The sequence below is a fragment of the Propionimicrobium lymphophilum DSM 4903 genome (assembly GCF_000423485.1).
Taxonomy (GTDB): Bacteria; Actinomycetota; Actinomycetes; order Propionibacteriales; family Propionibacteriaceae; genus Propionimicrobium; species Propionimicrobium lymphophilum.
On record NZ_AUIB01000004.1, the window covers coordinates 79,163 to 136,833 of the forward strand.

At 57.9% G+C, this 57,671-nt stretch carries 53 protein-coding genes and 1 riboswitch (2 of these 54 running past the window's edge); of the genes, 31 read left to right on the top strand and 22 right to left on the bottom strand.

The window, feature by feature from the left end:
- The 5 genes from rplI to G556_RS0103010 form a co-directional block, all read right to left on the bottom strand.
- Positions 1-106, bottom strand: the beginning of a protein-coding gene (gene rplI, locus G556_RS0102990) for a 50S ribosomal protein L9 (RefSeq protein WP_016454999.1). The gene continues 341 nt to the left of window position 1, outside the view; the window shows 106 of its 447 coding nt (coding positions 1-106); its start codon is at positions 104-106; the stop codon falls past the left edge of the window.
- Between the two features lie 12 nt (positions 107-118).
- Complete coding sequence (gene rpsR, locus G556_RS0102995; RefSeq protein WP_016455000.1) at positions 119-355, bottom strand: 30S ribosomal protein S18; 237 nt, start codon at positions 353-355, stop codon at positions 119-121.
- Between the two features lie 68 nt (positions 356-423).
- Positions 424-978 carry a single-stranded DNA-binding protein gene (locus G556_RS0103000; RefSeq protein ID WP_016455001.1) on the bottom strand — a complete coding sequence of 185 codons (555 nt, stop codon included), beginning with the start codon at positions 976-978 and terminating at the stop codon, positions 424-426.
- A gap of 110 nt (positions 979-1,088) precedes the next feature.
- Entirely contained in the window at positions 1,089-1,379 is a 291-nt protein-coding gene (rpsF, locus tag G556_RS0103005) for a 30S ribosomal protein S6 (protein ID WP_024111011.1), read from the bottom strand.
- A gap of 113 nt (positions 1,380-1,492) precedes the next feature.
- Positions 1,493-1,876 (bottom strand): rhodanese-like domain-containing protein, encoded by a 384-nt coding sequence (locus G556_RS0103010; RefSeq protein ID WP_028821708.1) that lies wholly within the window; start codon positions 1,874-1,876, stop codon positions 1,493-1,495.
- A 31-nt stretch (positions 1,877-1,907) separates the two neighbouring features.
- On the opposite strand from G556_RS0103010, the gene G556_RS0103015 reads away from it, so the two are divergent.
- The 4 genes from G556_RS0103015 to G556_RS11755 all read left to right on the top strand — a co-directional run bounded on the left by G556_RS0103015 (position 1,908) and on the right by G556_RS11755 (position 6,298).
- Positions 1,908-3,182 (top strand): ABC transporter substrate-binding protein, encoded by a 1,275-nt coding sequence (locus G556_RS0103015; RefSeq protein WP_081675490.1) that lies wholly within the window; start codon positions 1,908-1,910, stop codon positions 3,180-3,182.
- Positions 3,183-3,277: 95 nt separating this feature from the next.
- Positions 3,278-5,230 carry a penicillin-binding transpeptidase domain-containing protein gene (locus G556_RS0103020; protein WP_028821710.1) on the top strand — a complete coding sequence of 651 codons (1,953 nt, stop codon included), beginning with the start codon at positions 3,278-3,280 and terminating at the stop codon, positions 5,228-5,230.
- A gap of 12 nt (positions 5,231-5,242) precedes the next feature.
- Entirely contained in the window at positions 5,243-6,169 is a 927-nt protein-coding gene (locus G556_RS10030; protein WP_051176603.1) for a mechanosensitive ion channel family protein, read from the top strand.
- Between the two features lie 3 nt (positions 6,170-6,172).
- On the top strand, positions 6,173-6,298 hold the full coding sequence (locus G556_RS11755; protein WP_267878591.1) for a hypothetical protein: 126 nt from the start codon (positions 6,173-6,175) through the stop codon (positions 6,296-6,298).
- Here G556_RS11755 and G556_RS11385 read toward each other — a convergent pair.
- Positions 6,295-6,486: a hypothetical protein gene (locus G556_RS11385; protein WP_155941727.1), complete on the bottom strand. Its 192-nt coding sequence runs from the start codon at positions 6,484-6,486 to the stop codon at positions 6,295-6,297. The genes G556_RS11755 and G556_RS11385 overlap by 4 nt on opposite strands.
- A 55-nt stretch (positions 6,487-6,541) precedes the next feature.
- Between G556_RS11385 and G556_RS0103040 the strand changes: the two genes are divergently transcribed.
- From G556_RS0103040 to trxA, 9 genes are all read left to right on the top strand, one after another.
- Entirely contained in the window at positions 6,542-8,029 is a 1,488-nt protein-coding gene (locus G556_RS0103040) for a CCA tRNA nucleotidyltransferase (RefSeq protein ID WP_028821711.1), read from the top strand.
- Between the two features lie 154 nt (positions 8,030-8,183).
- The gene (locus tag G556_RS0103045; protein WP_028821712.1) at positions 8,184-9,638 is read left to right on the top strand and encodes an MFS transporter; all 1,455 of its coding nucleotides are present in this window, start codon (positions 8,184-8,186) and stop codon (positions 9,636-9,638) included.
- Positions 9,639-9,645: 7 nt separating this feature from the next.
- Positions 9,646-11,469, top strand: a complete 1,824-nt coding sequence (locus G556_RS0103050; RefSeq protein WP_028821713.1) for a hypothetical protein — start codon at positions 9,646-9,648, stop codon at positions 11,467-11,469.
- Between the two features lie 45 nt (positions 11,470-11,514).
- A complete protein-coding gene (locus G556_RS0103055; RefSeq protein ID WP_155941728.1) occupies positions 11,515-12,372 on the top strand; it encodes a hypothetical protein in 858 nt (285 codons plus the stop codon).
- A 61-nt stretch (positions 12,373-12,433) separates the two neighbouring features.
- Entirely contained in the window at positions 12,434-14,203 is a 1,770-nt protein-coding gene (locus G556_RS0103060; RefSeq protein ID WP_028821715.1) for a DEAD/DEAH box helicase, read from the top strand.
- Between the two features lie 10 nt (positions 14,204-14,213).
- Positions 14,214-14,663: a low molecular weight protein-tyrosine-phosphatase gene (locus G556_RS0103065; RefSeq protein WP_051176605.1), complete on the top strand. Its 450-nt coding sequence runs from the start codon at positions 14,214-14,216 to the stop codon at positions 14,661-14,663.
- A 77-nt stretch (positions 14,664-14,740) separates the two neighbouring features.
- Positions 14,741-16,504, top strand: a complete 1,764-nt coding sequence (locus G556_RS0103070; RefSeq protein ID WP_155941729.1) for a protein kinase family protein — start codon at positions 14,741-14,743, stop codon at positions 16,502-16,504.
- Between the two features lie 72 nt (positions 16,505-16,576).
- Positions 16,577-17,572, top strand: coding sequence for a thioredoxin-disulfide reductase (gene trxB / locus G556_RS0103075; RefSeq protein WP_051176607.1), 996 nt, complete (start codon positions 16,577-16,579; stop codon positions 17,570-17,572).
- Between the two features lie 15 nt (positions 17,573-17,587).
- The gene (gene trxA / locus G556_RS0103080; RefSeq protein WP_028821719.1) at positions 17,588-17,905 is read left to right on the top strand and encodes a thioredoxin; all 318 of its coding nucleotides are present in this window, start codon (positions 17,588-17,590) and stop codon (positions 17,903-17,905) included.
- 423 nt (positions 17,906-18,328) lie between these two features.
- On the opposite strand, the gene G556_RS0103085 is transcribed toward trxA, so the two are convergent.
- From G556_RS0103085 to rpmH, 8 genes are all read right to left on the bottom strand, one after another.
- Positions 18,329-19,219 (bottom strand): ParB/RepB/Spo0J family partition protein, encoded by an 891-nt coding sequence (locus tag G556_RS0103085; protein WP_016455016.1) that lies wholly within the window; start codon positions 19,217-19,219, stop codon positions 18,329-18,331.
- A gap of 52 nt (positions 19,220-19,271) precedes the next feature.
- A complete protein-coding gene (locus tag G556_RS0103090; protein WP_028821720.1) occupies positions 19,272-20,087 on the bottom strand; it encodes a ParA family protein in 816 nt (271 codons plus the stop codon).
- Positions 20,087-20,695 carry a 16S rRNA (guanine(527)-N(7))-methyltransferase RsmG gene (rsmG, locus tag G556_RS0103095; RefSeq protein ID WP_036915827.1) on the bottom strand — a complete coding sequence of 203 codons (609 nt, stop codon included), beginning with the start codon at positions 20,693-20,695 and terminating at the stop codon, positions 20,087-20,089. The genes G556_RS0103090 and rsmG overlap by 1 nt, the downstream gene beginning before the upstream one ends.
- 34 nt (positions 20,696-20,729) lie before the next feature.
- Positions 20,730-21,236, bottom strand: coding sequence for a Jag family protein (locus G556_RS0103100; protein WP_028821722.1), 507 nt, complete (start codon positions 21,234-21,236; stop codon positions 20,730-20,732).
- Positions 21,237-21,250: 14 nt separating this feature from the next.
- Positions 21,251-22,264: a membrane protein insertase YidC gene (gene yidC / locus G556_RS0103105; RefSeq protein ID WP_051176623.1), complete on the bottom strand. Its 1,014-nt coding sequence runs from the start codon at positions 22,262-22,264 to the stop codon at positions 21,251-21,253.
- A gap of 78 nt (positions 22,265-22,342) precedes the next feature.
- Positions 22,343-22,582 (bottom strand): membrane protein insertion efficiency factor YidD, encoded by a 240-nt coding sequence (gene yidD, locus G556_RS10035; RefSeq protein ID WP_233418169.1) that lies wholly within the window; start codon positions 22,580-22,582, stop codon positions 22,343-22,345.
- A gap of 8 nt (positions 22,583-22,590) precedes the next feature.
- Entirely contained in the window at positions 22,591-23,067 is a 477-nt protein-coding gene (gene rnpA / locus G556_RS0103115; RefSeq protein WP_233418170.1) for a ribonuclease P protein component, read from the bottom strand.
- Positions 23,015-23,152, bottom strand: a complete 138-nt coding sequence (gene rpmH, locus G556_RS11245) for a 50S ribosomal protein L34 (protein ID WP_024111162.1) — start codon at positions 23,150-23,152, stop codon at positions 23,015-23,017. The genes rnpA and rpmH overlap by 53 nt, the downstream gene beginning before the upstream one ends.
- A 324-nt stretch (positions 23,153-23,476) precedes the next feature.
- On the opposite strand from rpmH, the gene dnaA reads away from it, so the two are divergent.
- Positions 23,477-24,913 (top strand): chromosomal replication initiator protein DnaA, encoded by a 1,437-nt coding sequence (gene dnaA / locus G556_RS0103120; protein ID WP_081675491.1) that lies wholly within the window; start codon positions 23,477-23,479, stop codon positions 24,911-24,913.
- 29 nt (positions 24,914-24,942) lie between these two features.
- Here the strand turns inward: dnaA and G556_RS10040 are convergent, their stop codons facing one another.
- Complete coding sequence (locus G556_RS10040) at positions 24,943-25,860, bottom strand: diacylglycerol/lipid kinase family protein (RefSeq protein WP_036915782.1); 918 nt, start codon at positions 25,858-25,860, stop codon at positions 24,943-24,945.
- 56 nt (positions 25,861-25,916) lie between these two features.
- On the opposite strand from G556_RS10040, the gene serS reads away from it, so the two are divergent.
- The 10 genes from serS to G556_RS0103175 all read left to right on the top strand — a co-directional run bounded on the left by serS (position 25,917) and on the right by G556_RS0103175 (position 36,205).
- A complete protein-coding gene (serS, locus tag G556_RS0103130; protein ID WP_028821726.1) occupies positions 25,917-27,188 on the top strand; it encodes a serine--tRNA ligase in 1,272 nt (423 codons plus the stop codon).
- 273 nt (positions 27,189-27,461) lie between these two features.
- A complete protein-coding gene (locus G556_RS0103135; RefSeq protein WP_028821727.1) occupies positions 27,462-29,117 on the top strand; it encodes an FTR1 family iron permease in 1,656 nt (551 codons plus the stop codon).
- Positions 29,118-29,129: 12 nt separating this feature from the next.
- Positions 29,130-29,768 (top strand): iron transporter, encoded by a 639-nt coding sequence (locus G556_RS0103140; RefSeq protein ID WP_028821728.1) that lies wholly within the window; start codon positions 29,130-29,132, stop codon positions 29,766-29,768.
- Between the two features lie 144 nt (positions 29,769-29,912).
- Positions 29,913-31,223 (top strand): DUF2318 domain-containing protein, encoded by a 1,311-nt coding sequence (locus G556_RS0103145; protein WP_028821729.1) that lies wholly within the window; start codon positions 29,913-29,915, stop codon positions 31,221-31,223.
- A 2-nt stretch (positions 31,224-31,225) separates the two neighbouring features.
- On the top strand, positions 31,226-32,494 hold the full coding sequence (locus G556_RS0103150; protein ID WP_028821730.1) for an ABC transporter permease: 1,269 nt from the start codon (positions 31,226-31,228) through the stop codon (positions 32,492-32,494).
- Positions 32,495-32,498: 4 nt separating this feature from the next.
- On the top strand, positions 32,499-33,629 hold the full coding sequence (locus tag G556_RS0103155; protein WP_024111202.1) for an ABC transporter permease: 1,131 nt from the start codon (positions 32,499-32,501) through the stop codon (positions 33,627-33,629).
- 3 nt (positions 33,630-33,632) lie between these two features.
- Complete coding sequence (locus G556_RS0103160; protein ID WP_016455031.1) at positions 33,633-34,373, top strand: ABC transporter ATP-binding protein; 741 nt, start codon at positions 33,633-33,635, stop codon at positions 34,371-34,373.
- Positions 34,373-34,819 (top strand): FMN-binding protein, encoded by a 447-nt coding sequence (locus G556_RS0103165; protein WP_016455032.1) that lies wholly within the window; start codon positions 34,373-34,375, stop codon positions 34,817-34,819. Before G556_RS0103160 ends, G556_RS0103165 begins: the two co-directional genes overlap by 1 nt.
- Before the next feature lie 44 nt (positions 34,820-34,863).
- A complete protein-coding gene (locus G556_RS10975; protein WP_081675492.1) occupies positions 34,864-35,805 on the top strand; it encodes an FAD:protein FMN transferase in 942 nt (313 codons plus the stop codon).
- Positions 35,806-35,923: 118 nt separating this feature from the next.
- Positions 35,924-36,205: a ribbon-helix-helix domain-containing protein gene (locus tag G556_RS0103175; RefSeq protein WP_028821732.1), complete on the top strand. Its 282-nt coding sequence runs from the start codon at positions 35,924-35,926 to the stop codon at positions 36,203-36,205.
- A gap of 29 nt (positions 36,206-36,234) precedes the next feature.
- Here the strand turns inward: G556_RS0103175 and G556_RS0103180 are convergent, their stop codons facing one another.
- Positions 36,235-36,984 (bottom strand): NAD-dependent protein deacylase, encoded by a 750-nt coding sequence (locus G556_RS0103180; RefSeq protein WP_028821733.1) that lies wholly within the window; start codon positions 36,982-36,984, stop codon positions 36,235-36,237.
- Between the two features lie 117 nt (positions 36,985-37,101).
- Here G556_RS0103180 and G556_RS10050 point away from each other — a divergent pair, with 117 nt between their 5' ends.
- The 6 genes from G556_RS10050 to G556_RS0103210 all read left to right on the top strand — a co-directional run bounded on the left by G556_RS10050 (position 37,102) and on the right by G556_RS0103210 (position 47,929).
- Positions 37,102-39,099 carry an Ig-like domain-containing protein gene (locus G556_RS10050; RefSeq protein WP_036915786.1) on the top strand — a complete coding sequence of 666 codons (1,998 nt, stop codon included), beginning with the start codon at positions 37,102-37,104 and terminating at the stop codon, positions 39,097-39,099.
- Between the two features lie 351 nt (positions 39,100-39,450).
- On the top strand, positions 39,451-43,833 hold the full coding sequence (locus G556_RS10980) for a Rib/alpha-like domain-containing protein (protein ID WP_028821734.1): 4,383 nt from the start codon (positions 39,451-39,453) through the stop codon (positions 43,831-43,833).
- Between the two features lie 114 nt (positions 43,834-43,947).
- A riboswitch (cobalamin riboswitch) is annotated at positions 43,948-44,083 on the top strand.
- A gap of 31 nt (positions 44,084-44,114) precedes the next feature.
- Positions 44,115-45,179, top strand: coding sequence for a FecCD family ABC transporter permease (locus G556_RS0103195; RefSeq protein WP_081675493.1), 1,065 nt, complete (start codon positions 44,115-44,117; stop codon positions 45,177-45,179).
- A gap of 13 nt (positions 45,180-45,192) precedes the next feature.
- Positions 45,193-46,188 (top strand): ABC transporter substrate-binding protein, encoded by a 996-nt coding sequence (locus G556_RS0103200; protein WP_028821736.1) that lies wholly within the window; start codon positions 45,193-45,195, stop codon positions 46,186-46,188.
- The gene (locus tag G556_RS0103205; RefSeq protein WP_028821737.1) at positions 46,188-46,946 is read left to right on the top strand and encodes an ABC transporter ATP-binding protein; all 759 of its coding nucleotides are present in this window, start codon (positions 46,188-46,190) and stop codon (positions 46,944-46,946) included. The genes G556_RS0103200 and G556_RS0103205 overlap by 1 nt, the downstream gene beginning before the upstream one ends.
- Before the next feature lie 14 nt (positions 46,947-46,960).
- Complete coding sequence (locus tag G556_RS0103210) at positions 46,961-47,929, top strand: L-lactate dehydrogenase (RefSeq protein WP_028821738.1); 969 nt, start codon at positions 46,961-46,963, stop codon at positions 47,927-47,929.
- Positions 47,930-47,968: 39 nt separating this feature from the next.
- On the opposite strand, the gene G556_RS10060 is transcribed toward G556_RS0103210, so the two are convergent.
- Entirely contained in the window at positions 47,969-50,353 is a 2,385-nt protein-coding gene (locus G556_RS10060) for a DUF2156 domain-containing protein (protein WP_051176612.1), read from the bottom strand.
- Between the two features lie 71 nt (positions 50,354-50,424).
- Positions 50,425-51,672: an alpha/beta hydrolase gene (locus tag G556_RS0103220; RefSeq protein WP_028821739.1), complete on the bottom strand. Its 1,248-nt coding sequence runs from the start codon at positions 51,670-51,672 to the stop codon at positions 50,425-50,427.
- Positions 51,673-52,023: 351 nt separating this feature from the next.
- Between G556_RS0103220 and G556_RS0103225 the strand changes: the two genes are divergently transcribed.
- Positions 52,024-52,512, top strand: coding sequence for a GNAT family N-acetyltransferase (locus G556_RS0103225; RefSeq protein WP_028821740.1), 489 nt, complete (start codon positions 52,024-52,026; stop codon positions 52,510-52,512).
- Positions 52,513-52,668: 156 nt separating this feature from the next.
- Here the strand turns inward: G556_RS0103225 and G556_RS0103230 are convergent, their stop codons facing one another.
- The 4 genes from G556_RS0103230 to dhaK form a co-directional block, all read right to left on the bottom strand.
- Positions 52,669-54,390 (bottom strand): DUF5635 domain-containing protein, encoded by a 1,722-nt coding sequence (locus tag G556_RS0103230; protein ID WP_028821741.1) that lies wholly within the window; start codon positions 54,388-54,390, stop codon positions 52,669-52,671.
- Positions 54,391-54,557: 167 nt separating this feature from the next.
- A complete protein-coding gene (gene ptsP / locus G556_RS10065; RefSeq protein ID WP_081675495.1) occupies positions 54,558-56,942 on the bottom strand; it encodes a phosphoenolpyruvate--protein phosphotransferase in 2,385 nt (794 codons plus the stop codon).
- Positions 56,943-56,952: 10 nt separating this feature from the next.
- Complete coding sequence (gene dhaL / locus G556_RS0103240) at positions 56,953-57,564, bottom strand: dihydroxyacetone kinase subunit DhaL (RefSeq protein WP_028821742.1); 612 nt, start codon at positions 57,562-57,564, stop codon at positions 56,953-56,955.
- A 10-nt stretch (positions 57,565-57,574) separates the two neighbouring features.
- Positions 57,575-57,671, bottom strand: partial view of a dihydroxyacetone kinase subunit DhaK gene (gene dhaK, locus G556_RS0103245; protein ID WP_028821743.1) — the final stretch only. 890 nt of this gene lie beyond the right edge of the window; 97 of the gene's 987 nt are visible here — the last part of the coding sequence; its start codon lies beyond the right edge, outside the window — the gene reads right to left on this strand; it ends in the stop codon at positions 57,575-57,577.

Consider the following 57,671-nt stretch of genomic DNA (forward strand, 5'->3'; position numbering starts at 1 on the left):
CGAGGCCCTGCGGAACCAGGTAGTTGCGGCCGTAGCCGTCACGAACGTCAACGACGTCGCCGGCGATGCCCAGGTTTTCGACGGAGGCGGTCAAAATTAGCTTCATTTTATTCCCCTCTTATCGGTTGTTGGACGTGTACGGCAGCAGTGCGAGCTCACGCGCGTTCTTGATGGCGATTGCCACCTTGCGCTGATCCTGAACGGACAGGCCAGTTACGCGACGGGCGCGAATCTTGCCACGCTCAGAGATGAACCTGCGCAGCAGCGCGGTGTCTTTGTAGTCAACTTCGCCGATGCGCGTCGTCTTGACGGGCACGACCTTCTTTTTGCTCACAATCTTGCGACGATTTGCCATTGTGGTGCTCCTTAAATGGGCCCGGCGTGATGCCGGAATGGTCTCGGATAATTACTGAAATTTATGGATCAGAACGGAGGCTCTGAGCTCTGTGCGTCGGCCCAGGGATCTGGGTTGGTGCGGTTGAAGCTCTCGTCCTGGCTAGGCTGCCAGGAGTTGCCGCCGTCGGAGGGCTGAGAGAACTGCTCGCCAGACTGGGACTGATCCCAGTTGCCGCCGCCAGCGTTGAAACCGTCGTTGTAGCCGCCGGACGAACGCCCGGAAGTGCGGTTGACGGTTGCGGTGGCGTAGCGCAGCGAAGGACCGATCTCTTCAACGTCGATCTCAATGGAGCGACGGTTGTTGCCCTCGCGATCTTGATACGAGTTGCTCTTCATCCTGCCGCTGACGATTACCCTCGAGCCCTTGGTGAGGCTGTCGGAGATATTCTGCGCCAGGTTCCGCCATGCAACACAGTTCATGAACAGAGCCTCGCCGTCGCGCCACTGGTTCGTGGTGCGATCGAACGTGCGCGGAGTGGATGCCACGGTGAAGTTCGCCACAGCGTCTCCGCGCTGGGTGAAGCGGATCACCGGGTCCGCCGTCAGATTGCCGATGAGAGTGATGATTGGTTCACCAGTCATTGTCTGCCCTTCCAGTTGTGCTGCATTGAGTAATAGCTAGCTTGCCACCAGCCACTGACAATTTCGGATCTGGAATCTGAAATTGTGGATAACTTATGCAGCAGCAGGCTTTACTTGCTGTCGGTGCGCATGACCTTGGCGCGCATGATCTTCTCGTCGATAGCCATCAGACGATCGATCTCGGAAACAGTCGCCGGCTCGCAGGTGAGCTGCAGAACGGCGTAGATAGCCTCGGCCTTCTTGTTGATTTCGTAGGCCAGACGACGCTTGCCCCAAACGTCAACGTTGTCGACGACACCGTTCTCGCTGGTAACAACCTTGGTGTACTTCTCGATCAGCGCGGGAACCTGACGTTCGTCAACCGCGGGATCGATAATGACCATAATTTCGTACTTGCGCATGCTTGACCCCACCTCCTTCGGACTAAACGGCCACGAGACGTTCCCGTGGCAGGAGGGATATTGCTTGCGAAAGCTAATAGTACCTGCTGAAAACTTCCAAAGTCGAACGTGGGTTACTTCGGCTTGCCAGGCACCAGCGGCTGGCCGTCGGCGACCCAGGCCAGCAGGCCACCAGCCAGCGACTTAGCGTCGAAGCCCTGTTCGCGAAGCATATGCGCGATCGCCGACGCGTGCTTGGGTGTGGCGCTGACCACGACGATGGTTTTGTCGGTCTCCGCGAACGGGTCGTTGGCCCAGATGGCGTCGACGGGAGATTCGCGCAGTGCGCTCAACTCGACGAACTTGGCTCCGGGAATGTGGCCCCGCTCGTAGTCAGCCTCCGAGCGCACGTCGATGAAGACGCCGCCCTCAAGACGCGCCTGTAGTGCGTCCAACAGGCTGAGTTCGTCTGGCCCGGGCTCGGGCGCGGCCGGCTTGAACAGATCGCTAAATGCCATGAGCCAAGCTTAAGGCCTTAAACTTGCACCCATGAGAATTTCTCGGTTGCCCTGCGCTGTGACGCTCGCTTCTTGCCTGGCGCTATCTGCGTGCCAGTCGCAGCCACCGCAGCCGGCCCCATCCACGCCGTCGTCGACGCCGGTGAAGGTGAAGATGCTGTGGTGGGGAACGCAGCAGGAAGAAAGAGTGCTTAACGACCAGATAGCCGGGCTGGGGCTTGACGTCGAGGTCGAGAAAGTGGCCGCCGACGAGGTGGAGGACGTTCTGGCTGAGCGCGTCGAGGCCGGGGACACGCCCGATATCGTTCGCACGCTGCGTCCCCGAGAGGTCGAGACCAAAGAGTTGAGCATGGAGTGGGACTTCGTCGACGAGGCTAAGGCTGCGGCAACCGACGACGGTTCGCTGATCGCCGCCCCCTACGACGCGGCCATGACGGCTACGTACGTGAATAGCGACGCTTTCGCCAGGGCCGGCGTCGATGTGCCACCTTCCGGGCATCCGTGGCGCACCTGGGAGCACCTGATAGCCGACGCCGGGCGCGTGAAGGACGCAAACGGCATGGCCAACGCTTTTGCGATAAGCAACGATCCGCAGACGCTGGCCGCCTTCTTCGGCAGCTACGACAATTCTCTGATGGGAAAGAACCCGCTGCACGTGTCTTTCGACGGCAACACCGCCGTCAAGAGCCTGAAAAATCTGAAGGGCTGGGTGGAATCTGGAGTGTTGAACGCCGATGTCTTCCCCAAATACGTGGAGCCGGACCCCGATGCGACTCCCACACCCTCTCCTAGCGCCTCGTCCAGCGCGACTCCGAAGCCTTTCGAGCCGGCAACCGCGACCGCTCTGCAGCTTTTCGAGCAGGGCAAAGTGCCGGTGGTGATAGTGCCAGCCAGGACGCCCGCGCCAAGCAATTCCGTCCGTGTGGATAATCCCTGTCAAGAGGTCTGTGGTGGCTTGCCGCAGTTCAGCTATCTCGCCGCGCTGACTCCAGACGGTGTCGCCTCTAAAGTGATCGAGGCGCTTACCAGCGTGGACGCGGATTCGGCGCGCGTCCAGACAACCGGCGGGCTGCCCGTCCATCCGGAGCTAATCCCGCAGGACAAGCAGGGCGAAGAGGGGCTGCTCGGTGAGTACGCCCGGCTGAGTGTCCAACAGATGTCCAGCGGCCTATCCCCCATCACCGCAGGCTTGACGGATTGGCCCGGCGAACAGATCGCCAAGCTGTTGGCCGATGAAGCCACCGAGCTGGAGGCAGCCAGTCAAATGCGAGAGGTGTTGACCAAGAGCGTCAAGGCTTATGAATAAATAAGTTCCTAAATGCCCTTCCGCAAAGCGCGGGTAAATAAAAATGTCGGTGCTCACCGATAGCCTTGAATCGTAACTTCGACGATTGGTAATCGATGGCACAAAAGATATTTTCCAGGCTAGCAGCGGCCGCTCTGGCTTGCCTTTTTATTGCGGGCTGCAGCAAGCCCGGATACACCCCGCCCGATGGTGCCGAGGAGATAGGCGAGGCTTTGGCAAATGTGCTAGCCAGCGGCCAATTCAATGGTCTGCAGGTGGCCGGCGATGCCCAGGCGGCCGAGGCCGATTTCGACGAGGTTATCGCGGGAATGCAGGGGCTGCGTCCCGAGGTTAAAGTTGGCGAGATCAAATACGAAGGCACGATGGAAAACCCGGCGGCTCAGATCTCGCTGAATCAGAACTACACGTTCAGCCGCAACGTTGAGCCGCAGGACGAGTCCGCCAGCCCCGAGCCCACCCCTTCAATTAGCCGTTGGGCCTTCACCAGCAAGGCGAATCTGGTCTACGAGGGCGGCTGGAAGGTGTCGTGGACCCCCAGCATCGTCCACCCGCAATTGGACGAATACACCCGCCTGGTTTACGAACGGACCAGCCCAAAGCGTGGCATCATCACGGACCGTAACGGAGCCGCGATCGTTTCCGAGCAGCCGGTATATAAGGTCGGTGTCGACAAAACCAAGCTGAATGGTGCCGATGGCGACGAATCCGCGCGCAGACTCGCCGAGTTGGTGAAGGTGGACGTCGACGCCTACGTTTCTCGTTTCCAGGCCAGTGGGCCACAGGCATTCGTCGAGGCGCTCACCGTGCGCTCCGAAAAGCTGCCCGAGGGCATCGAGGAGATCCCGGGCGCGATCGCTCTGGGCGCCAACATGCCCCTTGCCCCGTCGGAGAACTTCGCCGGCAACATCTTCGGCACGGTTGGCGAGGCAACCGCAGAGGAGATCAAGAATTCCGACGGCCTGCTCAGCGCCGGCGATCAAGTGGGCAAACAGGGGCTGCAAAAGAGCGCAGACGCCAGGTTGCGCGGAGACACCGGCCACAAGATTTCGCTGAAGTTCCGAAAGAGCGTCAGTAAACAGACCCAGGAGGAGCTGGCCAAGCCGGCCACTCCCTCGGCAGAGCCCATAGTCGAGGCCGATCTGTTCTCGCTTTCCCCTAAGGGCGGCGAGGCCGTTCAGACGACTCTGAATATGTCGATCCAGACTAAGCTCGAGGCCGCGCTGGCGAAGTCTTCGGGCAAGATCGCCGTCGCCGTCTTGGACAAGGATGGCGGAATCCTCGCCGCCGGCACGTCACCGGATGTTGGGAGCCAACCGCTAGCCACCGTCGGGCAGTTCCCGCCGGGTTCGACGATGAAGGTCGCTAGTTCTCTGGCCTTGCTGCGTCGCGGCGAGAAACCGACGTCGAAGGTGGACTGTTCCGAAAAGGCCGAAGCCGGAGGCCGCGAATTCACCAATTATCCGGGTTACCCCAAGGTGTTTATCGGAAAGATCTCGCTGGCCAATGCACTCGCCCAGAGCTGCAACACCGCATTCGTCAACGCGAAGATCACCAGCAAGGAGCTCAGCTCGGCGGCAGCCAGCCTGGGCATGGGCGTGGATTACGACGCTGGCTTCGACTCGTTCTACGGTTCCGTGCCCGCCACCGAGGACCCGGTGGTGGCCGCAGCCAATTCCTTCGGCCAGGGTCACGTGCTTGTCTCACCGATGGCGTTGGCCGCGATGTCCGGGTCCGTGAACTCCGGCAAATCGCTGGTCGCCCACCTGCGCACGGACGTCGTCCCCACCCTGGATGCCAGCCCGATCACCGAGGACGAAGCAGCCCAGCTCAAAGAGATGATGGAGGGAGTGCTCAAGGGCACTGGCTCCAGTTACGCTAAGTGGTTAAGCGGCGCCAAGACCGGCACCGCGGAGTTCGAAGAGGGGTCCGAAACCAAGACCCACATCTGGGTGACAGGTTTCTCTGGCGACATGTCAGTAGCGATAATCGATTATGACGCTAAGGATGGCAAGAATTTCGAGCCGATCCTAACCGCTATTTTCAAGTAGTTAAGGATATTGATGATTCCCGCACAGATTAAGTTCGTTTGGCCCCAAACCCTGATCGAGATTTTGATCATCCTGGCGATAATCATCGTCGCTCGCTGGGCACTGCGAAAGGCTGTGAAGGCGCTGGTCCATACAGCCGAAGCCAACCCAGCTAAGACGTTCAAGCGTCTGGGTGCCAAGGCAACCAAGACCATGAAGGGTTCCAAGGACCCGACGGAAATGTTCATGAGCGTGGATCCCAAGGAGGACGAACGACGTCACGCGCGCATGAAGACGCTGGCGTCCATCCTCAACTCGGTGATCACGGTTAGCGTCGTCATCATCGGTTCCTTTTGGCTGCTGCGCGCGGTGAACATTGACATCACGCCGGTGCTGGCCTCCGCCGGTCTGGGTGGTTTGGCGATCGGCTTCGGCGCGCAAAGCCTGATTAAGGACGTCATCAGCGGCACCTTCCTGATCCTCGAAGATCAGCTCGGTGTCGGCGACATCATCACCATCGGCGACGTCACCGGCACAGTTATTGCAATGCAACTGCGCGTCACCCAGGTTCAGGACATGAATGGCGAGATGTGGTACATCCGCAACGGCGAAATCACCACCCTGGGCAATATCTCGCAGGGCTGGTCGAACTCCGTCATCAGCATCCCGGTCAATATTGACGAGGATCCTTTCAAGATCATCAATCTGCTCAAGCAGGCAGTCAAGGAGCTCGAGGGCGATCAGGAGATAGAGAAGGTGCTGCTGGATGAACCCGCAGTGCTTGGCCTGAGCAATTTCGATTCTTACATTGCCAACTACGGCATATTGGTCAAGTGCCGCGGCAACCAGCAGTGGGGCGTCGAGCGCGCGATCCGAGCTGCCTCCCTGAAGGTGTTCCAGGAAAATGGCGTAGACACCCCCGCAACTCCGGTTCGCACTGTGGACGAAAAGTCGAACTAGAAGTTGAGCAATAAGCAGATTTGGGGGTCTGCCTTAGTCGCGATCTCGTCGATAGTTTCCATGAACTTTGGTGCGTATTGGGCGAAGACTTTGATGCTCGAGGCCGGTGCCGACGGCGCTGCCGTTTAACCTCGAGCTGATCGTGCTGTCGAAAATCCCGTCTCCGGCTCTTCGCCATTCTGCAGGCCAGCGCACCCGGCGATCGCATCTTTGATGGCTTGGCTGGTCATCGGTGAAACACTTTCGACGCTGTCATGGCTGGCCATCGCAACCGTCATCGGGGCGGCGCTCGGGGCCACAGTGTCGACTTCTCGCAACTAGCGGACGCCTCGAAACTTTATCTGTCGGTGGTTGAAGCTAGAATCAGCGCTTATGGCCATGAAGAAAGCTCTCGCTGCTCTGTTGCCCGCGTCCGATGTTGTAAATAAGATCGGTGCGGCTTTCGGCGACGCCGGACACGAGATTTACCTGGTTGGCGGTTCAGTCCGCGACGCGCTGCTTGGCACGCTCGGACACGACCTAGACTTCACCACCTCCGCGCTCCCGGACGACACCGAGAAGCTGCTTCGTTCTTTGACCAGGCAGACTTGGGACACCGGCCGCGAGTTCGGCACCATCTCGGCGAACATTGCCGCCGAGGGACACGTTTGGCAGGTTGAGGTGACGACGTTCAGGGCTGATTCTTACCGGTCGGATTCTCGCAAACCCGAGGTGGCTTTCGGCGAGAACATCGAAGAGGACCTGATCCGCCGAGACTTCACTGTGAACGCTATGGCGCTGAACGTCACCGGCGGCAAAACCGACGAGTGGCGATTCGTCGATCCGCTGGCCGGCATGGAAGACCTGGCTGATCAGCTGCTTCGCACGCCCGCCAGCCCGCAGGTCAGTTTCGGCGACGACCCGCTGCGCATGATGCGCGCCGCCCGTTTCTCCTCCCAGCTCGGTTTTTTGGTCGAGGAAGAAACCCGCAAGGCGATGGGTGAGATGGCCGAGCGCATCGACATCATCAGTGCCGAGCGCGTCCGTGAGGAGCTGAGCAAGCTGCTGCTCACCGATCGTCCCCGCGCCGGCCTGGATCTGCTGGTGAGCAGCAAGATCGCGGACCGAGTGCTGCCGGAACTGCCCGCAATGAAGCTAGAGCGTGATGAGCACATGCGTCACAAGGATGTCTACGAGCATTCGCTGACCGTTTTGGATCAGGCGATCGAGCTCGAGAAATCTCGCGACCTGATGGACGGCAAACCCAACCCCAACCACGAGCCAGACCTGACGCTGCGCCTGGCCGCGCTGCTGCACGACATCGGCAAACCCGTCACCAGGGCATTCGAGAACGGCAAGGTCACGTTCCACCACCACGACGTGGTCGGCGCCCGAATCGCCAGAAAGAGGCTGCGCGCCCTGCGCTACTCCAAAGAGACCGTCTCGGATGTCAGCAAACTGATCGCGCTTCACCAGCGTTTCCACGGCTACGTCGAGGGCTCGTCTGGCGGCGCAACCTGCGGATGGAGCGATTCCGCGGTCCGTCGCTACGTCCGTGACGCCGGCGATCAGCTCGAACGCCTGCACATCCTGACCCGCTCGGACTGCACAACTCGAAACCGTCGCAAGGCAGATCGGCTGCGCAGGGCTTACGACGAGCTTGAGTTCCGCATCGACGAGCTGGCCGCCCAGGAGGAGCTGGAGTCGATTCGCCCCGAGCTCGACGGCAACCAGATCATGAAGCTGCTAGATATCGCGCCCGGCCCGATGGTCGGCAAGGCATACAACTACCTGTTGAGCCTGCGCCTGGATCAAGGGCCGATGGGCGACGAGCGCGCGGAGGAAGAACTTAAGAAGTGGTGGGCCCAGCAACAGGGCTAGCCAGCACGGCTATTTTCCATTTACTAGCTATTGGCAGCTCTTTCCGATAGAGTTTTCCGGCTGTTTACTCAGCATCTTTCGCGTCTTGGCCGACGCACTAGCCACATCGATGTCGTTTCTAGGGACGCCTGTGGCTTTTTGGTTAGGAGAATTCATGGATGACGACATTATTCGCGTAGAGGGCGTGGATAGGGTTTTCTCTAGGAAGAAGATCCTGATCATTTTGCTCTTTGGCCTGGCGTTGGCCATGATGTCGATTAGCTCTGTTAACGTCGCGCTGCCGTCGATTCAAAAGTCGATTGGCGCCTCGGATACCGATCTTCAGTGGCTGCTTTCCGGCTACGCTTTGACGTTCGGCATCGTGCTCGTCGCAGCCGGACGAATCGGCGATCTGCTCGGGCGCGGCATCACCTTCATAATCGGTATCTTTCTTTTTTCGACTTCTGCTCTGATCTGCGGTTTGATTCACGATCCGGGCCTGCTGAACATTACACGCCTGGTGCAGGGCATCGGCGCGGGGTTTTATTCGCCGCAGACCAACGGCATGATCGTGCAGTACTTCCGCGGCCAGGCGCGAGCAACAGCTAACGCGCTGTTCGGCCTGGTGGTTTCCGTGGCTGTTGCGATCGCCCCGCTGCTCACCGGCTTCCTGATCCAGTGGTTCGGCCCCGACTGGGGGTGGCGGGCGTCCTTCCTGTGGAGCTTCCCGGTTGGTGTCGTGACGATGATTCTGGCCATAATGTGGCTCCCGTTTGAGTCTGAACGACGTCTGTGGAATCACCGCAAGCTCGGCATGGCCCGCGCTGCTCGCTTGGACCTCGACCCGGTCGGCATGATCCTGATGGCGCTGAGCGTGATGTGTGTCATGTTGCCTTTCATGATTAAGACTGCGCTTTCGTTCGCGCTTCTGCCGCTGGGTGGCCTGCTGCTTTACATCTGGTACCGCTGGGAGAAGGCGTACAAGAAACGCGGCAATCAGCCGATGGTTGATCTGCACCTTTTCAAAGTCCGTTCGTTCACGAACGCGACGATGGTTTCCGGCATGCAGTTCTTGGGCGGCACCTCGGTGTTCGTCATCATCGCGCTTTACCTGCAGAACGGCCTGGGTGCCAGCGCGCTCGTCTCCGGTTCTATCGGCCTGCCGAACGCTATTGGTTCTGCGGTTGCCGCGATGATCGCCGGACGTAACGTGCTGCGCCGCGGACGCACGATGACGATGCATTCGCTCGGTATCTACATCGTCGGCCTGCTGATGCTGATCACTTTGATCCAGTTCGTGCCCGCTATCAGCTACTGGTGGCTGTCGATTCCGCTGGTGTTCACCGGCGTCGGCGTCGGCGCGTTCAACTCCGCTAACCAGACCCTGTCGATGCTCGAGTTGACCCCTGACATGGGTGGCACAGCTGGCGGTGTCAAGCAGACGATCGAGCGCACCACAACCGCGATCGGCAACGCGATGCTCACTGCGATCTGTTTCATGTTCGTTGCGCAGGGCTGGCGGATCGCGGCAACAATGGCCTATAGCGTCATCACTTTGATCATCGTGCTTTCCTTGTTGCTAGCCTGGTACGACAAACGCAAGTTGGGAGACCCGGAGCCTCTCGCATAGGAGCCGAATGGGACGCAGGATCAGCCTTTTCCTGGTCGTCTTGATGACGATCTTGTGTGCTGGTGCACCCTCTTTCGCCGATGAGCAGGCTCCTCGGCTCGACGTCGTTGTGACGCAGATGAGTCCGCAGTACGTGACGACCACGGGCGAAATATCCATCATCGGCACGGTGAAGAATCCTGGCACTAGCGCGTTGAACAACGTCTCGGTGGGGCTTTGGCGAGACGCCACCCCGCTCACCACTCCGTCGCAATTGAAGACTGCCCTCGATCAGCCCGGTGGTGGAGCGGTAAGCAACGCCTCTGGTGCCAGCATGAACTTGGGCTCTGTAGAGCCAGGCGCGACCAAGAATTTCAAGGTTTCTGCGAGCCTAGACCCGGGAAACGCCAGCGAACCTCTTTGGCTAAGCCAGCAGGATGCCGCATATCGGATCGGCGTAGAGGCCCGCTCGGATGGCCTGCTGGTTGGCGCAGCGCGAACCGCCATCGTCAACCCAGGCAGTTCCGCAACCACCGCCCAGCTAGTCGTGTTGAACTCGAAACCCGCGCTGAATCCGCTGACCCACACGCCCGACTCCGAGCCGGCGACCGCTGACCTGCTGGACGCTGACGCGTTGAGCGCAGACCTGAGTCAGCGACTGGAGCCGCTGCTGAGAGCAGCAGACAGTTCCGATGTTCTGGTGGACCCCGCGCTTATCGATCAGCTCACAGCGCTCGGCACCCCGCAGGCGACGGAGTTCCTAACCCGCTTAAAGGCTAGGATCTCGAAGTCGGGTGCCTATCGGGGCCTCTACAATTCTCCGGATGTCGCAACTGTTCGCGCCTCTGGTACGGATAAGTGGCTAGATGCCGCCAACCGCGTAGACGCCGAAGGGGTCGTCGAGAGGCTGCCGTTGATTGTCTCCGCTGGTGAAGTTAGCGGCCAGGATGTCGAGGCGTTGGCAGCTGCCAAGCCCGTTGCGGTGCTCGCTAGGAATTTGGTTACTGGTCCTGCAGTTCTGGATGGCGTCCGTTTGGTGGCGGCGGATTCCGTGCCGTCGAATAGTTTCTCTGCGGCTGGTATGCGTGCCCGGCAGCTGATTTTCGGCAAGGAAAATCCGCTCGTCACGCTCGTAGCCAGTCCGCAGGCCATCGTTGATTCCCGATCGGGTTGGCTCGAAACGGTCTCGATCGACGGCCTGCTCAGCTGCCAGCCGGAATCGGAGATCAACCTGTCCTCGACGTCTCAACCCTCCAAGATGCCCGATACCGAGGTCCTCAGCCGCTGGGTGACTTTCACGGGTAACTCGAAGAACTACCAGAAGATTCTCGATTCCGTCGCTAACGCTTATGCCTCTAGCGCGTTCACTGGCTCGCAGCGCGATGCCTGGCTTGCCAAAGTGTTAGAGCCTGCGCGTGCGCTGGACAACCCCAACGCCGTCCAATTGCTTGCCACGGACACGGTCACCACGTCTGAAAAGGACAACGCTTTGCCGGTGACTATCGTCAATTCGACGGGCTCTCCTGCGCTGCTTCGGGTCAGGTTCGACTCGGATAACGACCAGCGTGTGTGGATTAATGACACTTCTTTGGTCGAGTTGGATGCCGGTGAGCAGTTGACCCTGCGCGTGAACCCCCACTCGAAGGCCAACGGGCCGGTGGAGGTGAGGGCCCAGCTGGTTCTGGAGGACGGCCAGCCCATCGGTGAGCCGGTCTCGTTTCTGGTGACGGCCACGAAGGTCGGGAACGTCGCCTGGGTGTTAATCATCGCCTCCGGCGCGGTGCTGTTGACTGTCACCGCATGGCGGGTTCATCAGGTAAGACGCAAAGGTGCCACGCACGTCGAGGACTAATAATGTGCCGTTTCCCGCTAACATGGTTAGCTGTGGGAGGAAATGATGGCAAAAACTAAGAAACTTGGGGTCACTGCGACCTTGCTGGCGCTGCTGCTGGCTTGTTCTCTGATTGTTCTGATCGCCAGCCTCGCTATGGTCTTCTACAGCCAGGCCTCTCTCGTTATCACGGTTTTGACGATAGTTTTGGGCGGTTCTTTGCTGGCCTGGCACATCCGCGTGCTGATTGGCGGGTCTGGACGCACGAAGTCCACCATCACCACCAACTTCTCGATCGCCCTGATTGTTATTGGTTGTTTCGCGATGATCACCGGCTTCGGTCTTTTCGATGTGCTGGGTGGCAGGGTCGAGCCGACCCGTATCGTGCTTGCAATCGCTGGTTTTATCGGTCTGGTCTGCGCGCTGATTGCCTTCATTCGTGACACTGGCCAGGAGCATGAGGCCCGCGAGTCTGAGGAGAAGAAGGAAGAGCTGGCTGAATCCGAGTCCGATGATTCTGCTCTTGAGTCGGGTGATGATGTGCTCGAGTCCTCGGACGATGGTTCGCTCGAGTCCTCGGACGATGGTTCGCTCGAGTCCTCGGACGATGAGCTGGGGGCTACCCCATCCGAGCCCACCGCCGTCGAGGAAGCCGAATCGGCTGCGGAGGTCGAGGAAAGCGACGTCGAAGACTCCGACGAGTCGCTCGATAGCACCGTCGCTCTTTATGAAACTCCGGGCCCCGAAACTGAATCGGATGTGGACGATTTCTCCGCTGCCGAGATGACCATGATTGTTCCGCCGCCGAGCCCGCGTGCCCGTCGTGCGGCCGCCAGCATGGACGATTTGACCTGGCTCTACGACTCTCCCGAGGCCGCCAAGGCCGAGGAGGAAGAGCCGCGCCGAGCCCGTCGCGGAATCTAGTAAAACCGCCTTTTAGCCTGCTGGAATCGACGCCGTTTTAGGGGTATCGTCGCTTCTCGCTATGACTTCTTCCGCCTTCGAGCGAATTTCTCCTGCCTTCCCCCGGCGAGCTCCGTGGGGCACGTCTGCGTCCCTGCGCGCGTGGCAGGCAGAGGCGCTGGAAAAGTACATGGCTGAGCAGCCCCAGGACTTCCTCGCTGTGGCTACCCCGGGCGCGGGCAAGACGACGTTCGCGCTTAGGATCGCCTCCCAGCTGATATCGCAGCGCATCGTTCATCGGGTGATCGTCGTGGTGCCGACAGAGCACCTAAAGACGCAGTGGGCTGATGCTGCCAGCCGCGTCGGTTTGCAGATCGATCCAACCGGGCGCGGTGGTCGGGCTGGACGCAGCCGTGAGTACGTCGGGGTGGCCACCACTTACGCAGCCGTCTCGGTTCGGCCGTGGCACTACGAGGCGCTGTGCGCAAACAACAAGACTTTGGTGATCTTTGACGAGATTCACCATGCTGGTGATTCCCGCAGCTGGGGCGAGGCTGTGCACGATTCTTTCCAGTACGCCACCCGTCGCCTCGCGCTGACCGGCACCCCGTTCCGCAGCGACGACAACCCGATTCCGTTCGTCGAGTACGAGATGCGCGACGATGGTTCCCAGATCAGCCGCGCAGACTACGTCTACGGATACGCGGATGCGCTGCGGGATCACGTGGTTAGGCCCGTGATTTTCATGGCCTATGGCGGCCCGATGCGCTGGATCACCAACACTGGCGACGAGATCGCGGCAAACCTGGGCGAGCCGATGACGAAGGCGTTGACCTCCCAGGCTTGGAGGACCGCGCTGGATCCGAAGGGCCAGTGGATATCTTCGGTCTTGCAGGCCGCGGACAAGCGCCTTACGCAGGTGCGTCGTCACCTGCCGGACGCCGGCGGTTTGGTGATTGCATCGAATCAGTCCACGGCTAGGGCGTATGCCCGGCTGCTCGATCAGATTAGCGGCGAAGAAACCACTGTGGTGCTCTCAGACGATGCCAAGTCGAGCGCAAAGATCGAGGAGTTTTCGGGCTCCGAGACCCGCTGGATGGTGGCCGTGCGGATGGTCTCCGAGGGCGTCGACGTGCCTCGCCTGGCTGTCGGTGTCTACGCCACCAGCACCTCTACCCCGCTTTTCTTCGCCCAGGCCGTCGGTCGTTTCGTGCGTGCCCGCAAGCGCGGCGAGACTGCAACGGTATTCCTGCCCACGGTTGCGACCATCCTCGATCACGCGGCAAGCCTGGAACTGCAGCGCGACCACGTCCTCGGCGGCCGCAAACCCGACGAAGGCATCTGGGACGAATCCGAGGCCTTGTTGGAGCAGGCCAATGCCCGTGAGGCCGCCAGCGACGAGCTCAACAACGAGTTCAAGATGCTGGACTCGGACGCCACCTTCGATCATGTCCTCTACGACTCCCACACCTACGGCATGTACGCCGATCCGTCTAGCCGTGACGAGGAGGAATACCTGACGCTGCCCGGCCTTGCCGATTCGGATCTGATGGGCACCATGCTCGCCGATCGCCAGCGCAGGCAGCTCGCCAGGCACAAGCGCGAAATCAACAAGCAGGTGCGGCGGAAAGAAGTTCCCCCAGACGAGCCGTTGCACCGTGCATTGGCCAATCGCCGCAAGGAACTAAATACCTTAGTTAGCCGTTTCGCCAGGGTGCGGGGCGTGCCGCACTCACACATTCACGCCCAACTGCGACGCGAATGCGGCGGCCCGAAACTCGCCCAGGCAAACACTGGACAGGTCGAGGCGCGAATCAGGCTCGTCCAACGCTGGCTTAACCGCAACAGGTAGCCTAAAAGACATGCAGAAAATACTCTTTGTTTGCACCGGAAACATCTGCCGCTCGGCGATGGCCGAACAGATCGCCAACTACCTGAGCGGGCAGCGCGGCCTAGACCTAGAGTTCGACTCCGCCGGCGTCAGTGACGAAGAGCACGGCAACCCGATGGACTCCCGTGCGGTTCGTGTCATGAAGCAGCACGGCTACCCCGTCAGCCCACATCAGGCCAAGCAGGTCAGCCGTCGAATGTTCGACGAAGCCGACCTGGCCATCGGGTTCACCAACGCGCACGTTTCCCGCATGAAACGAATCGCCCCCGACGCCAACATTCGTCTTATGACTGACTTCGACCCCGAAGCCGTGCCTGGCGCCGACATCAGCGACCCCTGGTACGGCGGCCCGGAAGACTTCGAGATCGCCATCTGCGAAATCGAGTCGGCACTCAAGGGGATGCTCGAAGAAATCGTCTAAACTCGCCCTTTACGGCGGGGACTTCCCGGCCCTCGGGTGAGGTGCTGGCAAACTGGTGGTGCAAGAAAGGAACCCACGTGCAATCTGATGAGCTCTTCTGGCGCCCGCAAGCGGGCCAGATGGTTGGTGGCCGTTATCGGTTGAACCATGAGCTCTTCGTTTCCGGCCCTGAGGTCGACGGCTACCGTGCAGCCACGTGGCAGGCCACCGACAACGCCCTTTCGCGTTCGGTCCAGATGCAGATTCTGGGCCCTAGGGACCCGCGCGTCCCCCGCTTCTTGATGGCTGCCAGGCAGACGGCCGCCACCGACGATTGCCGCTTCTTGAGGGTTCTCGACGCGATGGAGGCCGAGGGGCAAGAGCTGCTCTCTTTCGTCGTGTGGGAGCATCCCGAGGGCAAGAAGCTGAGCGACGTTCTTTCTTCCACCAGACTGAGCAACGCTGAGGCGGCATACGTCGTTCGCGAGGTCGCGGCGGCTCTGGCAGCCCCGCACGCTGCAGGAAAGTTCCACGGCAGGCTCGGCTTGCGAAACATCCTGGTGACGCTCGAGGGTGACATCAGGGTGTGCGGTTTTCTGACCGACGGCGTCATTTTCGGCGACGAGCACGAGCAAAACTGGTCTAGGCGCGAGCAACAGGATCTTCGCGATTTGGGTATGCTGCTCTATACCTGCCTGACTGGTTGCGCACCTGTTTGCGATGAGGCTTCGCGCGACGGGCTGCCCGCGGCTCCCAGGCGTGGGGCCGGTGAAAAGCAGCACTGGGTCACCCCGAAGGAACTGCGCACATCCACAAATTCTGGCCTGGACAAGGTGGCGATGATGCTGCTCGGCGAGGCCAAAATGCGCTTCGGCACAGCTGATGAGCTTGCCACCACGCTCACCAGAATCTTGGCCAGCACCGAGCCGAAGGCCGAACTGCAGTCGAAGATGCGTGCCATGCGTTTTGCCAATTTGCCGCCCGAAATGCCGATGGCTAGCCAGGACGACAAAGCCACCGAGATCGTTTCCAATAAAGCCGCTGTGACTAGGCGAGATGGCGCTTTTCAGGGGTCGGAAGCGCCAACCCAAGAGTTTCGCGAAGTGGTGCCCGACGAGGCCCCGACGCAGATTGCCCCTGCCGTCGATGTGTCTGCCTACGAACCCCAATACGACGACCCCCCGACTGCTCTGCAGCCCGCTTACGTCGATGAGGTCTCTGACGTAGCGGAACCGGAGAAGTCCATCCCCATTTCTGCCAGGCAGCGTCCGGTGGCTCCTGCGAAATTCGCCCAGCGTAGGATTATCGCGCTCGTGGCGATCTTGGTGGTGCTCTGCTTGGTGCTGGTGATGGTCGTTCGTGGTTGCTCAGGTGCAGGCGAGCCCGCAGCAGCCACCGAGATCGTAAACGTTTTCAGCTTTGACCCTGTCGCAGACGGCGGCGGCGAAGACGAACGCTCCGAGACGGACCAGCTCGCCCACGACGGCGACCCGAACACTGCCTGGACCACCTGGACCTACTACGGCAGCGAGAAATTCGGCAATCTGAAGACCGGCGCCGGAATGGTTCTCGACCTCGGAAAGCCCCAGCCGCTCGGCGGGGTGCACCTATTGCTGGATAGCTCCCCCGTAGATGTTCAGCTGATGATTCCAGCTGCAGATCCTGGTGCAGATCAGCCTCCGATGGACACCGTAAACAGCTGGCAGACCGTCACGCAGGCGTCGCAGGCGGGTTCCGATATAGTTTTGCGCCCAGACCAACCGGTCACCACCAGGTGGGTGCTGGTCTACTTCACCACGCTGCCGGCCATCGCCGAGGGGCAATTCCGCACAGGTATTTCCGAGGTGAATCTCGTCGAGTAGAAACTCTTTGTCGTGCCAGGACATAAAACGGGCGATTCTTGCGTTGCATAGGGAAAGTTCTTAAGGAGAGATATGCAGTCAGTTCAGCTGAACACCGGCATCACGCTTCCGGACGCCTCCACACAGGCGGTTGACGTTTCTCAGGAGATCCGCGATGTCATCATTATCGGCAGCGGCCCGGCCGGTTACACCGCGGCTATTTACGCTGCGCGCGCCCAGCTCAAGCCCTTGGTGTTCGAAGGTCAGCTCGATGCAGGTGGCGCCCTGATGACCACCACCGAGGTCGAGAACTTCCCCGGTTTTTCGAAGGGCATTCAGGGCCCAGACCTGATGGCCGAGATGAGGGCCCAGGTAGAGCGTTTTGGCGCTGAACTGGTAGCCGAGGACGTCGAGAGCGTTGATTTGAGCAGCGACATCAAGCTGGTGACTGATTCTCGCGGCACACAGCATCGTGCCCGCACGGTGATTCTCGCCATGGGTTCCGCCTATCGCAAGCTGGGAATTCCCGATGAGGAAACCTACTCTGGCCGAGGCGTCAGCTGGTGTGCAACCTGTGACGGTTTCTTCTACCAGGGCAAGGACATCGCCGTGGTCGGTGGAGGCGATTCCGCGGTCGAGGAGGCCACTTTCTTGACCCGATTCGCTAATTCGGTGACGCTCATTCACCGTCGAAACGAGCTTCGTGCCTCCGCGATCATGGCTGAGCGTGCCAAGAACGATCCCAAGATTAAGTTCGCCTGGAATAGCCAGGTCGTCGGCATGGGTGGAGACGGTAAACTCGCTGAGGTAACTCTGCGCGATACGGTCACCGGTGAAGAGCGCAAACTCGCTGTCGAGGGACTGTTCGAGGCCATCGGTCACGACCCCCGCTCTGCTCTCGTCAAAGATCAGGTCTCTTGTGATGATTCTGGTTACGTTTTGGTTGAGGGCCAGAGCTCTGCAACTAACGTTCCTGGCGTTTTCGCCTGCGGTGATCTCGTAGACCACACTTATCGTCAGGCAATTACGGCTGCCGGCTCCGGAGCTAAGGCCGCGCTGGACGCAGAACGCTTTCTACTCGATAACTAATAAGGAGAAATATCTATGGCAGTAAAAGAGGTAACGGACGCTGACTTCGACTCCGTTGTGAAGGGCAGCTCAAATCTGGTCATTGTGGATTACTGGGCAGACTGGTGCGGCCCCTGCCGTCAGCTCGCTCCTATTCTCGACGAGCTCTCGGGTGAATACTCCAACGTAGATTTTTTGAAGTTGGACACCAATGCTAACCCCAAGATTCCGATGCGCGAAGGCGTCATGGCTCTTCCGACGCTGCAGTTCTGGAAGAACGGCGAGATCGTCAAGGTTGTGCAGGGCGGCAAACCGCGTAATACGCTTAAGAGCATTATCGATGAGTTGGCTTAACCATAAAGTTATATACCTATAAAGCGCTATGTCGAAATGTCGACATAGCGCTTTATTTATGTCTTTTGACGTGCTCGTTCGTTTCTATGCCCATCCAGGCCATTTGTTTTTTGAAACGTTGCCGGTCGCCTTGCGGCTCTTGTTTTTGAGAGGCCGCTGGGCTTTGCAAACATCCTTCGACGTCTCGAGTAGTTGTGTTTCACGTGAAACATTTTCTCTTTAATTACTTAGTGTCACGCGAAACGGTCTCTTGAACTAGGTTGGTGGGGGATTCGATTGTTGCGTAAAGGCTAGAGTTTGGGCTGGCTGCTCTTGTTTCACGTGAAACACTTTCAGTCGTTCTCCCTTAAATTCTGGCATTTGTCGGGAAAGCGAAAAAAGGGTCTAGGTGTTAAACCTAGAGTCTTCATGTTTCACGTGAAACTATTCAAGTATTTGCAGTATTCTCTTCAGATCGCCTTCGTCCGCGAATTCAATGGTGACTTTGCCCTTCTTGGCACCCATTGTTAGCTTTACCCGAGTGTCGAGGAGGTCGGCAAGCCTGTCTGCAACGCTGGCAAGCTCGGGCGATACTTCTCTTTTTGCGGGTGTAGGTTTTTTCTGCTCCCCTCCTGGCTTATACATGGCGACGAGCTCTTCTGCTGCTCGCACCGAAAGACCTTCTGCAACGATTCGTTGCGCCAACTGTTCTTGAGCTAGAGGATCGGTTAAAGCAAGGAGTGCTCTAGCGTGACCCGCGCTCAAAACTTCCGCTGCCACCCTGCGCTGAACTGAAGCCGGAAGCTTCAAGAGGCGAAGTGTGTTTGAAATGTGTGGACGAGACTTCTTGATGCGGGTGGCCAGTTCCTCTTGTGAGCAGTCGAAATCGTCCAAAAGCTGCTGATAAGCAGCGGCTTCTTCGAGCGGGTTGAGTTGAACCCTGTGTAGGTTCTCCAAGAGAGCGTCGCGAAGTAGGTCTTGGTCGTCAGTGGCTCGAACAATTGCAGGAATTGCCTTTAGGCCAGCTAGTTTGTGTGCGCGCCAGCGTCGCTCACCCATGATTAACTCGAAGCCGTCTCCTTTTTCACGTACCACAATCGGTTGCAGCAGCCCGACTTCTTTTACAGAAGCTGCGAGCTCCTCAAGGTCTTCTTCGTCGAATACCTGACGTGGCTGCGCTGGGTTTGGATGAATCTTCGAAACGGCGATTTCTTTGAAATACGAGCCGTCTGGCATCTTATCCGAAGCTTGCTGAGGGTTAGCCTCTGAAATTCCATCTGTCCGCGTGAAAAGTTCGCCCAGTCCCCTGCCAAGTCCGCCTTTGCCAGCGCTCATTCAAGCTCCTAATAAAAAAAGTCTGCCGAACGTTTCGGCAGACTTTAGATTATCATCGCGTGGAAAGCTCGTAGGCAACTTTTCTGTAGGCCTTCGCACCAACTGATTTAGGGTCGTACTCCAAAATCGTTTGACCGTAGCTTGGTGCCTCGCTGATTCGTACTGATCTCGAGATGACGGTCTTAATGATTTGGTCTGGGAAGTGTTTAGCGATTTCCGCTGCGACCTGGCTTGAAAGCTTCGTGCGAGCGTCGTACATCGTCAGCAAAATTCCGGTCACACGCAGATTCGGGTTCAAATTCTGTCGAATCATCGATATGGTGTGCATCAACTGGGTCAGACCCTCGAGTGCGTAATACTCAGTCTGAATAGGTATCAAAAGCTCACTAGCAGCGACCATTGCGTTAACGGTCAATAAGCTGAGTGACGGAGGGCAGTCGAAAAAAACCCAATCGACGTCGTTTGATTCTTCGTAATCTTTTAACGCCTGAGCAATGCGCTGTTCACGTGCAATCATCGACACTAGCTCAATCTCTGATGCTGAAAGATCGACAGTTGCTGGCAAAACCTTCAGGTTTTCAGATTCCGGAGAACTCTGAGCAAGATCTGCGATGCTCTCGTGGCCGATCAGCACCTCATACGTGCCTTTAGTGCCAGGAGAATGCTCGATGCCAAGAGCCGTAGACGCATTTCCCTGTGGGTCCATGTCTATCAACAGAACCTTGTGACCCTCGCGAGCTAATGCGGAAGCTACGTTGACTGCAGTTGTTGTCTTCCCCACTCCCCCTTTTTGGTTTGCCACAACCACTCTGCGGGTTTGTTCAGGAACAGGAATGGTGAAATCCGTTTCACGTGAAACATTCGCCATTACTTCTCCTTAGATGTGACTCGAACGATCCATGTCGGTTCTGAATTGGCTAAAGCGTGAGCCTCGATAATCTCTGCGCTGGCCCTAAGCTTCTTAAGTTTAGCTCTACTCTTCTCCACTTCAACGGAAGCGTTTTTGCCTTTGAGGGCAATCAGTTGTCCCTTTGGCAAGAAGAGATCGCAAGTGAATCCTAAAAGCTTTGGTAAAGCCGCAACTGCCCTAGCCGTAACGACGTCAAACTTCTCTTGGACGTCTTCTGAGCGGCCTCGAATTACTCTGACTCGATCGGCTAGCCCAAGTTCGTCAATTGCTAGCTCAAGAAAGTTTGCCCGTCGTTCAAGCGACTCAATGAGCGTGACGTCGATGTCATCCCTAGCTATCGCTATTACCAAGCCTGGCAGGCCGGCTCCGCTGCCGACGTCAGCGACTTTCGCATTTGCAGGAATGAAATCAACAAGAACTGCGCAGTTGAGGATGTGTCGACTCCAAATGCGCTCGTTCTCGCTTGGGCCAAGGAGACCCCATTCGTTTCCACGATTAGTCAATATGTCGACATATTGACTAATCATCTTTTCGTCTTTGAATAAATTGAGGGTGCCCTCCGGCATCTTCTCTGTCGCCACCAGGGCACCTCCCAACTAACTAGCTCTGCTCGGACATTACGATGACGCAACGGTTGGGCGCTTTGCCCTCGGACTCGCTGTAGAGGCCAGCCTCCGCTACGGCGTCGTGAACAATCTTGCGCTCGAACGGATTCATCGGCTCGAGCTTTACAGATTCTCCGGAGTCCTTAACTTCATGAATCACCTGCGCGGCAAGCTCCTTTAATTCCTGTTTGCGCTTATCGCGGTAGCCAGCGATGTCCACCATCAGCTTGCTGCGGTTGCCGGTCTCGGTGAGCACGGCAAGACGAGTCAGCTCCTGAAGAGCCTCGAGCACTTCCCCATTCTTGCCGACGAGCTTATCGTCATCGGTGATGATGGAAACGTGAGCGCGATCGCCCTCGGTATAAATATCGATGTCGCCGTCCAGGTCCGCGATCTCAAGTAAATCCTCGAGATAGTCGGCAGCGATATCGCCCTCGGTGTCGAGAATCGCGAGTTTCTCGTCTAGTTCTTCGTCGTGCGGTTCAACATTTTCGTCAGTCATGGATTACTCCTGAACTATTTCTTTTTCTTACGGGCTGAACGAGGCTGGCGCTGAATCTGCTGCCGTTGAACTGTACGTTTCGGAGCCTCGGAGTTCTTTTTGGTGGTCTTACGGTTGGTGCCCTGTCGAGTCACGCGAGTGGTGTCGGTGACGGTCCTGGAATCGGCTTTGCGAGGTGCCTTGCGGGCCTTGTCGGCGCGACGACGCTCGATCTCTTTCGGGTCCTTGCCCTTGGCCTTCATGCGGTCTTCCCAGTCAAGGTACGCGGGAGTGCCGGGCGTCGGGTAGGTGCGGATGATGATCATTTGCTGGCCGACGGTCCAGATATTGCTGAAGAACCAGTAGATCAGAACGCCGATCGGGATGATCGGGCCGGAAATGAAGTACATGAACGGCAGTATGTACAGCATCATCTTCGACTGCTGCCCCATCGGGCCCTCGAGCGCACTCGGCGGCATGTTGCGGCGCATCATGTGGATCTGCTGCCAGAACAGCAGACCGGTCATGCAAAGAATAAGAATGATCGCGAGGATCTGGGTAGCGCCGAAGCCGTTGTCGAGCGGAAGGAGCGTGCCGGATAGTTGAGCGCCGAAAATGTTGGCGTCGGACAGCGACTTGACCAGTTCAGGGTCTTTTTCGAACCAGTAGCCGACCGGATTGTTGCGCGCTGCGCCGTTAAGTACGCGGAATAGCGCCCAGAAGATCGGCAGCTGCAGCAGAAGCGGCAGGCAGCTGGCCATCGGGTTGACGCCCTCTTCCTGATAGAGCTTCATCGTCTCTTGACCGATGCGCTCGCGATCGGCGCCGTATTTCTCCTGCAGCGCCTTCATCTTGGGCTGCAACGTCTGCATTGCCCTAGACGAGTTCAACTGCTTGATGTACAGGGGAAGAAGCAGCGTGCGGACGAAGATGGTCAGCATCGCGATGGCGCAGATCCAGGTGACGCCAGAGTAGTAGCCGAATAGCGGCGTGATGATGTCGTGGAAGAGCTTGAGTAATCCCGAGATCGCCCAGTAGAGCGGGCTCATGATGGCTCGGCCGATGTCGCCAAGCCCGAGCGGGATTAATGCGTTCAGGGAAATTAGCACTGTTGCTTCACCTTTGTTCTATTCGGCTGGTGCGAAGTTTTTGTAGTCGTCTAGCTCGGTGTCAGGCACCAAGTCGAAGCCGCCCGCCGACCACGGGTGACAACGAAGTATGCGTCGAATCGTCAGTGCCCCACCGCGAAGCGCACCGTGATTTGTCACAGCTACCAGGCCGTATAGAGAGCAGTTGGGATAGTACCTGCACACGTCTCCGTAGAGCGGCGAAACGAATCGCCGCCAGGCCTTGATGAACCAAATCATTAGGTGCTTCATCGGTTTTGTCGGGCCACCAATTTCTTCTCTGCCCTAGACCAGGTTTTCGCTAGATCGTCCTCGACTAGCTCCGGTAGCTTCGCCGCGTCTGGAAGCGCGCGTACGACAATCTGACGCAATCCGGCCTGCGAGGCGGGAGTGGCGAACGAGGCGTCCTCATCGGCCAAAAGTTTGCGGCACATATGTCGAAGCCTGCGCTTGACGCGGTTTCGGGTGACGGCGTTTCCAACCCGCTTAGACACGACGAAACCCACCTGCGTGTTTGCAGGTGGGCGCGTTATGCCTTCGGCGCTAGATGCCGAAGTAGTATCCGCTAGTCGCGCGTGTACCACCACGGTGGATCCGCCCGCCCGGACGCCTCTCTTTACAGTCGAGGCGAAGTCGGCAGACGAGCGTAGCCTGGCCTGGGCGGCTAGCACGCTAGGCCGACAGGACTGCGCGACCCTTGCGGCGGCGTGCGGAAAGAACTGCACGTCCTGCGCGGGTACGCATCCTCGCGCGGAAACCATGCTTGCGCGAACGGCGACGATTGCTCGGCTGGTAAGTGCGCTTGCTCACGATTTATCTCCGTTAGTTGTTGGGGGGCCGCCTTGCGAGCATGATGCTTGCGAGGCGGTATTTTTCGGTCTTGGTTGCCGCGTCGTGAACGTGCCCGTCCCCTGTCTTGGCGCAGGGCTACCCAGGCAGCAACTAAAGCGGCTATCCAATGTTAGGCCCTCGAGGCCTTAATAACAAAAGAGTTGGCAAAGTGTTGAGTTATCTGCAATCGCTCTCATCTTTGATTTTAGGGCTAGGCTAGCTTTTACCACTTTTAAAGGGGGCCGATTAAAGTTATGGCCCTGAGGCAGAAATTTTGAAATCTTCACCGATTGGAGGGGCGGCGTGAGCGAATTAGGTTCCGAACTTGGAGCTTTCCCTGATCGCGTCGAAACCCCATCCGCCCAGGATGCCTGGCAGAAAGTCCTGGACGCGGCCGATGCCACCGCCCGTGCCTGGCTGCGCAGTTCGAAGTCGCTGACCGTCCACGAGTCGACGCTGATGGTTGCGGTGCCGAACGAATTTACCCGCGAGCGCATCGAGAGCAGGCAGCGGGTGCAGATCGAAGAGGTGCTCTCGGACCTCTTCCATAAGCCAATGCGGCTGGCCATCACCATCGAACCTGATCTGGAACTGGCGCTCGAGCCGCCGGTGCGCGACGAAGAGGACGAGGAACCCGTAGAGGTGGCTAAGTTCGTCCCCAAGCAGAACGTGCCCGAGCTGATCGCCTCGGATACACAGCCCGCCGACGACGGCGACAGGCTGAACCCGAAGTACACCTTCGACAACTTCGTCATTGGTAGCTCAAACCGCTTCGCGCACGCGGCTGCCGTCGCTGTCGCAGAGGCCCCGGGCAAGGCGTACAACCCGCTGATGATTTACGGTCAGTCCGGGCTGGGCAAGACGCACCTGCTGCACGCGCTCGGACATTACGTCCGAAACTACTACCAGGACGTGCGGGTCAAATACGTCTCCACCGAGGAGATGACCAACCACTTCATTAACGCCATTTCGGAGAACCGCACCAACGAGTTCCGCCGCTCTTACCGCGAGGTGGACGTGCTCTTGATCGACGACATTCAGTTCTTGGAGTCGAAGATTCAGACGCAGGAGGAGTTCTTCCACACCTTCAACACGCTGCACAACGCGCAGAAGCAGATTGTGATGACCTCCGACCGCCCACCGAAGGCGCTCGAGGCCCTCGAAACCAGGTTACGCAGCCGGTTCGAGTGGGGGCTGATTACGGATATTCAACCGCCGGACCTCGAAACCAGAATGGCCATTTTGCAGCGCAAGGCAATCAGCGAGCGTCTGAAGGTGCCCGTCGATGCGCTGGAATTTATGGCCTCGAACATCACCACGAACATTCGTGAGTTGGAGGGTGCGCTGATCAGGGTGACGGCGTTCGCGTCGCTCAATGGCCAGGCCGTCGACCTCAAGCTGACCGAGGACGTCTTGCAGGACCTCATCCCTGCAGGCTCGGAGCGCGAGGTAAATGCGCAGACCATCATCGAGGAGACCGCCAACTACTTTGGCATCACCCCCGAGGAGGTTTGCTCCACCTTGAGGACGCAGACTTTGGTGCGCGCTCGTCAGGTGGCCATGTATCTGTGCCGCGAGCTAACCGAGCTTTCGCTGCCGAAGATCGGCACCGAGTTCGGCGGCAAAGACCACACGACGGTCATGCACGCGGTGAAGAAGATTCGCCAGCTGATGGCCGAGCGCAGGAGCGTCTACAACCAGGTCACCGAGTTGACGAACCTAATCAAGAACGGCGGTTAGTCGAGCGGCTAAACCGCTCGGTGGGTGAGCTAGCTGAGCGCTTCTTTCGGGTTCCAAATCACCTTGAGCGCGTTGGGCACGATTTCGTAGACGAAGTCTTGTCCCTCGCCCATGGTGTCGCCGTCGATTTCGTACGGTGTTGGCTCTTCCATTTGAATGTGCAGGCGCTGCCCGGAAACCATCGAGATCGCCTCTCGCTTGAACAGCAGCTTGCCGAGCAGTTTCGCCCAACCGCCCAGGCCCTTCGGCGAGGCCATCATAAGGTCTAGGACCCCGTCGTTCGGCTTGGCCTGGGGGATTAGCTCGAAGCCGGCCTGCAACTTGGCAACGTTGGCAACGAGCACGAGCGCGGCCTTTCGGGTGTCCTTCTTGTATCGCCTGCCGTGATCGTCGTCCATGCGGTATTTGAGTCGACGCAGGGGAGCGTCGAAGTTCTTGATGAAGCTGGCGGCGTACGCGCCTGCCCCGACTACGGACTTCAATTTTTCGTCGGTGTTCTCCATCAGCTGGGCGTCGAAACCTATGCCGCCCATCACCATCAGGTGCTCGGCCTCGTCCTTGTTGCCGTCGACGGTCAGCTTGATCGCGTCTAGCGCGTTGGCTTCGCCGCTAAAAGCGTGTTTAGCTGCGTCGGCCATATCGAGTGGAATGTTCAGATTTCGGGCAAGCAGGTTTCCTGTGCCGCCGGGCAGCAGGGCGACAGGAATGTCTGAACCCACCAGTTCTGAAAGAACAACCCGCACTGTTCCGTCGCCGCCGCAGACCAACACCAGATCGCAGCCGGATTCGCGAGCCTGTTTTGCCATCTCGTAGCCCGGATCATCTTCGGAAGTTTCCAGGTATTCGGGCTTGTCGTAGCCGGCCTCTTGGGCCTGGGCATCAATAAGTTTCTTGAAATCCTGCTCGTTAACCTTGACCGGATTGAAGATAACCACCGCTTTTGACATGTCATAACGCTAACAGGTGTTCGCCAGCGTGAACCGCAAATAGTAAGCTAATGGACATGATTGACCCTAAGTTGATCCGTGAGGATCCTGATTTAATTCGTCGCTCGCAGGCTCGTCGTAACGCGCCGGTGGAATTGGTAGACCGGGCGGTCGCCGCAGACCAGAACCGTCGATCAACCATCGCAAAGTTCGAGTCAACCAGGGCCAGTCAGAAGAAGATCGGTAGCCAGATCGCCAAGGCATCGGATGAGGAGCGTAAGGAGCTGCTCGCCAAGACTAAGGAGCTGGCCGCTGAGGTTAAGTCTTTGCAGTCTCAGGCGGACGAAGCCGAGAAGGAATTCCACGACGTAGCCATGGCTCTCGGCAATATCGTCATCGACGACGTACCGGAGGGCGGCGAGGACGACCTTTACGTCATCGACGAGTGGGGCACTCCCCGAGATTTCGAGGCCGAGGGCTTCGAGGCGGCAGACCACTTGGAGATCGGCGAGAAGATCGGTGCTCTGGACATGGAGCGCGGCGCCAAGGTTTCCGGTTCGCGCTTTTACTTCCTGACGGGTCCGGGCGCGATGCTCGAGTTCGCCCTGATTCAGCACTCGCTGTCGAAGGCGCTTGAGTGGGGCTTCCAGCCGATGATCGCTCCGGCGCTTGTTAAACCGTCTGCTATGGACGGCACCGGTTTCCTAGGTCAGGCAGCCGACGACGTCTACCACCTCGAGCGCGACGACATGTATTTGGTCGGCACCGCCGAGGTTTCGCTCGCCGGCTTCCACTCCGACGAGATCTTGCCGCAGGAGACCCTGCCCAGGCATTACGCGGGCTTCAGCTCGGCATTCCGTCGCGAGGCCGGCAGCTACGGCAAGGACACCCGAGGCATTTTCCGTGTGCACTGGTTCGACAAGTTCGAGATGTTCGTCTACTGCGCGCCCGAGGACGCCGAGGCCGAGCACCAGAAGCTGCTGGGCTACGAGAAGGACTTCCTGACTTCTCTCGAGATTCCGTTCCAGGTTCTCGACGTCGCCAGCGGCGATCTCGGCCTTTCCGCGGCCCGCAAGTACGACTGCTACGCCTGGTTCCCGGGCCAGCAGCGCTACCGCGAGGTGACTAGCACGTCGAACTGCACCACGTTCCAGGCCCGCCGTCTGAACATCAGGATGCGCGGCGAGGACGGCGTCCAGCCGCTGGCCACCCTGAACGGCACACTGTGCGCCATGACGCGAATCATCGCGGCGATTCTGGAGAATTACCAGAACGAAGACGGTTCGGTGACCATTCCGAAGGTTCTTCGCCCCTACTTAGGTGGCCGCGAACGTTTCGAGGTCCTGTAAATAATTAAAAATTTGGCCCGCCGGATTTTTCCGGCGGGCTTTTTTTAATTGTTAAAAAGTTCTTTTTACTTAATTCGCAGGAGTATCTTTTCTTTTTGCTTAGGTGAGCCTTGCAAAAAATGCGACTGAAACCATTTCGTTATGAAACATTGCTTTCAGATAGGGATACCTAACCTAATTAATGCTATATATTGTTTGCGAGAAAGACCGGTAAAGGTTTTTCTGCTCAGAAGGGGAGCAGCCTTCTGAAGCTAACTTGACTTGAGAGTTGACGTGAATAAAGAAAATATCGATTTAGCCATTCGGCCCAGTGCGGAGGAGGACGGCGCGTCGCGCGCGAGCCGTCCTAGCCGGATGAAGGCTTGGGCGCTGCCACTTCTTTTGGTGGCGGTGTGCATCGGCATGTTCAGTAATCTGTTCGCCCCGGTCGCTAAGGCGGAGCAGAACTACGACGAAGTCGTCGCTGCGATGTCCGAGAAGATCCAGCAGATCCCGGGGCAGTACGAGGCCGGCGATCTGGACGGTATTAAGACGTCTATCCGTCAGGCTTACTACGAGAACTACCAGACCAGCGGTCTTGAAGATCAGATCAAGCATCGTCTGGGTGATGAGCGCTCGGCCGAGTTCGTCAAGGCGCTGCTAGACCTGCGCACGCAGGCGAACTCCGGTGTGCCTGCTGCTGATCTCGAGAAATCCTCAATGGACGTGATAGGCAAGCTGGAGGCCAACGTCAAGGAGCTCGAAGACGCGCCGGAGTTAAACGACCAGTGGACGCGCGTTGCGGGCAACATCTCAGATCTGCTGACCTCTGCCAAGGACGAGTACGCGGCCGGCAACTTCGAGAAGGCGTACAAGGCTGCGACCGACGCCTACCTCGCCCAGTATGAGGCGAATGGCCTTGAGAAGGCCACGATCTCTTACATCGGCCAGGCCCGAGTGTCTCAGCTCGAGGGGCTATACGCCGACATGCGTCAAATGGCCAAAGACCAGTCGAAGAGCGCCGACGAGTACGCAGCTGTTGCCGACGAATTGATCTCTTACGTCCAAGAGGACGCCAAGGAGCTCGACGAGCTGACCGCACCGGACGCCGAACTCGGCTGGCGTGGCTTCTTCGCGTCGTTCCTGATCCTGCTGCGTGAGGGCGCCGAGGCTTTGTTAGTTGTTGCGGCGGTCGTCACCTACGCTCTCAAGGGACAGCGTCGCGACCAACTGATGGGCATCCTCGTTGGCGTTCTCGCTGCGCTTGCCATCTCGGTTGGCCTGGCAATCGTGTTCGCCAATATCACCGCATCCGCGTCGAGCGGTTTCTCGCAGGAGTTCATCGAGGGCATCACAGGCTTGCTGGCCGTCGTGATGCTGATCTGGGCGTCGAACTGGATTCTCAACAAGGCCAGCGGAAACAAGTGGGAGCAGTACATCGAGCGCACCGCGGGCGAGAAGGCCGCGAAGGGCGGCGTGTTCGCGCTAGCCATGGTGGCGTTCCTGGCCGTGCTGCGAGAGGGCTCCGAGACGGTGCTGTTCTATCTGCCGATCATCGCGGGTGCAAAGAACGGTGCCGACCACGCGAAGATCTGGCTTGGCGTCGGCCTCGCCGTGCTGATCCTCGCGATCTTGTTCCTGCTGGTCTGGAAGTTTGGCGTCCGGCTGCCCATGAAGGCCTTCTTCAAGTGGACGTCGATTTTGCTTGGTCTGCTCGCCATAACCATCGCAGGTGGTGCGGTGAAGGAGTTCCAGGACGCGACAATAATTTCGTCGCATCGGGTCGAAGGTATGCCCGAGATATCTCTGTTGGGTGTCTACCCGACTGTCGAATCGCTGGGGGCGCAGCTGCTGGTAATCGTCATTTTGGCGGTGCTCGGCTGGCTGCAATACCGGCAATCAAATAAATCCGGGGAAGCCACCGTCGTGGCCGAAGCCCCACAAAACTGAAAGGAGTAATCAGTGAAGAAACTTATTGCGCTGATTGCCGCTTTGCTCATGGCTCTGGCCTTCACGGCTTGTGACAGCACCGACAAGAAGGCTGATAGCGATGCTAAGCCGGCCGAGTCCGCTGCCGCTACTGAGGCTGCCGAAGAGTCCACCGATCCTGACGTCATTGGTATCAACGAGATTCCGGTTGGCGATTCTGGCCCGCAGAAGAATGGTCCCCTCGAGGTAGACCTGGTTTACTTCCAGGCTGTCGACATGGAGCACGGCTCGATGTCCATGCCTCCGGCCTCCGAGTCTGATATGCACTTCGAGATCGATGTAAAGACCACCGACGAGGCCAAGGCTTGGGGTTACGACGCCGATCAGTTCCTGCCTTACCTCGACCCGAAGGTTGAGATCAAGGACGTCAACACCGGTGAGGTAATCGATCCGGGCACCATGATGCCGATGATCGCTTCTGACGGCCCGCACTACGGCAACAACATCAAGCTGAAGCCGGGCAAGTATGACGTCACCGTCACCATCGCCTCGCCCGCCGACGAGTTCATGCTGCACACCGGCAAGGACTCCTCTGGCGTTAAGGGCCGCTTCTGGACCGAGCCGCTGAAGTTCGAGTTCAAGAACTGGAACTGGGACGGCCAGCTCGTCTAGTTAGAGTTCTCGCGTGCACCCCGGAAGGTTTCTGCCTTCCGGGGTGTCGCAGTAAAAGCGGTGAGTGGACGAATAACTCGTTTCTTGGAGCTCGTCGTATGATTGGAAAATCTGTTTGCTGAATAATTAGCTGAGGCTTAACAAATGCTTAAACTCTTCGTTGCCGCTGTACGGCTGTCGATGCCGCTGCTGCTGACGATCGCCATTTTGTTGGCGTCTCGCGCTCACGCACCGATGGAGCGTAGGACGGTTTCTCGAATTACTTGGGCGGTGACCGTGCTTTCTCTCGCGGCGGGTGCCGTGTTGGCCCAGCTGCGAATAAACACCACGCTCATCAACATCCCGACGATGAATACTATCGTCGGCATTCCCGCGATTATCTCCGCGATCGTCTTCCTGGTTGCCGTCTGGATGTTCGGCAACCGAGATCTGCACGACATCGAGCAGACCGGCCGCCATCGCTTCTTGACGATCTCCGCCCTGGTGACCCTAGCGTTCAACTCGGTATTCCTGGGCTTCCCATACTTTTTCGGCACGGACGGCGTCGTCTTGATGGGCTCGAGTCTGTTCGAGTCCGAATCGCTGCTTCGCCTGGCCGGCTTCGTGCTGGGCACTCTGCTAGTGCTGGTCGCCTGCTGGTGTTACGTGAAATCCGCTCGCCGAGTTCCCTGGGTGGTCAGAACGGTCATCACCGTCGTCGTCTTTTTGGCCATCATCGGCCCGCGCGCGGTGCTGCTTTATCAGCAGCTTTCCACCAGGGGAATGCTGCCCAAGAGCAACCTGATCTTCGACATGGTGTTGTGGATTCAGTACAACGGCCCGATCACCCAGCTGGTGCTCGCGGTTCTGATCGGCGTCCCGAGCCTGATCGCGCTGTGGACGCATCCGCGTGGGCCCGTCGCAAATCCGGCACTGGGCAGGATCCGCAAGGCCGACATGATTTCACGACGCAAGTTTTTCGCGCTTTCGCTGGTGCTCAGCATCCTGTTCGGCGTGACGCTGACCCTCGGCCATGCGAAGGCCGAGGCCAAACCGGAACTTTCGCCGATCGAGCCATCGGTGATCCAGGACGACAAGGTGCTCGTCGACCGCGCCACCGTTTCCGACGGTCACCTGCACCGCTTCGCCATCACGACCCGTGCCGGCAAGGAATACCCTGGCAAGGCCGGCGGCATCTACAAGACCCAGGGCGGGGTAGAGGTGCGTTTCATCGTCATCATGAAGAACGAGACGGCGTTCGGCACTGGCCTGGATGCCTGCGAGATCTGCGGCGATTCGGGCTATTACGAGTCCGACGGCAAGGTGATCTGCGAAAAGTGCAACGTAATGATGAACATCCAAACCATCGGATTCCCCGGTGGCTGCAACCCGATTCCGATTTCCTACGAGGTGGTTGGTGACAACCTGCAGTTCTCGCTGGACGAGCTGGAATCTCAAGAGAACGTTTTTAGGTAAACATGTTTTTCTGGCGAATGATTTTCCGCGCGCTGCGCAGGCAGATGTCCAAGCGTCTGCTGGTTGCGGTGACTATCTTTTTGGGTGCGAGCCTGACCACGTCGATGTTTGCCGTAATGCTGGACGTTGGCGACAAGATCAAGCAGGAGCTCGGCAGCTACGGCGCCAATATTCAGGTGCTGCCTAAGGGCGCCGCGGTGATCTCCGACATGTACGACGTCGACACCGACCAGGCCCAGGGTGCGCTCCGCGAGGACGAACTGCCCAAGTTGAAGACGATCTTCTGGGCGTACAACATCGAAGATTTTGCACCTTTTTTGGAGACCCACGCGAACGTCGGTGGTGAGGATATGAAGGTGCAGGGAACTTGGTTCCACAACACCATCGATCTGCCGACGGGCGAGGACGTCACCACTGGTCTGCAGGGTATGCGTGACTGGTGGCAGGTCGAGGGCCAGTGGGCCTCTGACTCTGGCGAAGCCATGGTGGGTAGCTCTGTGGCTAAGAAGAATGGTTGGTCGGTTGGCGATCAGATAGAAATTTCTTCAGATAAGGGAACTTCGTCCCTGAAGGTTGCGGGCATATACACCGCAGGTTCTGATGAAGACCGCACGATGTACATTCCGTTATCCGAGGCGCAAAAGCTGAGTGATCGTCCGGGCCAGGTCGGAAAGATCGAGGTTCGCGCGCTGACCACGCCGGATAACGAGTTGTCCAGCCGTGCGGCCCGCGATCCGAGCACGCTTTCGCTTGAGGAATGGGAGACCTGGTACTGCACGGCCTATGTTTCTTCGATCTCGTATCAGATCGAGGAGGTCATGACTAACGCCGACGCTAAGGCCGTCCGTCAGATCGCCGACACCGAAGGCGTGATCCTCGACAAGACGCAGATGATCATGACGATGGTCGCCGGCTTCGCGATGATCGCGGCAGCGCTGGGCATCGCCAACTTGGTTACCGCGTCGGTGATGGAGCGAAGCAAGGAGATCGGCCTGATGAAGGCGTTGGGCGCCAGGAACGGTTCGATCATCGGGCTGATCCTGACGGAGACGCTGGTTGTCGGCCTGATCGGTGGCGTCCTCGGGTTCTTCGCTGGCGTCGGGCTGGCGCAGCTGGTCGGGCACCTGGTGTTCGGATCGGCAATCACGATCCGGCCTGTGGTTGCCCCGCTGATGGCATTGATCATCTTGTTGACTGTCGTCATCGGCTGCATCCCCTCGATTCATTCGATGCTCAAGCTGACACCTACCCAGGTTTTGCACGGACGGTGATTTGATGAACAGCAAGCAAAGGCGCATGTATCTGCGCATGATCACGAAGTCGCTGTGGCGACGGATGTCTCGAGTGTTGATTGCGTCGCTTTCTATCGCGGTTGGCGCGGCAACGCTTTCCGGGCTCGGCCTGGTGGCGTACACCGTCCCCAAGCAGCTGACAGCCGAGCTGCGCAGCTACGGCGCAAACATGGTGGTGCTGCCGCAGGGAGCCGACGCGATCAGTCCCGACAAAGTCGAGGACGTCGACAAACTGGCCGGCGACAAGACTCTCGGCAGGGCCGGCTATCAATACTCGAACCTGCTGTATAACCAGCAGTCTATTCAGGTGGTTGCAACCAACATGGACGACGTCGCAAAGGTTCGTCCTTATTGGGAGATCGACGGCGAAAGGCCAACCGGGCCCGACCAGATTTTGGTGGGGGAATCGGTGGCGGAGCTTTACCGCTTCGAGATCGGTAAGAACGTCGGACTGACAGAACCGACCACCGAGAAGGGCACGGCCAAACAGCTCAAGGTCTCCGGAATTCTGCGCACGGGCGGGCCAGAGGACGACTCCATCGTCATGACGCCCGAGGGCCTAGCGCAGTTCAACGTGCAGCCCGGCTACAACCTAGTGGAGTATTCCATCGACGGTGATACGGCGACAATCAACCAGCTAGCCGGCGAGATAACCGAGTCTAACGAGGGCGTCGAGGCCGAGGTGGTTCGTCGCACCAGCGAGAACGAATCCGGCATTGCGCAGACCATGCAGACCCTGATCTGGATGGTGAGCGCTATCATCGTCGTGCTGACCGTCATCTCGGTTTCGGCGACATTGAACGCCATCGTCACCGAGCGCGCCAAGGAATTCGGCCTGAAGAAGGCGCTGGGCGCGCTGAGTAATGACATCATGGGCGAGCTGCTGGGCGAATCCGTGCTGCTCGGCCTGTTCGGTGGCGCAATCGGTGTGGCCGTCGGCATCTGGATCGCCGACGTCATCTCGGTGCGCGCTTTCGCCATCGACCTAAACATCAACTGGTGGGTTGTGCCAATCACACTGCTAATTTCCACCGCGATCAGCCTGGCAGGCACGCTGCTGCCCGCCCGCAGGATCTCGCAGATCAAACCAAGTAACGTTTTGAGCGGAGAATAAGAAATGGACGCGAAAATTCAGCCAGCCGAATCGGTTTACTCGGTTCGCGGAGTCAGCCGAAGGTACGGCGACCTGGCCGCGCTCGACAACGTCAGCCTCGAGATCACCCGGGGCGAATGGGTGAGCATCGTCGGGCCTTCTGGCTCCGGAAAGTCGACGCTGATGAATATTCTGGGCTGCATGGACACGCCCACCGACGGCGTCGTGCTACTGGAGGGCGACCGCCTGGACAAGATGGGCGAGCCGGAGCTCGCTAACGTGCGTCGTCACAAGATCGGCCTGGTTTTCCAGCAGTTCCACCTGGTCAAGCACCTGAATGCGGTGGAGAACGTGATGTTGGCGCAGTACTACCACTCGATTCCCGACGAGCAGGAGGCCATGGCCGCGCTCGAACGTGTCGGCATGGCGGATCGCGCCACGCACCTGCCAAGCGAGCTGTCCGGCGGTGAGCAGCAGCGCGTTTGTGTTGCCCGCGCGCTCATCAACCACCCGTCGGTGATCCTGGCCGACGAGCCCACCGGCAACCTGGACGAGGTGAACGAGAAGATCGTCATCGACTTCTTCCACCAGCTCCACGACGCCGGCACGACGCTGATCGTCGTCACGCATGACGCCGAGGTGGCTGCCCAGGGGCAGCGTCAGATCATCCTCGAGCACGGCAGGATCGCGCGCGAGGTGAATGACATTTCCGCGACACCGACCAAAGGCAGCGCCCGCTACCGCACCGAAGAAAAGGAAGCCTAATGCGCAAGAGTGATGCCACCGTTCTGCTGGCCGTCGCGGTCGGCTCGATGCTGTTCACCGGCTGCTCGGCCAGCTCGACCCCGATCTCGGAGCTGCCAGATGGCCAGTACACCGGCCAGTCGGAGCCCGAGACCGATGGCTCGTATGGCATCGTCGATTTCACGATTTCTGGCGGCAAGGTTGCCGATGTTTCCTTCATTATCAAAGACAAGGACGGCACCCCGCACGACGAAAACTACGGCCTAGGATCCGACGGAACACCTGCTGACAAGACGTTCTACCAGCGTGCCCAGAACGCGATCGAGGCCGAAAAGTCGTACATGAGCCAGTTGAAGGAAACAAATAATCAAAATGAGGTCGAATCTATCGCTGGCGCCTCGGTTAGCTATAGGGTTTTCTTAGGTGCTATCCGCGACGCCGTCGAGTCGGCTAACGAAGCTGGTTAACGTCTTGCGGTTGTGTCTTGGTTCGAAAGGGGAAAATTTACCGAATGGATGATTCGGTAGGTTCAAGAACTGTAAAGACCACTTTTCGCACGATGGGCACCCTGGCCAGCGTGTCGTGTAGCTACGACACTGCTCCTCCTGGCGTCGATACGGGGATCACGCTCAAAGCGCGGCTCCAGGAGGAATGCCGCCGGCTCGAGCTGTTGCTCAGCCGGTTCATCCCCGATTCCGACGTTTCTCGCATCTGCGCTAACCGCGGTGATTGGGTTTCGATTAGCCCGGAAACTTTCGAAGTTCTCTTTGCAGCGCTTCGGCTGAGCAAACGGCTGGACGTCTTCAACATCTTCATGGGTGTCCAGGCATCTTCCTGGCAGCAGTTGGGGGAGAGCGGGTTCCCTCGTGCGTCTGCTGCAGCCGGCAGACTGGAACTTCGCGACGGTCAAGCCCGTCTGGATGCCCCTGCGGGCACGATCATCGATCTCGGGGCGATTGCGAAAGGTTATGCTGCCGATCGGCTAGCTCAGATCGCGCTCGATGCTGGCGCTACCAGCGTCGTTTCTAGTCTTGGGACGTCGTCCATTCGGGTGAGTGGGCGTCCCGTGAAAATCGGCGTCCAAAGCCCGTGGGAGGGTTGGGAAACATTCGGAACGTTGACCATCTCGGACAGGTCGCTTTCTGTTTCCGCGGATATGGGCAGCAAAATCACCCGTGGGCGTCAGGGCAGCCACGTCCTGCATCCACAGACGGGGGCGCCAGCACTGACCGACCTGGTGGCAGTGCTCGTCGTCGGGCCTGACGGCATGACCTGCGAGGCCTATTCCACCGCGTTTCTTGCGATGGGTCTCGACGACGCGATCGTGTTAGATCAGCAAACCCCGCAGATCGACTGCTTATTCATGACACTCGACGGGCGTTTTTTGGCCAGCCCGAACCTGGATCTCACCGCGATGCCGGGCCTCCAGACCTGGTTGCGGAGCCAAGTCTGAAAGATGGTCGCTATAGAAGATGCGCAAGGCAACTGGCGTGTTTTTCACGCGATGACACCACCAACCAAGTCGTTTATGCGTGAATTAGGTATTGAATCAAGAAAGATGAGGTGAGATTGTGAATAGCTTTACTGCGATAAATGGTCAGGTGGTTTCCGACGAAATGCTCGAGAAACTCGAGAGCACTTATGCCTCGGGTGAGTTTCCTGATGGAGAAAGCGCGGCTAGCGATGTGATTCAGGGGTCGCCTCGAGCGCTTAGCCCGGAGGGCACTGCTGTTTTGTCGGTTAAGGTTCCTGTCGCGATGAAACGGGCCATTCAAGAGAAGGCGGAAAAGGGAAACATGACCCCGAGCGAACTGGTTCGATCTATGATCGCCCGCGAGCTCATCGAAGCCTAGCTTTGCCACGGGACGAAACCTGACGTGCCCTATTCCTCCATGGCGGCCACGGCCGCGGTCATGACGTCGTCGATGGAATCTCGAATAACCAGGTCCGCCTGGTTGTCGGCCGGGGTGGCGTCCCTATTAATGAGCACTAGGTGGCTGCCCCGGTAGTAATTGATCATGCCTGCTGCGGGGTAGACGTTGAGCGAGGTGCCGCCGATGATGAGCAGGTCTGCGCTCTCGATCGCCCTGACGGCCTCGCTGATGACCTCGGGGTTGAGGCCTTCCTCGTACAGCACGATGTCTGGGCGAACCTGCTTGCCGTCGACGGGGCAGTGCGGCACCCCGGTGGACTCCTTCATCCAGACCTTGTCGTAGACGTGGACGTCTGGGCAGTAGTTGCGGTCGACGCTGCCGTGTAGCTCCCAGACCGTTTTCGAGCCGGCTTCTTGGTGTAGGCCGTCGCAGTTTTGCGTCACGATTGCCTTGATGTGGCCGAGCTCCTCGAGTTTGGCGAGCGCGGTGTGTGCCCCGTTGGGCTTGGCTTCGGGGAAGATCATGTGCGCGCGGTGGAAGTCGTAGAACGCTTCGGGGTCTTGCAGGTAGCAGCTGTGGCTGAGCATGTATTCGGGCGGCATGTTGCCTTTGGCCGTGGTGTACAGGCCGGTGGCTGAGCGGAAATCGGGGATGCCGGAGGCGGTGGATACCCCGGCGCCGCCAAAGAAGACGCCTCGTTTTGCCTTAGATAGCCACTGCGCTAGCTGCTGGATTTCTTCCTTATTTAACTCGCTCATGACCTCAAGTCTACGAGTGTGCAGTCTCAAGTGAGGGTTTAGGCATTTAACGGCCTTTATTTAACGTATCGGCGTCTTGCTGGTTAGCGTGCGTGTCAAGACAAGAGGGGAAGATCTATGTCCAAACTTTCTAAACTGCTTGCAGCCCCACTGGCTGCTGTGCTGCTGGTTGGTGGTTACGCCGCAACGTCGTCGGCTTCGTCCGCCAAGGACGCGGAGCTGGGTGTTTCGCTGGGCGGCACTGATACTTCCGTCGTCGGAGAGGCGACCGTCTCGCTGAGCCAGGACGAGGTCATGGCCACTAGCCAGGCGGAGCTGAAGAAGCTGCGCGGTGCAATGTTCGACAAGAACGTTAAGTTCGACGGCAAAGCGCTGCAGAGCGTTGTCGCTGAGAATGGCATGAACAAGCAGCAGTACCTTGACGCCGTGGTCTGGGACTCGGCTCTCGAGAAGGTTGCTGTTCAGCGTGTGTTCGAGCAGACCATCGCTAAGGGCCACACCCGTCCGGATGGTTCCAAGTCGAAGACCGCAACTCTCGAGGGCCGCGATGCCGGTTTCGAGATTTTGGCGTCCGGCACGAGCATGGACGTCAAGGCTGCGATTGATCTTTGGGCGTCCGAGGAGAAGGACCTGGCCGCAGCCGAGGGCAAGTGGACCAGCGATACCGCCCATCTGCACAACCTTTTGAATCCGAAGAGCCGCGCGCAGGCATTCGCTCTGGTTGCCGGAGCCGACCGCAGTTTCGTTGCTGGCCAGTTTTATTTCGACGGCAACGCTGACGCTAAGCCTGCCGGCCTGAATGGCGATTACAAGCTGTCTTCGGTCGTCAACGTGAACGCCAACGAGGTCACTTCGGTAGCTAACTCCAATCTGGCCGTTGGCGAGTCCACCAAGATGGTGGTTAGCGCCGGCAACCTCACCCTTAGGGTGAAGGAGTTCGCTTCCAGCGCGCCCGAGGTTGCGAAGGTCGACTCCGCCACAGGTGAGGTGACCGGCGTTGCTGCCGGCGAGGCCACCATCACCGCCACTCTGGCCGACGGCACCACCACCGAGTCCACCTTCACCATCGGTGGCACAAAGTCCGGTGATAAGGACCTCGGGAAGGCCACTTTGACCACCACCGCAGGTGAGGGTCTGAAGGCCGACGACGAGGTTGGTTTCAGCGTTAAGCTGGACGACCAGTCCATCACCCCGACTCTTAAGTGCGAGTACGCTGCCGACGGCACCACCTTCGAGGCCGTCGAGTGCGACGCCAAGCTGAAGATTGCCGCCGATGGCTCGAAGCTGCGCGTCACTGTTGCGGCTGACGGGTACCAGCCCAAGCAGCTGGGACACACTTTCGCTTTCATCGAGAAGGTTGATGCCAGCGGCACAAAGACTAAGGAGCCGACGGCTGATGCGGTTCCGGAAGCGGGCGCCACCGAGTCCGCTGCCCCGAACGCTTCCGTCAAGCCTTCCGCAGCGCAGACCAGCGCTACTCAGCCTGTTGCTTCCGAGTCGGCGACCAAGTCGCCTGTCGAGACTTCTGCTGCAGAGGCGAGCGAGACCTCGGCCGAGAAAACTCCGTCTGCTGCCTTGAGTGAGTCTCCTGCTGCCTCGCCCACAGAAACCGAGACCAGCACTGGGAAAACCGAAAAGGTGACTGAGGAGAACACCGAGTCGGCGAAGCCTTCCCCAACCGAAACCTCTAAGACCCCTGAGGCTAAGGTCGTCCTGGATAAGTCCGAGATCTTCCCTGGCGAATCAGTGATGGCCAATGGTTCCGGTTTCGTGCCTGGCGAGAAGATCGAGGTTGAGTTCCACTCGACTCCGGTTCGCCTCGGCACTGTGACCGCTGAGGAGGACGGCACTTTTATCGCCGAGGTGAAGACCCCGAAAGCAGCCCAGGCTGGCGAGCACAACATCGTTTTCAAGGCAAAGGAGACCACTCTAGAGCTGCCGATCACCGTGAATGCAGTGACCAAGGCTTCCCCGACTGCAACTCCTGTTGCCGCACCAAAGGGCCTGCCGAGGACGGGTGGCCCGGTTGGCGTGGGAATCCTGGCGGTTGCAGTGCTGGGTGGCTGCGCGATTGCCTTCGGTGCGCGCAACGCAGCCCGCAGGGGAGACCTATAAATACCCCCTATATATAAAGGTGTAAAAAACAATTTAATAACTGCTTTTTTAGAAGCAATCTAAATAGCGTTTTGCCGCGGCACTCGCCGCGGCAAAACTGCGTATAGGAGGGGTAGCGAGGTGTGAAATAACAGGTGTAATAAGTGCGGTATGACGGAGAAATCTCTGTCTATGAAACCTATCTTGCGCAGGTGGAGGCTTGGGGATATTCTTTTGTTCAAGTTTAGGTGTCTTTGTGCATCTAACTGAAGAAATAGCTCGGGGGAGCTCTTAAAAGCTGGCTATCTTTATTGATTGCGCGTTTTTCTTGCGTTCTCCTGTGCTTTCACCCCCCCCCTACATGGAGAAGCAATGACTAAAAACATCGAGCCTACAAAGGCCGAAAAGTCGCGTAGTTTCCGGAAGAAGTTGCTGGCAGGCCTGTCTGCAGTAGCAATGGTGACGACATTCGTCCCCTCGCTAGCTGCTGGCACTGCTCACGCGGCTCCCGGAGATGCTGCTGTTGCGGCAGCGGGTAGTTGCCCCACTTACATTGGCGACACTGCTATTGAGGGCAAGCCAGGAGAAGCCACTGAAGGAAACAAGCCTGAGATTGCTCTCAAGGCTGACAACATCATCGAGGCAGACGCCTTTAAATCCGGTTATATCAATAGTTCAACCGACGCTACGAACGCATATGCGACTCTTAGTGGTCGAGCGTTCTATGCAGGCATTGGTACCCCTGCTACCACTTCGAATGGTGCCACTCCTGTTCCGGACGGAACAAAGGTTTATTTGCAGTGGCGTGATACCGATGGTGCTGCATCCCCCATCTTCGTAACAACTGTCAAGTCTTTGGACCAGTCTGACGGCAGCCAGATTGGTCCTGGAGCTTACGCTTTTGACCTCCGCACTCCAATTATCCGTGATGGCAAAAAGCTGACGGACGATAAAAATAACCCCGTATACGGCTGGGAAGACAACGCCGGCAAGGTTCACCTGTTCCAGGCTAATGGTGGCCAACAGTACCGACTGTGGATTAACAGCTTTAATAACGAAGCTGGCAACACCGTAAGTATGGTTCGCCAGGCTGGGGGTTACTTCCCTGGCTCGTTCGTCTCGTCTTCTACGGGTAACAACATTGGCCAGTTCCCGCTGCTTGGTACTAACATGCAGCGCACTGCGGTCTTCATGTACACAATTCCTGGCGACTACATGACTCGCCCTAAGGCCGAGTGGATCCACGACGATAAGGGTGCTCTCGAAAATGCTGCAGTTACCACCGAGGTTACCGATACCGTATCCGGCCTGATCTGGCTCGAGTCGGGCGCTGGTGACCGTGCCAACTCGGCTACCGGACCTAACTACAATTCCAGCAAAGATGGAGTTGCCAAGGGTTACACGGTTGTTCTTTCTAAGCTAACTAGTGAGGGTAAGGCAGCACTAAGCGAAGCTAAGCAAGCTGCTCAGACTCTAAACGGTGAAGAAAAGGCTGTAAAGGATGTTTTGACCGAGCACCCTGAATACATTGCCTACACGTACACTGCGACCACTAATAACGAAGGACGCTACACTATTCGTCTTCCGAAGGATGCCATGACGGTTGCAGACGACATGTACATGTTCGTCCAAGACCCCACAGGCAGGGTGGTTCCGAACTATTCTTCTTTCATGCGCCCGATGTACAACGGTGCAGATTCCAACAAGTCCTGGACTCCCCAGACTGTTCCGGCTAAGAACCCAGGTTGGCGTAACTGGTACAACGTTAACTTTGCAGTAATCAACAGCGTTGATGTTGAACTGGACATCACTAACTTTGATGCTCAGGACAACTTTGCTCAGCCTGGCCAGACTGCTGAGTTGAAGCTGACCGGTAAAGAGTTGTCTCCCCTTCCGAATAAGATTGTTTGGAAGGATTCCAATGGCAAGATCGTTCAGGTTACTGAAGGCTTGACGAAACTGAGCGATGCCAGCAAGGCGAACTTCCAGGTGCCTGAGAACGCTAAAGACGGAGAGGTTTACACCGCTACGCTGATGGCTGCGGATAACGAACTCTCTGCTGACTCTTTCATCGTTCGTACGCTCAATGCGAAGTACGATGCAATCGAGGTTAAGAAGGGCAGCACTAAGGCAACCGAAAAGCCTTACGCAACCAGGGGAGCCAAGGGTCTTAACAAGATCTCTGATGGCAAATTTGGTTTCCCCGCGGATGCAACTTTCAAGCTAGGTAAAGGCGCTAAGGACTGGGCATCTATTGGTGCCGATGGTGTAGTGACCGTAAAGCCCGGTGCAGATGTTAACCCCTGTGCTTACCGCATTCCGGTTGAGGTCAGTATGACCGATCCGCTAAACGATAAGCAGAAGCTCACTGTTAAGACTTGGGTTCCGGTTAAGGTTCTGCCTTCTGACGCCGACACCTACGAGCCGGCTTACGTCCAGGACTCCAAGGTTGAGGCTGGCAAGGAAATCGTCATTGCCAAGCCGACCTTCGATAACACCTCCACTCCTGATAAGGAGACTGCTGAGGCTCCTGAGGGCACCAAGTTCGAACTCGGTGGCAAAGCACCGTTCCAGACCGTAGAGGTTTGCGCCGAAGATGGTTCCATCAAGGTAGCTCCGACCGCCAAAACCAAGCCCGGTAAGTACGAGATCCCCGTAAAGATCACCTACCCTGAGGGCTCTTCTGAGGTCGTTAACGTTCCGGTTGAGGTTCTCACTAACGACAACGACGGCGACAACGTCCCGAACGGCGAGGACAAGTGCCCCGACCTTGCTGGTCCGGCCTCCAACAATGGCTGCCCGGCATGGGGCAACGGAAAGGGTACTCCTGGTTCTGACGTCAAACTGGACAAGAACCCGGCTAACGGCGAGCTTCCTGGCACCGTAAAGTGCGAAGCTTCCGCTGGCACCTGCACTATTAACCCTGACGGCACTATTACCGTCAAGGTCCCCGCGGATGCTCAGCCTGGCACCAAGATCACCGTTACCGTCAAGGACGGCGACAAGACTCTCGACACCTCCGATGTCGAAGTTGTTGAGACTGACAACAAGGACGACGATGGCGACGGCGTTCATAACGACAAGGACCGCTGTCAGAACATCGCTGGCCCAGCTTCCAACAATGGTTGCCCGGCTTGGAATGACGGAACAGGTACCCCTGGTAAGGACGTCACTCTGACCAAGGATCCGGCTAACGGCAAGCTCCCTGAAACTGTTAAGTGCACCACCGATCACGGTGACATCTGCAGCTTTGACGGCGAGGGCAACCTTGTAGTTAAGGTTCCTGCCGATGCGAACGATGGCGAAAAGATCATCGTTAGGGTAACCGATGGTGATGAGCTTCTGGATGTCTCTAAGGTCACCGTGTCTGATCCAGACGATGACAACGACGGCGTTCCGAACTCCAAGGACGAATGTGAAAACACTCCTGCTAACACTACGGTTGATGAAAAGGGCTGCCCGATCTATCAACCCGGTTACGGAGATCCCGTTGTAGTTGCTCCTGGCGAGTCTAAGACTGCCACCCCGGTTTACGCTGGCGGCCAGAAGGCTCCGGAAGGCACCAAGTACCTGATCAAGGACGGCTGGAAGGCCCCCGAAGGCTGGACTGTGACTGTCGATCCTGAGACCGGTGTTGTCACCGCTAAGGCTCCTGAGAAGGGCGACCTGAACGCTGACACCGCTGAGGAAATCAAGGTTCCTGTTGTAGTCACCTACCCCGACGGCGCAACTGCCAACGAGGCTGAGGCTATCTTCCAGCTCGATTCCGACAACGACGGCACCCCCGACGTTAAGGATGATGACGACGACAACGACGGCGTCAAGGACGAGGATGAGAAGAAGGACGGCACCAACCCGAAGAATCCCGACACCGACAATGACGGAGTCAACGACGGTGACGAGAAGAAGGACGGCACTGATCCTAAGAACCCTGACACCGACAATGACGGCGTCTCTGATGGTCGTGAGAAGGACCTTGGTACCGATCCTAAGAATGACGACACTGATGGTGATGGTCTGAAGGACGGTGAAGAGGCTGGTACCGATATTGATGACAAAGGGAATGCCGACAAGAATGATGACGGCAGTCCGAAGGTCAATAAGGACAACGCCACCAATACCGATCCTAAGAAGGCTGACACTGATGGTGACGGCATCTCCGACGGTCGCGAAAAGAACATCGGCACCGACCCCAACAAGGGTGACACCGATGGCGACGGTCTGAATGATGGCCAGGAGGCTGGCACCGACGTCGACGAGAACGGTAATGCCGTTAAGGACGACAAGGGTAACCCGAAGGTCAACAAGGACGGCGCTACCGGCACCGACCCGCTGAAGGCCGATACCGACAAAGACGGCATCAACGATGGCGACGAGGTCAACGGCACCAAGAACCCGTTCAAGAACGACAAGTTCGATCCGAACGGCAAGCCCGGCAATACCGATCCGCTGAATCCGGACACTGACGGCGACGGCCTGACTGACGGTGACGAGGTCACTGGCGCCAAGAATGGCGGCAAGCCTACCAACCCGAACGTGGCTGACACCGATGGTGACGGAATCAACGACGGTGACGAGATTGCCAATGGCACCGACCCGCTTGATCCGAACGACCCGGGCAAGAAGGTTAAGAAGTCCAAGAAGAAGGCAAAGGCTGGTCTGCCGACCACCGGCGCCGACGCACTGCCTATCGCAGCGCTTGGTCTGATTGCCGCTGGTGCTGGCGCTTACGCGATCCGTCGTCGCAAGCACTAATAGCTGCTAGCTAAATAAAGAAGTTTGGGCCGTCCCACTTGGGGCGGCCCAAACTTCTTGTTTGGAAACAACTGGCCGTAATAAGGCGTGATTCATTGCTAAAACTGTTAAGTAGTGTAAGAATATCTATTTGTTAGGCAATCCAGACTTGCCTAATAGCCGGTACAGGGAATTTGGTGAGAACCCAAAACTGACGCGCAACGGTAAGACGTAAGTCGAGTCCGACCTCTAACCGGCAGGTATCATTAGCCGCGCGAACCGGTCCGACCGAAAGTAACCGAATGCAGGAAAGTGCTACCGCCAAGGGGAGCACAATCCTGAGGCGGAGAAAAAATAAACGCAAGCGCAATGTGCGTCTTGTAATTCTGCTGCTCTTGATGGTCCTCACCCCGCTTCTTTCCATAGTTTTCGGGTCAGCAAACGTGAGCATCCCAGACATCGTTGGTGTCACACTCGATCATCTTGGTTTCAACGTCGATAAAACCTGGACGCCAGCCATCGACGCGATCATCTGGCAGAATCGTGTCCCAAGAATCATTGCTGGGCTGGCTGTCGGCGCGATTCTGGGCGTTGCGGGTGTCGTTCTGCAGGCGTTGGTGCGTAACCCGCTGGCGGAGCCTTACGTGCTCGGCGTTTCTAGCGGTGCATCGACTGGCGCGGCGCTCTCGATTATCGTGCTCGGTGCGTCCAACTACATGGTCACGGGCAGCATGGCTTTCGCGGGAGCACTCATAGCTACGCTGATGGTGATGGCAGTCGCCGGTCAAGGCTCGACGCCACTGCAGCTTATACTCGCAGGCCTTGCAGCTGGCTTCGGTTTTCAGGCAGTAACGAACCTGCTCATATTTTCTTCTGGCAGCCCCGAAACATCGCAGGCCGTTATGTTCTGGATGCTTGGGTCGTTGGCTCGCGCACAGTGGCCGCAACTCCCGCTGTTAGTGATCGTTGCCGTGGTTTTCACGGCTGTGATGTTCTTCTGCGGCCCGATCCTCGACGCTCTGGCGAGCGGAGACAGAACGGCCGAGTCGGTGGGAGTGAATGCATCGAGGATGCGGGTCGTCATGCTGATTATCGTTTCGGCTTCAGTGGCAATAGCAGTGGCGGCGGCAGGCGGAATTGGCTTTGTTGGGCTGATCGTGCCGCACGTCATTCGATCATTCATCGGATATTCACATCGCTTCCTAGTGCTCGGATCAGCACTCGCTTCATCGCTGTTCCTGGTTTGGATGGATGCAATCGCCCGCGTCGCATTTGCTCCTGCAGAGCTACCGATCGGGGTAATCACAGGTTTAATTGGTGCGCCTTGTTTAGTAGTCCTCATTAAGAGGCAACGGCGTGCAAGTTAAGAAAGGAAAAAGAATGAGGAAACAACTCATCGTCGGAGCGCTAGCGCTCGGTCTTGCTCTCACCGGATGTTCCGGTAACAATGCTGAAAGCGAGTCTTCAGCTCCGGCATCGTCCGCCGCGCAGGCAGGATTCCCTGCCAAGATTCAAAGCTGCAACGAGACTTTGGAATTCGAGAAGGCTCCGGAGCGCATTCTGTTGCTCTCTGAAACCGACTTCTCAATCCTCTACGACCTAGGCCTGGCCGACAAAGTAGTCGCCAAGTCCGGTAACCGCCGCATCGACGAGAGCTACCCCGAAATGAACAAGGCTCTCGACGCCATCCCGCAACTTGAGGCCGGCGACACCGGCACCGGCGGCGCAAAAGTGTCCACCGAGGCCGCGCTGTCTGTAAACCCCGACGTCGTCTTCGGTTATGACGAGGGCGCCGACCGCGAAAAGCTGAAGGCCTCCGGTGTTCCGCTATACTCGCCCGACGCGATGTGCCCGAACTGGACCACCGACCACGCTTCCTACGACCTCGTCTACAACGAGATCGACAAGATCGCCACCATGTTCGGCGTTCAGGACAAGGCCAAAGAAGTTAAGGACAAGGTTGCCAAGCGCCTCGAGGATGTCAAGAAGGCAGCTCCTTCCGGCAGCAAGGCCAATGCCGCAGCGCTGTTCGTGATGCCGGGATCCACCGAGTTCTACACCTACGGAACCAGCTCCATGGTTCAGCCGATCTTCGAAGCCAATGGCCTGAAGAACGTCTACGACGACTCCAAGGAGCGCGTATTCGACGCATCCATGGAATCCCTTCTCGAGAAGGACCCCGAGTGGATCGTGCTGATGGCCGACTCCTCCACGCCGGAGGAAGCCAAGGCGATCCTCAAGGGTTACGCCGGTGCTGACGGCCTGCAGGCTGTGAAGAATGACAAGATCGTCTACCTGCCGTTCGTCCTCACCGACCCGCCGACAACCCTGTCTGTTGACGGCGCCGTCAAGCTCGGAGAGCTGCTGAAGAAGTAATGATTACTGTCAACCGCCTCTCCGTCAGCCGTGGAAAACGTCGGATTATCTCCGACGTTAGCTTTAGCGTGTCTGACGGCGAGGTGGTTGGCGTAGTCGGCGTCAACGGGTGCGGAAAATCTACCCTTCTGATGGCGCTACACAATGCTCTGAAGCCAGACACTGGTGAAGTGCTGGTGGACGGCAAAAACATTGCCGAGCTGAGTAGGCGAGAAATCGCCAAACAAATAGCCGTGGTGGCTCAGGAACGCGATGCGGTTTTGCCGCTGACAGTTCGCGACGCCGTCGGCCTCGGCAGGCTGGCTAGCCGGCATCTGATTGGATACGGCGACGACGCCGACCAGAGCCTCGTCGACGAAGCGATGGCTCGTGTCGAACTTACAGACCTAGCCGATCGGCTAGTCACAAATCTTTCCGGCGGTGAGCGTCAGCGGGTGATGATCGCCCGCGCGATCGCCCAGCAGTCCTCGCACCTGCTGATGGACGAACCGACCAACCACCTAGATCTGCGGCATCAATTCGCGCTCCTAGACCTGATCTCGGAGCTCGGGCGGACTACGGTAATTGTGCTTCACGATCTAAACCTGGCGGCTCGGTGCTGCGGCCAGATAATCCTCCTCGATGGCGGTAAGGTTGCTGCCAGAGGAACTCCCACTCAAGTTTTCACCCCCCAAATTTTGGAGCCTATTTATGGGCTCAAGGTTCGCACGGTTGAATCCGGCAGCCGTGTGAACCTGCTATTTGATAACCGCCCATAAGAGTGAGGAAAACGATGATTTCAAACATTGACAGCCGTCGAGAAGGTTCAAAACTCTCTATTGTCGGTGCCGGTGCGGTCGGTTCGTCGCTGGCATACGCGGCGATGATCGAAGGCGTCGCCAGGCACATCGTTCTCGAGGACATCAACGGGCCTAAGGTTCACGCAGAAGCGCTCGACCTTATCCACGGTGGCCAGTTCGTGCCCGAGGCGCTCATCGAAGGCTCCGATGACGTCGATTCAACCGCAGATTCGGACGTCGTCGTAATCACCGCTGGCGCAAAGCAGCAGCCTGGCCAGTCACGCCTAGACCTGGCGGGTTCGACGGTCAAGCTGATGCAGAACATCCTTCCCCCGCTGGTCGAGCGCTCCCCAGACGCCATCTTTCTGATGGTGACCAACCCCGTGGACGTCACCACCCAGGCCGCTTTGAAGATCTCTGGGCTGCCGCCGTCGAGGTTGTTCGGTTCAGGCACAGTGTTGGACTCTTCCAGGCTTCGTCAGCTGATCGCCGAGACTTGTGCCGTCGCCACCGGCAACGTGCACGCATACATGTGTGGCGAGCACGGCGACTCCGAGACCCCGATGTGGAGCACCGCTAGTATCGGCGGCGTGCCCATCCTCGACTGGAAATTCGGCAACGGAAAGTGCTTCACCGGGGAGAAGCTCGACGAGATGTCGCAGCGGGTCGTGAACGCCGCCTACGAGGTCATTGAGGGCAAGGGCGCGACGAACTTCGCGATTGGTGTCAGCGCCTGCCGAATCATCAAGGCGATTCTTCGAGACGAGCGTGCCGTCCTGCCCGTCTCCAGGATGCTAACCAACTGGCACGGCATTGGCGGTGTCTGCATGTCCGTCCCGACGATCGTTGGCGCCCGTGGCGCGGTCCGTCAACTGGAGCTTGAGGTCAGTGAATCCGAGCTTTCGCAGCTGAGGGCAAGCGCGGATCAGATTCGCGAGACCGCCACCAGCCTGGGCTACTAGCCACATGGGTCCTGGCGTAAAAATCGAACCGACTACGGATTATTTTTTACGCCAGGAGCAGCCTTCTTGTTGCCGTGGATTAGCTCGCCCTCTCAGCCGCATACCCTCGCGCAGTTTGACGCTAGGAAGGTAGGCGTGGCCGATAGCCAGTCCAACAGCAGGCAAATTTGAAAATGCCGGAATCGTCAAGAAAATCTGTTCATAGCGAGGCTGGAATTTCGACTTGAAAGCCAGTAGCGAACGGAACCCGTAAACCGGCTCCAAAATTTTACCCAGCCACTCGAGCCAGCCATCGGTCTGCGACTCGATATTAGCCAGCGGCGTCCCCGAAAGGCTGATGAAACTCAACCCCTCAGCTTTTGCGTCCAATGCGGCTTGGGCAATCAAAAGCTCCATTACCTGAGAAAAACCGTGTGAGCGTCGACGCATAAAATCTAGGGTTAAGCCAACAAGCTGACCTTGCCGATAGACCGGTAGCCAGCTAGTGATGCCATGAACAGTATGTTCCTCATCAAGCGCAATTAGTAGCCGGACATTAGGGTCTTTCAGCTCGTCAATAGAGCCAAGGGTGTAGCCCATCTCAGGCAGCTTCTTAGCCTTCATCCACTCCTCAGAGACCGTCAAAATCTGTGCGACGACGGCTGGGCTAGCATCCGCAAAAGATGTCCAAAGTGTTGAAATATTCTGTTTTTTCGCTTTGTTGATGGCAGTGCGGACGTCCTGGAATTTTTTACCCTTAAACTCCAGGTCTGGCAGGTCTAAAATGGTTTCTTCCGCAACCTGCAGACGGGACCAGCCCAGCCGGCTGGTCGCGGCCTGGCAGGGGGCATGAACCGAATAAAACGCCGGGATCAGTCCAGCATCGGTAGCAAAAGCGGAAAATTCGGCAACTACCTTGTCGAGGTCTTGCGGTGCACACACCGGATCGGCGGTTACCAAAGCCACCCCACCCCAGGGACGGTAGGCCAAACCAGCAGCCGAATCCTTGCTGAACCAGTACGAGTTACCTTGCCAGGTGGCCCACCAGCCAAAAGATGAACCGCCATTTTTCACCAGCAAATCGCGCAGCCGATCACGCTCAGCCACAGTTTCTACCGCTCCGGTGTACAAAAAGATTCGCAGCAAACCGATCAGCAGCGTCAACCAAGGCAGCATCGGAACCCAAGTCAACACCAACTGGGTGAAGAAAGTCATTGGAACTATCGGCGTAACCAGCAGCCCCATTGACCACATCGGTGACGAATGAACAAAAAATTGGCCAATCAATGCCCAGACAGTGGCCTGCGGATAGAACTCGTCGGCTGAAGCCGCGCCAACGAAAACACAGACCAGCAAAGAAACGACGAAAACAGCCGCAACCGTCAATAACAGCCGCCGCATGGGTGCCTTCGGGGTGACGACCTTAAACCACCTGCGGGTTGCCACCAGCAAAACCAGAATCGCCAATGGCAAAGCAACCGGGATAATTAGCCGGACAGCATTGACCGCCTCAAACAGCGCCAGCTGACCCAACATGTTCAGGGTCGCGATCGCCGCGATGAGCAGGTTCACGACACACGCTAACGCCCAAGCCAGCCTTCGTCCCCGACGCAGCCCTTCGGCCAGGACCAAACAGGTGAATTGGGGCAGCAGCATGGTTAGCGCTGCACCCAGAGAATAATTGGCCGCTCGCGAAAGCGTGTAACGACACAGCCGGTCTTGGGTAGGGTCGTCACAGATATGAGCCAGCGCATCTGCGTCAAAATCAGGGCCGTGGATCATTGCGCTGATCTGAGCTAGCGGGCCAACAGCATGCGGGGCAAAAACAGTCAGAATAGTCGCTGCGCTAACTGAAGCCAGCACTAACGAAACCAGCACCCGGCCTTCGTGAGTCGTGCCGATCAGCGAGCGGCTAGGAGAATTTTTCTGCCAGGCCAACCTGCCAATCGCCAGACCAAAAAGTGCGGCGAATAGCCGCTCAAAATCCTGCAAATGACCAGAAAAGGCAAGCAAGGTGAAAAGCACGACGAAAGAGCTCGTGCGCACGCGCCGTCGCCAAAGTGTGTCAAGCTTTCCGGTGGCGGCCAGTAAAACCGCCATCAACCAGGGAGTGCAGCCGACGTCGAACGCGTTATACAGGCTGCGTTCAGTGGCGCTGAATAGACCCAAAAATTTGACGCTTACCGCCGTGGCTAAAGCACCGATAGCCTGCCCAGCAATTCCGATGACGAAAAAACGAATACTGCCTAGCTTGGCTTCGACGCGGGACGAGATGGCAACTAGCAGAATCGTGCAGCCAACCGCCGCACCGACGTGGCTGGCGAAGAAAGCCGAAGTCAGTGCCGGCCACCATTTACCGTCAAATAGTCCAGCCGGGCCAACCCCGAAGTGGTTCAGCAGTCGGCTAGGGATTCTTACTCCAGTGGTCACCAGCACGGCCCACATAAAAATCAATAGGGTAAGCGTTACGGGCGCCTTTGTTACGCCATATTTTGCTAGCCGCCCCACGCGGGTGATTAAGTGTTTAAACGGTCGCATAGCCAATCAATCTGGTCGCTTAAAGCATGATTCCAAAGTGCCCAGGAATGTCCGCCGGGATAGTTGCGCAATTCAACATTCATCCTCGCATTCCGGGCGGCCTGAGCCAACTGGGCGGTCGGCGGGCCGTATTTTTCGTCGTCGTCGCCGGCGGTAAAAATTCCGGCAATCTGTGGATAGCTATTTTTCGCCAATAAATCTTTCGGGTTGTTTTGCTGAAATTTAGCCAGATCGCCGAAACCTTCATTTATGGTACGTTCGCGATCGCCTAGGCTTGGTTCCGGCTCGCCCGAAAAACTCAAGAAAGTGTGGAACAGGTCAGGTCTGCGGGTGACGACCTGTAGTGCACAAGTTGCTCCATTGGACGCACCTCCGATAGCTCGATGTGCAGGATCTTTCGAGACATTTAAATTAGCATTCACCCAGTTAATTACGTCTTGCTGCAGATAGGTTGCCGCATTGCCCAGCAGCGCATCCGAGCAAAGCGGGTTAGCTACGGGGCTGCCCAATTGATCGGCCACCACTACGACGGGCATCTTGCCCCGGTGCTTGGCTGCGTAGCCATCCATAGTTTCAACCAAGCCACCACCGGAAACCCAATCTTGTGGGTTGCCTGGTTGGCCTGCCAGCAACACCAGCAGTGGGGCCGGTGAATCGTCATCGGAATAGCCGGGTGGCAGATAGACCAGCGCGTTACGGGCCTTAAACCCCGATTTAGTTCCCGGAATTTGTGTCTCGGCCAGGGCGCCTTTCGAAGCATCCACTTGTGCTTTAGCTTGAGCTAGCGGTTGAGCTTTCGCATCTAAACTGAACAGCCGATTCAAGTTTTGGTAGGCCCCGAATTTAGCGTTGATTGCAACCAACGCTGCGGTCATAACCAGTAACAGCGCGATCAGATCGCGAAGCATTTTGGCCGCCCTAGAAAACAGGGTTCCTTGCCGGGCACCTTTTGGCCGTGCGAGCGTCAGCGTCGCACCGAATACCACGCAAGATGCCATCACCCAAACGAATCGGCCAACTGGGTCTGCGAATGGACGCCAGGTTTGGTCTATGAGTATCCAGCCGGATAAACCGACTAGCGCTGCTGGCAAAAACGTCAGCAGGCGCCCTTTCGTAGACAACGGACGCCAACGACACCAGACAAGCAGCAACAACGCAAGTCCGCCGAGAACGCCAAATGCCGCGATGGTGACTTTGTTTAGCAATGGAAAAGTGAGAATTCTCACGCTTAGCGGCTTTCAATCGAACACGTGGTAGTTAACAAGATCATGCTTCTTTCAAGACTCCCGGCCAAGGCCAGGACAGCGGCTTCGTCTTGCCCGGACAGGCCAAAATGCTTTGGTCAAGATTCGGGCAAGAGCTAATTTAGCCGCACTAAGCCCGCTTGCTGCATGTTACCTGGCAGATCCTTAAGAACCTCACAGTTCACTAATAGGTGGACGTGCGTCCGCCAATAAAATGTCGGGTGCATGAAACTGAGCAGACGCCAGGTTTATGCACCCGATGTTTATAACGGTTATGTGCGACGACTAGGGCTTGCGCTGCCCTAGCTGGGGAACCTAGTTTTACAATGAGGTATGCGAATCAGGCAGACCGCCATGGATGACTTCGACGCGATCGTCGCGATCTATGATCAAGCGCGCGCCTACATGGCCGACGAAGGCAACTACACCCAGTGGGGGTTTGGCTATCCTGACAGCGACATCGTGCGAAGCGACGTTGAAAGTTCGAACAGCTACGTGATCGTCGCGGACGACGAAATCGTTGGCACCTTCTACTTCTCGGTCGAGGACGACCCAACCTATCGCGTAATCGAGGGCGGCGTCTGGGGTGGCGATTCGCCCTACGGAGTAATTCACCGGCTGGCATCCAGCGGCAAAGCCCGAGGCATCGGCCGCGCCTGCTTCGAGTTCTGTGCCGAAAAGATCGGCTACCTGCGCATCGACACCCACCGCAACAACCAAAGCATGCGCAAGGCGCTCACCGACTTCGGGTTCGTCGAGCGCGGAATCATCTACACCCACGACGGAACCCCACGTCTGGCCTTCGATTACTCGGCCAAGTGACTCCAACCACTAAACGATGCTGGCTATTCCGACAAAAACACCCCAAATTTCAAAAAATTGTTAGATTGGCGCCCCTCTAATCTGTCATTAAATTGATATTTGGATGATTCGTGACAGATTACGGGGTGTCTAATCTAACATTCCTGGTCTTCTGTCTTAAGAAACTGGATGGTTTCGCACAAATCTAGTCGCTCTACCTTTTCCGGTTTGGGCTAGCAAACCTGTATTGCTCAATTCATCAAGCATTCTTCTTGCTGTTCCTCGCGAGATGTCACATAGCTGCATTAAATCGCCGGTAGTGATGGACGGAAAAACCTCTAACCACTCACTTACGACAGATTCAATTTGCCTTATGTCCGTAGATAGATAGTTGAGAATCGGGAAAGGGGCGTTCGAAGCTGCCACTAGGCTCCTGGCAGAAGCAGACAACAGCCAAACCTGCTTGTGCCTACTTATCAGCGGTTGCCCTGAAACGGTTGTCTGTTCCGCGGCTCGAAGCGCATTAAGCGCGGCCTCTCGCGTCGACTGCAAGGCTGCGGCGAGTGCGCCCTCCGTCACAAAGGCATGTCTAAAAAGGTGGTAAAGCAAAACAGAAATTCTGTAGTCGCGTTGTCTTTCCCGCGGCGAAATCGAACTAACTAGTTTTAGAACGGGGTAAACCGGTTCACCGCCCTGTAATCTGCATTCGACATACGGGCCGGATACCTCAATAATCTCGGGCGGTCTATGACCCAGCGTAATCATGGACTGGTACATGCGGTCGACGCCAACACCTTGCTTTTCGACTAGTCCGAGAGCCCGGAAAAGATCGGCCAAAGCCGGATATCTAGCTGCCCGGTTGGAGAGAACATTGGACGATGATATGCCTGTTGGGAACCCTCCGGGGCTGCGTACCTCTAACATTGAATCCGTGCTGAACCAGCGAACTTCCGTAGGTTGTTGCCTGTTCCAATCGCGATGAATTAGTCCATTCAATAGCGCCTCACGAACAGCTTGCTCCGGAACTTGTCGAAAACTCTGGTGAGCTATTCCAGCTGGGATTATCTGCTCTTGGTTAAAGGCAGATAGGGCCTGCTCGACGAAATTCAGCTGTTCCAACAATGAAGTGTCTGCGGGGGTGCGCGGACGGTTAATTATTTTCCCACCAGGAACGTCGAATACTGTCAGCTCAATGTTGCAACGGTTGCTGTTGGTGAAAGCTAGTTCGGCTGCTTGGGTGAGGTGGTTGTCAGAGCGAAGGGCACCTATCCTGAGCAAAAAATCTTCCGTGGTGCTCGGGTCGGTTTCGCCGACCCATCTTTGTGCTAGATGGAGAGCTGCTGGGGAAATGTCATTAACGGTCAGCCGAGACTTTTGAGCCATTGGGTCGAACTGGTTGCGAGCGGCCATATTTTCCCACCACTCGGCACGATCTACGGGCTTGCAGCTATCTCCAACCCGCCATCTATATGAATCTGAAGTATTGGCAATCGGTTCCATGGCCTCGGCTACGTAAATCACAAGAACGCGAAGACCGCAGACTTCTTGTGAGACGATATCCGGAGCCACGTTTACTGCAGAATCGATTCGCTGGCGCAGCCAATCGACATCTAGTTCGGTGCCAATTATTTCGCCGCTATCTGCGACTCCAACTATTAATGCGCCGCCACCAGGTGTGTTGGCCATACAGGCCACTTCGTCGGCTAGTTTTGTTGCTGCCTCATTGTTGGTTTTGTCGCCTGGTTCAATGATGCCGCCGTGACCTCGTCTCCCGGCCTCTTCTTTGAAGTAGATGGCTTGTGTCTCTTTAGATGTTAAAAAGCCGTCACTAGCTGTTGCGAGGATTTCTCCAACGGCGCTCTGTAACTCGTGCCTGCGTTCGATGCCAACAGCTCGCATAGTGCCTCCAAATGTCACATTCGAGTGTCCTTAATCTGGCATTAGTTGGCATTCTAACAAAAAATTGTTAGATTAGCTCTCCTCTAAGCTGTCATTAAATTGATATTTGGATGATTCGTGACAGATTACGGGGTGTCTAATCTAACAATTGTTCTTGTGGGTTCGGTCTAGGCCTGTAACGCAATTTTGGCGGCCGCCCTGGCAAGATCCGGAGCCGACGTCGCCAGTGCTAGCTGAGCGGCCTTCCGGCAAGACTCAAGGGAATACTTGGCTAGAGCCGTGCTCACCCTGGCGATCGCCTGAGGCGCCATCGATAGCGAGGTGACGCCCAACCCAACCAGCACGCCCGCCAGAAGCGGATCCGAGGCGGCCTCTCCGCATACACCCACGGACTTGCCTGTTCGTGAGCCAGCCTTGCCGATCATCGCGATTAGCTTCAACACTGCGGGCTGCCAAGGCGTGCCCAGATGAGCCAGCTCGCCGGAGTGTCGGTCGGCGGCCATGGTGTACTGCGTCAGGTCGTTGGTGCCGATTGAGACGAAATCCACCACCTCGAACAGCTCGTCGGCGCACAGCGCGGCAGCCGGCGTTTCGACCATCACGCCGACCGTCTTCAAGCCGTATGAACGAGCGAGCTTGGCGAATTCGTCAGCCTCCTCGACGGTCGCGATCATCGGCGCCATCACCCACGGTGAGTTGCCCGTCTGGGCGGCCGCGTTTGCGATCGCCCTCAACTGATCTTCAAGAATCTGCGGCGAACGCCAACATGTGCGGTAGCCGCGCACGCCCAAAGCCGGGTTCTCCTCGCCAGGAATCGTGACGAAGGGCAGCGGCTTGTCGGAGCCCGCGTCAAGCGTACGAATGACCACCTTCTTGCCCTCGAAACCGCGAAGAACCTGCGCGTATTGGGCCTCCTGCTCGGAGACGCTAGGGGCGTCCGAGCGGTTTAGGAAACAAAATTCCGTCCTGAACAGTCCGGAGCCCTCAGCGTTGTTAGCCAACGCCACCGGCACGTCCTGCGGCCAGCCGATGTTTGCGGCAAGAGTGATAGGGATGCCGTCCGCGGTGGCGCCGGGGCCGGAAAAATCTACAGAAGCGGACGTCTCGGGCGCTGTGCGGGCGCCTTCGGCTTGTTCATCGGTTGGCTCAACCACCAGATCGCCCGTCGAGCCGTCGATGAGGACACGCTGGCCGTCGTGTAGCTCGGCGTAGCCACTGTTCATCACCGCGGGGATTGCGAGTGCGCGAGCCAGAATGGCGGTGTGCGATGTGGGCCCGCACTCGCCGAGAATAAGCCCTAGGCAGGTTTTCGGGTCGATCTGAGCGGCATCGGCGGGAGCCAAATCGCGTGCCACAAGGATGAACGGCTTGTCGCTTGTCGGAATTCCGGCTAGCTCCCGTCCCTCCAAACGGGAGACTACGCGCGCCCGGATATCGCGGACGTCACAGGCCCGCTCTGCGAGCTTGCCGCCAGCAGAATCGAAGCGAATGACGACCTCACTGAACGCGTCCCAGACCGCTTGCTCGGCGGTCGCGCCGGAATCGTTGATCAGTTGGGACACGCGAGATCGGACGGCACCGTCACAGACCAACTGGGCGGTTGCCTGCAGGATGTCCTTAGCGGTGGGGTCGGCGGTTTTCGCCTGCTGATTCAGCTGCTCGGCGGTCTGTTCGAGCGAGTCCAACGCCCTCTGCAGCTCGTCCTCGCGTTGGGCTTCGGGAACTTTTTCCCCTTGTGTCGGCGGCTTGTTGGTGTCGGCCATGGTTGCGACTGGGCCGACAACCCTTCCTGCGCTGATGCCGGCAGTCTGGGGAGCGTTGGTTTCACTTTCGTACGCAGGCTCGGCGACCTCGCCGAAACCGGATGCTAAAAGTTCGCGCACCCGCTCGACGTCTACGGCAGCGTCCTCGCCGAAGCCCTCGATGGAGATCTCGTCGCCGCCCACTGTGCCGAGCCCGGCAACGGATAGCGGGCTATCCGCGTCGGCGCTGCGTCCCGTGGCGGTGGAGATTTTGATGCAGGAACCCAGATCGTTGACGAGCCTAGCCAGAGCGGCGGCGGGCCGCGCGTGCAGACCCATCGGATTTATTAGCTTCACGCAAGCGCGTGCGTCGGCCTCCGCTGTATTCTCCGCCGGTTTTTGTTCCGCAGGTTCATCGGCCAACTGCTCGATCTTGCCGTTGAGCGCGGAGCGGGCGGCGGAGGCAACCTCGTCCAGACCCTTGCCACCCGAAGCAGCCACCGCTGCGGCCAGCAGGCCCTCGACGAACGGTGCAGCCACCACCCGAACCTCGACGTCGAAGACGAACTCGCACGCCATTTCGGCGGAGAGCACCGCCGAACCAAGATCGGAAATTATCACCACGCCCTCGCCGGAATCGGCGGCCCCGATGGATTCGGCGACGGCCATGGCGTCCGTGCCGAACTCGCCGGAGGCAGTGCCGGCTGCCAACTGAATATTCGGCGGGTTCTGGCCCGTCATCTGCAAAGCCAGTTCCTTGGCTGCCTCGGCCAGCTTCGGCGAATGCGAAACGGCGACAATTCCGATCATGGTTCCTCGCTTATGCGGAAGCTAGGGCCGAGACGAGCATCGTGGCGGACGCCGAGCCCGGGTCGATAGTTCCTGCGGAACGCTCGCCCAGGTACGACGCGCGACCCTTGTGCGCAACCATCGGCTCGGTGGCGTCGCGGCCGGCTTGCGCGGCCTCCTTTGCCTTCTTCAGCGCAGAATCTAGGTCGCTTCCGGCATCTAGCGCGTCGGCCGCGGGGAACAAGGCGTCGAGCATGGTCTTGTCGCCCGCCTGCGCCTTACCTCTGGCCACCACGCCCTCGACGCCGGCACGGAATGCCTTAGCGAAACCTGCCAGGTCGAGTTCTTCGGCGTCGCCCCCGGCCGCACCGAAACGCAGGAAAAACGTTCCGTAAAGCGGTCCGGAAGCGCCACCCACGCTAGAGACCAGACCCATCCCAACCGTTTTGCCGAATTCCGCGTAGGTCTTCGGCTCGGCGGCCTCCAGTTTCTCGAGCGCTGCCTTAGTGCCCCTCGCCATGTTGGAGCCATGATCGCCGTCACCGATCTTTGCGTCCAGATCGGTCAAGTATTCGCGATTCTTTCCGATCTCCTCGGCGAAGGCCTTGAAAGCAGATACTAGATTTTCAACGCTAAATGCCATCAGATTCTCCTTAACGAACCAGCCCCGGGGTTCTCACCGGTGCGTCCCAGTAGGCCAGCATGTCCTCGTCGGCCCTTAGCAAAGTCAGCGAGCAGCCGGCCATGTCC

Excerpts from the sequence above, each read along its gene's own strand:
- yidD (WP_233418169.1), bottom strand. The coding sequence starts at position 22,582 with ATGATTTGGTTCATCAAGGCCTGGCGGCGATTCGTTTCGCCGCTCTAC.
- G556_RS0103050 (WP_028821713.1), top strand. The coding sequence starts at position 9,646 with ATGGGACGCAGGATCAGCCTTTTCCTGGTCGTCTTGATGACGATCTTG.
- G556_RS10030 (WP_051176603.1), top strand. The coding sequence starts at position 5,243 with ATGATTCCCGCACAGATTAAGTTCGTTTGGCCCCAAACCCTGATCGAG.
- rpsR (WP_016455000.1), bottom strand. The coding sequence starts at position 355 with ATGGCAAATCGTCGCAAGATTGTGAGCAAAAAGAAGGTCGTGCCCGTC.
- dhaL (WP_028821742.1), bottom strand. The coding sequence starts at position 57,564 with ATGGCATTTAGCGTTGAAAATCTAGTATCTGCTTTCAAGGCCTTCGCC.
- G556_RS0103210 (WP_028821738.1), top strand. The coding sequence starts at position 46,961 with ATGATTTCAAACATTGACAGCCGTCGAGAAGGTTCAAAACTCTCTATT.
- G556_RS10060 (WP_051176612.1), bottom strand. The coding sequence starts at position 50,353 with ATGTGGGCCGTGCTGGTGACCACTGGAGTAAGAATCCCTAGCCGACTG.
- G556_RS0103040 (WP_028821711.1), top strand. The coding sequence starts at position 6,542 with ATGGCCATGAAGAAAGCTCTCGCTGCTCTGTTGCCCGCGTCCGATGTT.
- G556_RS0103165 (WP_016455032.1), top strand. The coding sequence starts at position 34,373 with ATGCGCAAGAGTGATGCCACCGTTCTGCTGGCCGTCGCGGTCGGCTCG.
- trxB (WP_051176607.1), top strand. The coding sequence starts at position 16,577 with ATGCAGTCAGTTCAGCTGAACACCGGCATCACGCTTCCGGACGCCTCC.
- G556_RS0103180 (WP_028821733.1), bottom strand. The coding sequence starts at position 36,984 with ATGAGCGAGTTAAATAAGGAAGAAATCCAGCAGCTAGCGCAGTGGCTA.
- G556_RS0103065 (WP_051176605.1), top strand. The coding sequence starts at position 14,214 with ATGCAGAAAATACTCTTTGTTTGCACCGGAAACATCTGCCGCTCGGCG.
- serS (WP_028821726.1), top strand. The coding sequence starts at position 25,917 with ATGATTGACCCTAAGTTGATCCGTGAGGATCCTGATTTAATTCGTCGC.
- rsmG (WP_036915827.1), bottom strand. The coding sequence starts at position 20,695 with ATGCCGGAGGGCACCCTCAATTTATTCAAAGACGAAAAGATGATTAGT.
- G556_RS0103045 (WP_028821712.1), top strand. The coding sequence starts at position 8,184 with ATGGATGACGACATTATTCGCGTAGAGGGCGTGGATAGGGTTTTCTCT.
- G556_RS10050 (WP_036915786.1), top strand. The coding sequence starts at position 37,102 with ATGTCCAAACTTTCTAAACTGCTTGCAGCCCCACTGGCTGCTGTGCTG.
- G556_RS0103090 (WP_028821720.1), bottom strand. The coding sequence starts at position 20,087 with ATGGCGAATGTTTCACGTGAAACGGATTTCACCATTCCTGTTCCTGAA.
- G556_RS0103225 (WP_028821740.1), top strand. The coding sequence starts at position 52,024 with ATGCGAATCAGGCAGACCGCCATGGATGACTTCGACGCGATCGTCGCG.
- G556_RS0103155 (WP_024111202.1), top strand. The coding sequence starts at position 32,499 with ATGAACAGCAAGCAAAGGCGCATGTATCTGCGCATGATCACGAAGTCG.
- G556_RS0103055 (WP_155941728.1), top strand. The coding sequence starts at position 11,515 with ATGGCAAAAACTAAGAAACTTGGGGTCACTGCGACCTTGCTGGCGCTG.
- G556_RS0103195 (WP_081675493.1), top strand. The coding sequence starts at position 44,115 with ATGCAGGAAAGTGCTACCGCCAAGGGGAGCACAATCCTGAGGCGGAGA.
- G556_RS0103145 (WP_028821729.1), top strand. The coding sequence starts at position 29,913 with ATGCTTAAACTCTTCGTTGCCGCTGTACGGCTGTCGATGCCGCTGCTG.
- G556_RS10040 (WP_036915782.1), bottom strand. The coding sequence starts at position 25,860 with ATGTCAAAAGCGGTGGTTATCTTCAATCCGGTCAAGGTTAACGAGCAG.
- ptsP (WP_081675495.1), bottom strand. The coding sequence starts at position 56,942 with ATGATCGGAATTGTCGCCGTTTCGCATTCGCCGAAGCTGGCCGAGGCA.
- G556_RS0103015 (WP_081675490.1), top strand. The coding sequence starts at position 1,908 with ATGAGAATTTCTCGGTTGCCCTGCGCTGTGACGCTCGCTTCTTGCCTG.
- G556_RS0103085 (WP_016455016.1), bottom strand. The coding sequence starts at position 19,219 with ATGAGCGCTGGCAAAGGCGGACTTGGCAGGGGACTGGGCGAACTTTTC.
- G556_RS0103060 (WP_028821715.1), top strand. The coding sequence starts at position 12,434 with ATGACTTCTTCCGCCTTCGAGCGAATTTCTCCTGCCTTCCCCCGGCGA.
- G556_RS10980 (WP_028821734.1), top strand. The coding sequence starts at position 39,451 with ATGACTAAAAACATCGAGCCTACAAAGGCCGAAAAGTCGCGTAGTTTC.
- G556_RS0103150 (WP_028821730.1), top strand. The coding sequence starts at position 31,226 with ATGTTTTTCTGGCGAATGATTTTCCGCGCGCTGCGCAGGCAGATGTCC.
- rpsF (WP_024111011.1), bottom strand. The coding sequence starts at position 1,379 with ATGCGCAAGTACGAAATTATGGTCATTATCGATCCCGCGGTTGACGAA.
- G556_RS0103230 (WP_028821741.1), bottom strand. The coding sequence starts at position 54,390 with ATGCGAGCTGTTGGCATCGAACGCAGGCACGAGTTACAGAGCGCCGTT.
- G556_RS10975 (WP_081675492.1), top strand. The coding sequence starts at position 34,864 with ATGGATGATTCGGTAGGTTCAAGAACTGTAAAGACCACTTTTCGCACG.
- G556_RS0103200 (WP_028821736.1), top strand. The coding sequence starts at position 45,193 with ATGAGGAAACAACTCATCGTCGGAGCGCTAGCGCTCGGTCTTGCTCTC.
- G556_RS0103010 (WP_028821708.1), bottom strand. The coding sequence starts at position 1,876 with ATGGCATTTAGCGATCTGTTCAAGCCGGCCGCGCCCGAGCCCGGGCCA.
- G556_RS0103100 (WP_028821722.1), bottom strand. The coding sequence starts at position 21,236 with ATGACTGACGAAAATGTTGAACCGCACGACGAAGAACTAGACGAGAAA.
- G556_RS0103020 (WP_028821710.1), top strand. The coding sequence starts at position 3,278 with ATGGCACAAAAGATATTTTCCAGGCTAGCAGCGGCCGCTCTGGCTTGC.
- yidC (WP_051176623.1), bottom strand. The coding sequence starts at position 22,264 with ATGAGCCCGCTCTACTGGGCGATCTCGGGATTACTCAAGCTCTTCCAC.
- G556_RS0103000 (WP_016455001.1), bottom strand. The coding sequence starts at position 978 with ATGACTGGTGAACCAATCATCACTCTCATCGGCAATCTGACGGCGGAC.
- G556_RS0103160 (WP_016455031.1), top strand. The coding sequence starts at position 33,633 with ATGGACGCGAAAATTCAGCCAGCCGAATCGGTTTACTCGGTTCGCGGA.
- G556_RS0103205 (WP_028821737.1), top strand. The coding sequence starts at position 46,188 with ATGATTACTGTCAACCGCCTCTCCGTCAGCCGTGGAAAACGTCGGATT.
- trxA (WP_028821719.1), top strand. The coding sequence starts at position 17,588 with ATGGCAGTAAAAGAGGTAACGGACGCTGACTTCGACTCCGTTGTGAAG.